Raw genomic sequence first — 57,671 nt, forward strand, 5'->3', positions numbered from 1 at the left:
AAAGGCGGATTAAAAATGTTAACCAAAAATATGGCAACAGAATGGGCTAAGTTTAACATTCAAACAAACGGAATAGGTCCAGGATACTTTGCAACATCTCAAACAGCACCCATACGAGTAAATGGTCATCCTTTTAATGATTTTATCATTAGCAGAACACCAGCCGCACGATGGGGAAATCCAGAAGATTTACAAGGAACAGCCGTGTTTTTAGCATCAAAAGCAAGTGATTTTGTAAACGGACATGTTGTGTATGTAGATGGAGGAATTTTAGCTACAATAGGAAAACCTTCAAACGAAGATTAATTTTTAAAGCGATTTTTATAAATCAGTTTCAGGTGTAAACTAGGTATAAATTAAGATTAACTAAAAAATAATACTTGCTTTAAATTGTACGTGTTTATAGTTAGGTTTTTACCTAGAATAAATTAAAGAAATGAATAATTTAATTGAATAAATAATGAATGCAGAAATAAAAACAGGAAATTATAGATATCGAATACTCGCGCTCTTAATGTTTGCTACAACTATTAATTACTTTGATAGGAGTATTGTTGGAGTATTGGCCCCAACACTCGAAAAAATGTTTGGCTGGACCAATAAGGATTATGCTTTTATCATGATTTCATTTAAGGTAGCTTATGCTTTAGGTATGCTTTCAATGGGAGGTTTAATAGATAGATTAGGAACTAAAAAAGGATATACACTATCTATAGCAATTTGGAGTTTTTTCGGGATTTTACATGCTTTAGTAAGACCTGGATTTAGTGTTATGGGGTTTGCAGCAGCCCGTTTTGGTTTAGGTTTTGGAGAATCAGGAAATTTTCCAGCAGCTATTAAAACAACTGCAGAATGGTTTCCTAAAAAAGACCGTGCTTTTGCTACAGGACTTTTTAATGCCGCAACAAGTGTAGGGGCAATTGCAGCACCTTTTGTGGTAGCTTGGATAGTACACGAAGATGGAACAAATTGGCAAATACCATTTTTAATAACAGGTGGGCTTAGTGCTATTTGGGTTTTATTATGGTTTAGAATGTATAAAAAACCAGAAAATCATCCTAAAGTTACAAAAGAAGAGTTGGCTTATATTCATTCAGATTCTGAAATAGAAAATGAAGAAAAACTACCCTGGAAAAGTGTCTTGAGAAAACGTCAAACTTGGGCCTTTGCTTTAGCTAAAGTTACCGACGCTGTATGGTGGTTTTACCTATTCTGGGGAGCAAAATTTTTAGCAGATACTTTTGGAGTGAACATTCACGATATTGCATTACCATTTTTTGTAATTTATATTTTTGCTGACGGTGGAAGTATTTTAGGAGGATATCTTTCTGGTGTATTTATTAGAAAAGGTTGGTCTGTAAATAAAGCTCGAAAAATAACATTGTTAATCTGTGCATTAATCATTCTTCCTGTAAGCTTTGTAGCTATTACCGATAATAAATGGATTGCCGTTTTTCTAATTGGTTTGGCTGCCGCTGGTCATCAAGCTTGGTCTGCAAATATCTTTACTTTAGCATCAGATGTGTTTCCTAAAAAAGCAACAGCTTCGGTTGTTGGTATAGGAGGAATGGTTGGAGCTGTAGCAGGTATTGTTGCCGATTTTGCATTAGGTTCTGTATTAGATCAAGCAGGAAATACAGGGTATTTTTGGGCTTTCTTAATCGCTGGATCTTGTTATTTAATTGTTTTAGGTTTTGTGCATCTTTTAATGCCAAAAATGACGCCTTTAGATGAGAATTTAGAATTGATTTCATAAATTTAATCAGATGAAATCACATACTAAAAGTTAAGAAAATGTGTGAAGATCGTTTCAAATTATTAACACTTTTGGAAGTTACTTTTAATTAAAAAATAATAGTGTTTGTAGAAGGGTTTCAAAGCTTATGTTTTGGAACCCTTCTTTAGTTTTATGAATAAAATTATAGGATATAATAGAACAGTGTGTTTAATAACTATTCTCGTTATAAATTACGTTTTCTTTAATTAAAATATCTATAGGAAGATATATTTTATGGCTTGGTATATTGTTTTTAACTAAATAATCATTCATTAACTTAACAGCATTGTAGCCCTGGTTAAATGGTTTTTGAGAGATTAAAAACGAAACAGAATTATTTTTTAAACATTCAATGTTTTGAGGAGTATTATCAAATCCTATTAACTCAAGTGTTTTTAGGTATGTATCTGCCATGCAATCAACAAGCATATGTATACGGCTTGATGGTACAAATACACCTTTTATATCTGGATGATTATTTAAATAGGTGTTAATTTTTGTTTTGCGTAACGTTTTAGAATCTTGACTTTCAATTTCAAGCGTAAGGATTTTACATGGAATTTCATTTTTAACGAAATAATTGGTAAACCCTTCTATACGTTTAAATACAGCGTTGTTATTGGTTATATTTTTTCTAGATTGAATAATTAAAAATTCAGAAGATTCAGTGGTCTTAGACAGCATGAGTTTGGCTGCAATATAACCGGCAGTAAAAGAATCTTGTCCCACAAAAGATAAATTATTAAAACCTTCAATTTCAATGTTTAAAAATAGATAAGGAATTTTTTTATCGTCTAGAATAGCTACAATATTTCTTGTTTCTTCAGAAAAACTAGGCGCTATTATAAATGCAGAAGGATTAGATTTTAATAACTCGTGAAAAGTGTTAATGTAAGATTCTGGTTTTTGCTGGTTGTAAGTTAAGGTTTGCACTTGTGTTCCGAAAGTTTTAATGTCTTCGGCCGCTTTGGTTATCCCTAAATTAGGCGATTTCCAAAATAAATCAGATTTATTATGAGCAGGAATTAATACAGCAATATTGAATTTGTTTTTTAGTGCAAGGGCACTTGCTACAGGGTTAACACTAAAATTATATTCCTTTATAATTGCTCTAACCTTTTCTTCTGTTTTTTTAGAGACACCACCACGGTTATGTAAAACGCGATCAACTGTTCCTTCTGATACATTTGCTTCTTGTGCTATTTCTTTGATGGTTTTCATATAAAATGATAAAAAATAAGTCTTTAAATAGTGTTAGTTATTATAATGAAACACTATTTCCTAAAATATTCGATAAATATATATAACATTTTTGTGTGCGCACACGTTTTTTTATTATTTTTGTGTGTGCGCACACGAAATGTGTGTTTCGTAAAAATTTGTAATAAAAATAGTAATATCTAAAAATATGAGTAAAGTAGTAGTAGTAACAGGAGCTGGCGGTGTGTTATGTAGCACCTTAGCAAAGGCTTTGTCTAAACAAGGTCATAAAATAGCTGTTTTAGATTTAAAAAAAGAAGCAGCAGATAAAGTTGCAGAAGAAATTAATGCTGAAGGAGGTCATGCTATTGGAGTTGTAGCAAATGTGCTAGAAAAAGCATCTTTAGAAGCCGCTAAAGCAGAAGTGAACGAAAAATTAGGACCTTGTGATATTCTTGTAAATGGAGCAGGAGGTAATCATCCATTAGGAACAACATCTAATCCACATTTATTAGAAGCAGATTTACAAAATACAACAGAAGGATTTAAAACCTTTTTCGATTTAGATCCTAAAGGAATTGAATTTGTATTCAACTTAAACTTTATAGGTACGTTATTACCAACTCAAATTTTTGCTAAAGATATGGTGGGTAAAAAAGGATGTAGTATTTTAAATATTTCATCTATGAATGCTTTTACACCATTAACTAAAATTCCAGCTTACAGTGGGGCAAAAGCAGCTGTGTCTAATTTTACACAATGGTTAGCTGTACACTTTTCTAAAGTTGGAATTCGTGTAAATGCGTTAGCTCCAGGATTCTTTCTTACAGATCAAAACAGATCGTTATTAACTAACGAAGACGGAAGTTTAACACAACGCGGACAACAAATTATAGATCAAACACCAATGGGTAGATACGGTGTACCAGAAGATTTAATAAGTACAACATTGTATTTATGCGACGAAAAATCTGCATTTGTTACAGGAGTTGTAATCCCTATTGATGGTGGATTTAGTGCATATAGTGGTGTTTAATAATTAAAAAAGTATAACATGGAACAAACATGGCGTTGGTACGGGCCAAACGATCCCGTATCCTTATCAGATATAAAACAAGCAGGAGCAACAGGAATTGTAAATGCATTACATCATATTCCAAATGGAACAGTTTGGAGTGTTGAAGAGATTACAAAACGAAAAGAAACCATTGAAAAAATGGGTTTAACTTGGAGCGTAGTAGAAAGTATTCCTGTTCATGAAAATATAAAAACACGTTCTGGTAATTTTCAAGAATACATTGAAAATTATAAACAAAGCATCAAGAATTTAGCACAATGTGGTGTACATATTGTATGTTATAATTTTATGCCTGTTTTAGACTGGACACGTACAGATTTAGCTTTTGAAGTAGAAGATGGTTCTAAAGCACTCCGTTTTGATGTAGTTGCATTTGCAGCTTTTGAATTATTCTTATTACAACGTCCAGGTGCAGAACAAGATTATTCTGAAGCGATACAAGCTGAAGCTAAAGCTTATGTTGAAAAGCTAACCGAAGACGAAAAACAAAAACTTGTAAATAATATTATTGCAGGTTTACCAGGAGCAGAAGAAGGTTATACTTTAGAGCAGTTTCAGGCTATTCTAGACACCTATGCTAATATAGATGCTGAGCAATTAAAGAAAAATCTAGTTGCTTTTCTAAAAGAAATTATTCCAATAGCATCTCAGAATAATGTCTTAATGTGTATTCATCCAGACGATCCACCATATCAAATTTTAGGATTACCAAGAGTGGTTAGTACAGAAGCAGATTATGCGTATTTGTTTGATCAAGTTCCAGATAGAGCAAACGGAATTACATTTTGTACAGGATCTTTAGGAGTAAGAGCAGATAACGATTTATTAAGCATCTTTAAACGTTTTGCAGATCGTGTTCACTTTTTACATTTTAGAAGTACACAACGCGATGCTAAAGGGAATTTCCATGAGGCAAACCATTTAGAAGGCGATGTAGATATGTTTAGCTTAGTTAAGGAAGTAGTTATCGAAGAACGACGTAGAACAGCAGCAGGAATGGCAGATGCTATAATTCCAATGCGTCCAGATCATGGTCATCAAATGCTAGATGATTTACATAAGAAAACGAATCCAGGCTATTCAGGTATTGGAAGATTACGCGGATTGGCAGAATTACGAGGCTTGGAATTAGGTATAAAAAAATCATTTTAAAGATTAAAATTTTAAACTATGAGTACAAGTTTTATTCACGACAATTTTCTTTTAGAAAATAAATATGCTGAAGAATTATATCATAATTATTCTAAAAATCAGCCTATAATAGATTACCACAACCATTTGTCACCTCAGCAAATTGCAGACGATGTTAAATTTGGGAATATAACTAATGTTTGGATTAAAGGCGACCACTATAAGTGGCGTGCGATGCGTACATTGGGAATAAAAGAAGAGTTTATAACAGGAAACAGTTCAGATAAAGAGAAGTTCTTAAATTGGGCAAAAACGGTGCCTTATACCATGCGTAATCCGTTATATCACTGGACACATTTAGAATTGGCACGATATTTCGATATTACAGAATTATTGAATGAGAAATCGGCCGAAAAAATTTGGGATGAAACCAAAATGAAATTAAATTCTGATGCGTATAGCTGTAGAGGATTGCTAAAAAAAGTAAACGCAGAGTTGGTGTGTACAACAGAAGATCCTATAGATACTTTAGAATACCACCATAAATTAGCTCAAGAAAATTTTGGAGTTAAAGTTAGTACTGCTTTTAGACCCGATAAAGCCATATTTATTTCACATGATGGTTATAATGAATACCTAACATCTTTAGGAGCAGCCGCTGGTGTGCATATAAATTCATTTACAAGTTTATGCGATGCCTTAATTAAAAGAATTCAGTTTTTTCATAATAGTGGCTGTCGATTATGTGACCATGGTTTAGATAAAATTTATTTTGAAAACTATACAGAAAGTGAAGTTAATTCTATTTTAAAGAAGCAATTAGAAGGACAATCTATTACTAGTCTTGAGGCAGCAAAGTTTCAAAGTGCAATCTTAATATTTTTATGCGAAACGTATCATGAATTTGGTTGGGTACAACAATTCCATTTAGGTGCTTTGCGTAATAATAATAAGCGTATGCATACGCTTTTAGGCCCAGATACTGGTTGGGATTCTATAGGCGATTATCCGCAAGCACAAAAACTATCTGCATTTTTAAATGCTTTAGATAGTAAAGATAAATTAACAAAAACCATTATTTACAACCTAAATCCAGCCGATAATGAAGTTATGGCAACTATGATTGGTAATTTTAACGACGGTAGTGTGAAAGGTAAAGTGCAATGGGGTTCTGGATGGTGGTTTTTAGATCAAAAAGATGGAATGACTAAGCAATTAAATACTCTGTCTAATATGGGGTTAATTAGCTGTTTTGTAGGTATGTTAACCGATTCTAGAAGCTTCTTATCTTTTCCTAGACATGAATATTTTAGACGAATTCTTTGTAATCTTTTAGGAGACGAAATACAGCGAGGAGAATTGCCAAACGATATGGAATGGATTGGAAAAATGGTGTCTGATATTAGCTATAATAACGCCAAAAATTATTTTGATTTTTAATTAATATTCGTTCTTTAGCTGAATACCCCTTATATATTAAATAATTAATTATTAAAACCCTTTTAACGCTATTGTAATTTCATATTACAAGAGTTAAAAGGGCTTTTTATGTCATAACTTTTATTGAATAGTATTAAAGTTTGATTTTTTAATAAGTGATTGCTTTATCATAGTAAATAGAATAGATCGATCTCTTAAATATCGTGTTTTATTTAATTAACTTTAGTTTTTAAAGTTATCGTTTATATACTCACTTGGAGATTTTCCGTATTGCTTTTTAAATGCTTTTGTGAAGTAATTATGGGAATTAAAACCAACAGAATAACCTATTTCGTTAATCTTATAATCGCCAGACTTCATAAGTTGTATGGCATGTTTTAGTCTAATATTTCTAATAAACTCACTTGCAGATTGATCTGTAATCGATTTTAATTTTCTATGTAAATGTGTACGACTTAAATGTAGGTTTTTAGCTAAAACTTCTACCCCAAATTCGGTGTTTGTAATGTTTTCTTCAATAATTTTAATCGCTTTAAGAATTAATTTCTTGTCTAAATCATGCATTTCAAATTCATCCTCCCATTTATCTTCAGAAGACGCAAAAGATGCTCTTAGTAATTTTCTAGAATTTAATAAATTATTGATTTGAACGATTAATAAATCTTCATCAAAAGGTTTGGCTAAATAGGCATCTGCACCAGAATTAATTCCTGTAATTTTATCTTGTATAGTATCTAATGCAGTAAGTAAGATTACTGGAATATGACTTGTATTAATATCGGTTTTAATTTTAGCACACAGTTCAATTCCATCAATATGTGGCATCATAATATCTGAAACAACTAAATCTGGGTATAAAGAATTTACTTGGTTTAGTGCTTCTTTTCCGTTTTTAGCTTTTGCTATTCTGTAATTGTCTTTAAGAGATTCTTCTAAGAAATCTAATAACTCTGGATTGTCTTCAGCAATCAATATAAGTGCTTCTTGATTTTCAGAAGTATGTATTTCTTCAACATTTACTTCAGGTGTAATTGCAGATTCTGTAGAAAAATCAAAGGACGAGATGTTTGTAGATTCTACAGGTTTATCACTAAAAGACCCTAATTGGTGTATTGGTAAACAAATATGAAATACAGATCCTTGATTTTCTGAACTTGCTAGCGTTAATTGACCACTGTGCATGGTAATATAGTTTGTAGATAACGATAAACCTATTCCTGTACCTGTTCCTCTATCTATATCTGAGTTAATTTGAAAAAAACGTTCAAATACTTTAGGTAGCTTATCTTTAGAAATACCTACACCAGTATCTGAAATACTAATAGTAATAAAATCATCTTTAATGGCATCTCCAACGGTATAATTGTACCAATCGGGTTTTATTACTGGTTCTTTATTAGTCTGTATTTTTAGTGTTATTGTACCATTGTCTGGCGAATATTTAAATGCATTTGAAAGAATATTAACAAGGACTTTATCTATTTTATCTGTATCAAAATCCATTTTAATACATGGTTTTTCAGAAATAAAATTAAAATTAAACGCTCTATGCATAGCATGTTCCTCGAAACAGTTAAATACATTTTTACTAAAAGATACAATGTCTGTATGGATTGGGCTAAGTCTTAATTTCCCGTGATCAATTCTTCTAAAATCAAGAAATTGATTGATTAATCGAAGTAAACGGTCTGTATTGTTTTTAATTAGTGCTAATTGTTTGTTAGAAGCTTGATCGCCTATACCTGATTTTAATAAACGATTAACAGGACCATGAATAAGTGTTAATGGTGTTCTAAATTCATGTGAAATATTGGTGAAAAATTGAAGTTTTACCTGGTGTAATTGCTCTTCTGTTTCTCTATGTATTTTAGATAAATCTATTTCAGATTTTAGTTTCTGACGATGAATAACTTGTTTTCTGAAAAAATAAATAGAACAAATAAAAGCAATTAAGTAAAATAAATAGGCATACCACGTTAGCCAAAAAGGAGGTGTAATGGTTATATTAATTTGAGTTGCTATGTCGTTCCAAACCCCGTCGTTATTCGCCGATTTTACTTCGAATATATAATCGCCTGGCGGAATGTTGGTGAAATTAGCTTTATCATTATAATCTGCATTACTCCATTGCTCATCAAACCCTTTTAAGCGATACTTAAACTTGTTAATAAGTGGATTTATATAATTATTAGATATAAATTGAAAACTAAACGAGTTTTGATTATATTTTAGTGTAATGAAACGAGTTTTGCTAATAATATCTTCTAATACAGAATGGGTTGTAGAAGGTAGAATTTCTTCATTATTTATATAAAAATGAGTAACCGTTGTTATTGGTAAAATAGGGTTTATTTGTATTTTACTAGGAAAGAAACGTATTAAACCATTAGAGCCTCCAAAATATAATTCTTTATTAGACGAAACTAGAGCTGCTGTAGGATGAAAGTGATTGTTTAGAATCCCTTTATTACTTATAAAGGACTGTGTTTTATTGGTTGTGGTATTAAATTTGCTAATACCATTTTCTGTTGTAATCCATAAATTATTATCAGAATCTTCTAAGATTGAAAAAATCTCATTTCCTGTAAGGCCATCTTTTTCTGTAAAATGCTCTGTAGTATCTGTTTTTGGATTGTATTTGTCTAGTCCGTGCCCATTAGTACCAATCCAGATGTAGCCATTGCTACCTTCTTGTAAACAATAAATGTAATTGGTAGCTATACTTTTAGCATTGTTTTCTTGGTAAAATATATGAATAAATTCTTTAGATCCTTTCTTTAAAAGGTTAAGTCCGTTTTCTGTAGCGAACCAAATATCACCTTCTTTATCTTGAATAATATGACGAACATTATTGTTTGATATGGTATTTATATCTAAAGGGTTATGTTGAAAACGAGTAAATTTTTTAGAATGAAAATTATAAAAATAGACTCCTTTTGGGTAATCACTAACCCATAACCCCTCGTTGGTAGGTAATAAATCTAGAGCTTGTAAACCTGTTTCAAAGGGTGGTTTTATTTGTTGAAACGTGCTGCTGTTTTTCGGACGATATAATAATCCATTACCATAAGTTCCAAGCCATAATGTTCCGTATTTATCGTATGCAATAGATTTTACATTTTTAACCTCACGACCGTTATATACTATAATTTCTTTTGTAAAAACATTGGTTTCAGGATTAAATATATTTAAGGAACCATCGTCTGTACCAATTAATATGTCTTTTTTATTATTGCTTTCTGCTAAACAACTCACAATATTATCGCTTAAAGAATTTTTTGAAGTCGATTTATTATAGTGTAAAAAAGAGTTGTTAAATGTATTATGAAAAGCTAAACCTCCCATCCAAGTTCCAATCCATATGTTTTTATGGGAATCTTTATATAAAGACCAAATGGAGTGGTTTGGTAATTCGGGATAGTTTTGTTGATCTACAACGAGTTTAACTTCATTATCTTTAATAATGGTAATCCCCTCGAATGTAGCAACCCAAATCTGATTGTTTTCATCTTTAATTAAGCTTCTAATTTGGTCGCTAGGTAATGTGTTATTTTTTGCATTAAAATAATGTTTTACATCTCCATCTAGATCTAAATTTAATAAACCTTTAGATTCGTAACCAACCCATATTAAAGAGTCGTCTACAAGAATAGATGTTGCTGCATCATTCAGCCCTGTAGCAAAAAAACAAAATGTATCAGAACCATCTAGTTTATAATATATTTCTCCATCTCTATATACTACCCAGATTGCATTGTTTTTATCAATGGTAACTAAACTAACATGACTTTTTTTATTATTAATATTTTGGTAAACGGCTTTTTTGGTTTCTGGATTGAATATAGCCACTCCTTTTTCATCAGAAAACCAAAAATTATCTGCATCATCTTGAAAAAATGATGTGATGTTTTTTCCTGTATAGTTGTCGTATTGATCTTTAATTAAATATCTATCAAAATGGTCTCTATTGTCATTGTAAGTACATAAACCATTTTCTGTAGCGACCCACATTTTTCCATTATGGTCTTTAAAAAGTGTATTAATTCTGTTTGTAGGAAGTGTGGAAGATTGACCTTGTATATGGTTATATCTTTTTATGGTTGTAGAGTTATAAGAGAACAAACCATTATTTGTACTAAACCATATGATGCCTTGGTTGTCTTCTAATATAGAGGTGACTTGAGAATATACAACACCACCGTCTGGAGTTATTTTAGATATTGATATGTGAGGGTCATTTGCAGCAAATACACCATGTGAAATAAGAAGTAATAAGATGTAATAAAAGCAATTTTTCATATCAAATATTTAGTAAGCAAATTACTAAATATTAAGTCTTCTATAAAAATAATTGTTTAATAATATCTAGCACATATGTTGTTTTAAGGTACATGTGTGCTAAAAGACACATTTGTTACAGGTATTGGGAACAATAGTCTGAATATAGTCTAAAAGTGTTAAGTATTTTTGTGAAATAATTAAGAGTAATTTAATACAGAATTAATGAAATATATATCTTTTATAATAGTGTTGTTATTTTTCAACTCTTGTAAACCAAAAGCAGATTATAATGCTAAGGGGTTAGTTGAACAAATTTCTACACAATTAAAATATTCACCTGTACTTAAAGATGATTTTAAGATTACAAATAGAAATGTTTTTCCAAGAACATTAGATTCTATTGGAGCACTTCACCTTGTAAGTAAAAAAGATTGGACAAGCGGTTTTTATCCTGGTGTATTATGGTATACATATAGTTTAACAGAAGATCCTTATTGGAAAACAGAAGCCATTAAATTTACTAATTTATTAGAAAGTGAAAAAAATAACGCTTCAAATCATGATATAGGTTTTAAAATGATGCCTAGTTTTGGTTTGGCGTACAAATACACAGATAACGATGCTTATAAAAGGGTGTTAATAGAATCTGCACAAACATTAATTACAAGATTTGATGAAACCGTTGGTTGTATACGTTCTTGGGATCATCATAAAGATAAATGGGAGTTTCCTGTGATTATAGATAATTTAATGAATCTAGAACTTTTATACTGGGCTTGGAAAGAAACGGGAGATCCTGTCTATTATAATATTGCGACAACACATGCCAAAACAACTATGAAAAATCATTTTAGAAGTGATTATAGTACATATCATGTGGTAAATTACGATACCATAACAGGAGTTGCAAGGTCTAAAGAAACGCATCAAGGTTATGCAGATAATTCTTGTTGGGCTAGAGGAGAAGCTTGGGCATTGTATGGGTATACTATGGCTTATAGAGAGTCTAACGAATCAGAATTTTTAAAACAAGCAGAACATGTCGCAGACTATATAATAAATGTAGCAACACTTCCTGAAGATTATGTTCCAACATGGGATTTTATGCTAAGCGATAAAGTAAACGAACCAAAAGATGCTTCTGCAGCAGCAGTTATGGCTTCTGCTTTTTACGAGTTAAGTACATTTACAGACAATTCAAAAAACAAGGAATCTTATTTAAAAGTAGCCAATGGTATTATGGCATCCTTGTCTACTAAAAAATATTTTAACGCACCAGGTACAGACAAAGGTTTCTTATTAAGCCATTCTACAGGTTCTAAGCCGTGGAAATCAGAAATAGATGTCCCTTTGATATATGCAGACTATTATTATTTGGAAGCATTATCTAGAAAATTAAATATTCAAACTCAAACTAACTAATTCAAAATTTCATGAAGAAAAAACGTTTATTATTTAAACTTACATGTTTATTTTTTGTGCTGATAGCCTTTAATGGGTATGCTCAAAATAAAAACATTACGGGTACTGTAACAGGAGAAGACGGTATGCCGTTGCCCGGTGCATCTGTAATTATTAAGGGAACTTCTACAGGAACCATGTCAGATTTTGATGGGAATTTTACCTTACATGCGACGCCAGAATCCTCACTTGTTATTAGTTATGTAGGTATGGAAAGTCAAGAAATACCTGTAAAATCTAAAACAAATTTTAGTATTGTATTAAAATCATCTTTAGTCGGTTTAGACGAAGTTGTAGTTGTTGGATATGGTACTCAAAAGAAAAGTGATGTAACAGGTTCTGTAGTTTCTGTAAGTTCAGAAACATTAGAATCTAAACCAAGAGCAAGTTTAGAACAAATGTTACAAGGTACAACTGCTGGTATGAATATTAGTGTTAATGCCTCTAATGCAGAAGGATCTTCTAATACTATGTTAATTCGTGGACAAAATTCTATTTCAGCCTCAAATAGTCCATTAATTATACTTGATGGTATTCCATACTCAGGAAGTTTATCTGAAATTAACCCAAAAGATGTTGGATCTATCGAAGTATTAAAAGATGCATCAGCATCTGCTATTTATGGATCAAGAGGAGCTAACGGAGTTATACTTATTACTTCTAAAAAAGGTAAAGAAGGTAAAATGACAGTGAATTTCTCTACTTCTACAACGTTTAGTAATCCTATTAATATTCCTAACCTTATGGATGGAAAAACGTTTTACGAAACTAAAATAGATAGAGGATTATCTACTTCTTTGGTAGAAGACGAAGGGTATGCAGAAGGGCGTAATACAGATTGGATAGATCTTGCTACAAGAGCAGGAGTAACGTACCAACATGATTTATCATTCTCTGGAGGATCAGAAAAAACAAAATACTATGTGTCTTTATCTTACTTAGATGCAGAAGGAACTGCTGTAGGTGATAATTTTAATAGATACACCCTAAGATTAAATTTAAGTCATGACATTACACCATGGATGACGTTTAGTACAAGTACTCAATATGGATATTATGACAGAAGTGGTGCAAGTGCAAGTTTTTCTAATGCATTTTCAATGAATCCGCTTGGTATCCCTTACGAAGAAGATGGAAGCCAAACTTTAGAAACTTGGGATGATGGAACTTATACAACCAATCCTTTAGCTCCACTTTTATATCATGATAGTGATATTACTAGACGTTTTACATCTAACAATAGTCTTTTAATAAATGTTCCTGGTGTAGAAGGATTATCATATAAATTAAATACAGGTTACGATTACAGATCTAGATTAGATCAAAGTTATAGAGGTACCAATACATTATCTGGATTAAAAGTTGATGGATATTTAGATTTAGCAAACGAATACGATGAAGATTGGATTGTTGAAAATATTATTAGCTATAAAAAAGACTTCGATAAACACTCTATCTTTTTAACAGGATTATACAGTGCACAAAGCGAATGGTCTGAAAATCATGACGTACACGCAGAAGGTTTCCCTAACGATGTAGGTACATACTATCAAGCAGATAAAGCTAGTTTAATAGAGCCAAGCTCATCATATATTAAAAAAACACACTTATCTCAAATGTTAAGAGGTAATTATGCTTTCGATTCTAGATACTTATTAACATTAACCGTTAGACGTGATGGATACTCTGCTTTTGGAGAAGATAGTAAATTTGGTGTTTTCCCTTCAGCAGCCTTAGGATGGAATATTTCTAACGAAAAATTTCTAGAAGATTCTAATACAGTAAATAATTTAAAATTAAGATTATCTTACGGAGTTAGTGGTAATGAAGCTGTTTCTGCTTATTCAACATTACCTTCATTATCTTCATCAAACTATGTAGATTCAGACGATCAAACATTATTTGGTTATTATCCAAGTAGTTTAGGAGATCCGTCTCTAGGATGGGAAACTACAGCATCTTTTAATGCTGGATTAGACTTTGGTTTATTTAAAAATAAAATTAGAGGTTTAATAGATGTTTATAAATCTAAAACTACAGATCTTTTACTTAAAAAATCTATTTCAAATGTTAATGGTGTAGGATCAATCACACAAAATATTGGTGAAACATCAAGTAAAGGTATTGACTTCCAAATTTCAACAGTAAACATAGATAAGAACGATTTTAAATGGTCTACAAATTTTAACATTGCACATTACGAAACAGAGATTGTTAATGTTGGTTTAAAAGATGAAAATGGAAAATATATAGACGATATCGATAACGAATGGTTTATAGGAGAGTCTATAGATGTTAATTACGATTATGTTTTTGACGGGATTTATCAAGTAGATACAGACAATACACCGCAAGGAAATGTAGAGGCTGGAGATATTCGTTACTTAGATAGTGATGGAGACGGAGTAATAACAACAGCAGATCAAGAAGTAATTGGTAATACAACACCAGATTTTGTTGCAGGACTAACCAATACATTCGAATATAAAAACTGGTCGTTAAGCTTTTTTGTTAATATGGTTTCTGGTATTTCAAGATCTAATACGTTATTATATACTAATGATATTGATCTTAGAGAGAACAGATACAATGTAACATTTTGGACACCAGAAAATCAAAGTAATCTTTATCCAAGAAACGGAAGTCATTCAGAAATTAATCCGCGTTCAGCTAAATTTTATAGAAGTACAGACTTTATTAGATTACAAGATGTAACTTTAAATTATAGATTTCCAAAAGAAACTTTAACGAAATTAAAACTAGCAAATTTAGAGCTGTTTACAAATATTAAAAACTTGTATACAGAGACAGATTGGATTGGTTTAGATCCAGAATTTTCTAGCAGCGACTCAAGACAAACCTCAGCACCACAGACTATGTCTATTATGTTAGGTTTAAAAGTTAGTCTTTAATTAAAATATTAAAAATAAAATAACATGAAAAAAATACTGATATTAATAACTATTATTAGTTCTGTTTTTATGAGCTCTTGTAATGAAGATTCCTTCTTAGAAGAAGATCCTAAAGACGATATTTTTGCTGAAAATCTATATGTGGATTATGATGGTTTTGTAAACGGATTAAACTCTATATATGCTTTAATTCGAGAAGATAGAGAATCTCAAAGTAATGCAAATCGTGCAGCATTATGGCAAATGGGTACAGATAATGCATTTGTAAATAATGGAGCATCTGCCTTTGATTGCTTTAACGATTATAACGATTTGAATTCTGAAAACAAGTTAGTTTCAAGTAATTTTAATTGGCTTTATAAAATTATAAACTCATCAAATTTAATTATTAACAGAGCAGAAGATGCTTCTATAGATTGGATGGGCGGTAATGATGCTAGTGACCTAATTAATAAAAATAAAATTCTTGGACAAGCACGATTAATGCGTGCTTGGGCCTATAGAGATTTACGTTACGGTTGGGGAGCAGTGCCTTTAAGTTTAGATGAAATAGATGGATTAACTTATCGCGATGATTGGGAAAGAAATTCTATAGATGAAATTAATGCACAAATGGAAATAGATTTAATCTTTGCAAGTGAAAATCTAGATATGAAAGAAGATACAGGTATGGTAAATAGTGCAATTGCACGTACAATGTTAGCAGAACTGTATTTAGATATGGGAGAAAATGAAAAAGCAGAAACAGAAGCTTTAAAAGTTATAAATAGTTCAGACTATAAATTAATGACTTCAAGATTTGGTACTGATGCATCAGAAGATGGAACTGTTTTTACAGATTTATTTATAAATCCTACTCCAGAAGGTGGAAATAAGGAAGTGTTATGGGTGTTAAATAATGCGTATTCAGATGTAGTGGGTAATTCTTATAATTACATGAAAAACATATGGATAAGCTATTATAGTAAAGATAAAAAATTAAAAAAATATGATTTAGATACAATGTATACTTACAATGGAGGAAAAGGAGCTGGTCGAGTTTCTATAACAGATTCTGCTTTTAGTTGGTATGAAGATATAGACGACAGATATTCTGAATATGCTGTTAAAAAGTATTACATTTTTCCTACAGATGAAACAGAAACAGACTTTGATGTTATTGGGTATACAGAAATGGCATATGATGAGCCAGACGATTTAGAAAATAATTTTTTATGGCCTTGGACAAGAAAATGGGAATATAACGACCCTTATGTTTTTGATAATGCCTCTAATTCAGGTCAATATAACGATCAAATGTTTATGAGATTAGCTGAAACTTACCTTTTAGCTGCCGAAGCTTTAATGAAAAATAATAAACTAGATTTAGCAGCTTCATACTTAAACGAATTAAGAGCAAGATCTAATGCCTCTGCAATTACAGGATCTGATGTAACAATGGATTTTATTCTTGATGAACGTTCAAGAGAATTAGTTACAGAAGAATACAGAAAACACACATTAGTGCGTACAGGAACATTTTATGAAAGAACTGTAAATAATAATCCGAGATTAGATGCAAGTAAAGTGTTTGAATACAACGAATATTTCCCTATTCCTCAGGGGATAATTGATTCCAATACAGGTGCTGTTATGGAACAAAATCCTGGATATTATTAGTAGTATAAAATAATAGACAACTACCTTTATTTTAGGTAGTTGTCTAATTTCTAAAGATCATTTACAAATAGAATATGAAAAACTTACTTTTTAGCAAATTAGCATTATTGTTAAGTGTAAACTTAATGGTAATGGGGTGTCATGCTCAGAAAAAAGCAGTTTCACAAAACAAGGCTCCCAATGTAATACTTCTCATGGCAGATGATTTAGGTTTTGGAGATGTTGGTTTTAACGGAAACGAAAAAATAATAACACCAAATTTAGACGGTATGGCTAAAGAAGGTGTCAAGTTTACAAATTTTTATGCTGCTGCTCCGTTGTGTTCGCCTACACGTGCAAGCGTATTAACAGGTAGAAGTCCGTATAGACAAGGCATTTTTGCAGCACATACAGGCGGTATGAGACCTGCAGAAAAAACTATTCCAGAATTATTAAAAAATAAAGGATATAAAACAGGGTTTTTTGGAAAATGGCATTTGGGCTGGATAGAACCTAATAAAGTAGAGTCAAGAGGGGTATATTCTCCGCCTTGGTTTCATGGATATGAAGAAACATTTGCTACAAAAAGTGCTGTTCCAACATGGGATCCTACTAAAACACCATCATTCTGGAAAGGATTTGGATCTGAAGACGATGGGTCTTGGGGCGGATCAATTTATTTAGAAAATGGTGTGCCTGTAACAGAAAATTTAGAAGGAGACGATAGTCGTATTATCATGGATAGAGCGATTCCTTTTATGGAAAAATCTATAGCAAAAGATGAACCTTTTTTTGCAACCATTTGGTTTCATACACCACACGAACCAGTTGTTGCTGGTCCAGAATACTTAGCTAAATATCCAGATTTACCAATAGGTCAACAACATTTATATGGTGCTATAACAGCTATGGACGACCAAATAGGACGTTTAAGAGCATTCTTAAAAGCAAATAATATTGAAGACAACACTATTATTTTCTTTACAAGTGACAACGGACCATCAGATGGGCTGACTAAAAAAGGAATCGCTTCTGCAGGACCATTTAAAGGACATAAACACGAAATGTGGGAAGGTGGTTTGCGTGTACCTTCATTAGCATTATGGCCAAAACATTTTAATAAAGGTTTAGTAACAGATTATCAATCTTCAACAGTAGATTATTTACCTACTATTTTAGATGTTTTAGACATGTCTCCAAGTAAAAAGATTCCATTAGATGGAGTGAGTTTAAAATCAGTAATTATGGGAGATAATACAAGTCAACGTACTGTCCCTATTGCTTCTGGATTTCAACGTTTATATAAAGATATAGATTTATATGCTTTTATAGATGGGCAATATAAAATTTGCATTCCAACCCCAGGAGATGAAATGATGCTTTTCGATATTAAAAATGATCCAGGTGAAACAAAAAATTTAGCTTCAGAAAAACCAGAATTATTAAAAAAGATGGAAGCTGGGCTAGAAAAAGTTAAAGAATCTTGGAGATTAAGTAGAGAAGGAAAAGATTACCAATGGTAATTAAAAAATAAAAAAAGAAACAACATTTATATATGAAACATGTATTAATTATACTATTAATATTTATTGCTTCTGGATGTAAGAAATCTCAAAAAAGTACTGAAACCTCTTCTACAAAAGACCATATTTTAGTAGATGCTAAGGTAAAAGTATATCATAAGGATGGTAGTCGTAGTTATACAGATTACCAGCCTTTTGAAACACGTACTCTAGATTTGCTTCCAGGCTTTAAAGCTCTTAAAACAACTCCTGAATTAAGTAAATATGGAGGAGATTTAAATCAAAAAACAGATTATGCAACAGGTTTTTTTCATGTTAAAAAAATTGGAAATCGTTGGTGGGGTATAGATCCTTTAGGTTATAAATATTTCAATATTGCTTTAAACAGTATTAACCTAGGAAAGTCTAAAACGAATAAAGAAGCTTTAGTAGAAAAATTTGGTTCTAAATCTAATTGGATTAGTGAAACCGTAATGATGTTAGAAGACAATGGTTTTAACTGTGCAGGATCTTGGTCAGATGCAGAAGCTATTGTAGCGCTAAATAAAACTATAGATAAGCCATTTGCTTATACAATTAATTGGAATTTTATGAGTGCTTACGGTCGTAAACGTGGAGGTACATTTCAACAACCTGGACATACAGGATATCCAAACGATGCCATTTTCGTGTTCGATCCTGAGTTTGAAACATTCTGTGATGAGCATGCTAAACAATTAATAGCTTATAAAGACGATCCTAATTTATTTGGATATTTTTCAGATAACGAGATGCCTTTTAAATTTAAAGCCTTAGATAATTATTTAGGATTACCCGAAGATGATTATGGGTATTTAGCAGCAAAAGCTTGGATAGATGAGCGTGGCGTTACAAAAGAAAATATAACAGATAAACATCGTGAATTATTTATGGCTTTTGTAGGTGATAAATATTTTTCTACAGTATCTAAAGCTATTAAGAAATACGATCCAAACCACATGTATATTGGTGCTCGTTTTTATGGTGATGAAAAAAATCATGCTGAGTTTATGAAAACTGCTGGTAAGTATTTAGATGTTATTTCTAATAATTATTATAACCACTGGACACCAGACAATGAAGATGTTGTGAATTGGGAAGCATGGACCGGTAAACCATTTATAGTTACAGAGTATTATACTAAAGGAGAAGATTCTGGAATGGGAAATACAAGTGGTGCAGGTTGGATTGTTCGTACTCAAGAAGACCGAGGTTTGTTTTATCAAAACTACAATTTAGCCTTATTAGAATCTAAAAATTGTGTGGGCTGGCATTATTTTAAATATCAAGATAACGATCCGACAGCTAAAGGGGTAGATCCTTCAAATATTGATGCAAATAAAGGAATAGTAAATGCGACATATGATGTTTGGGATCCTATGATGGAGAAAATGAAAGCACTTAATCAAAATGTTTATAATGTAATTGATTACTTCGATAATAATGAAAAGTAAATTTAATTTTCTTTTAAAATTACCTGTAATCGGGAGTCTTTTTTTACTTCTTTTTACCACAGGATGTGCGTCTACTTCTAACATTAAAACATGGAACGAAGGTGAGTTTGTACGTTTAAATAATAATCCGATAATTTATCCGGATATGTTAGGTCTTGAAGGGAAATTAGGAGAAAATATAAATGGACCTTCTGTTATTAAAGTCCCTAAATGGGTAGAAAACCCTTTAGGTAAGTACTATATGTATTTTGCCCATCATCATGGTCAGTATATACGTTTGGCTTATGCCAATTCACCAATTGGCCCTTGGACTATTTATAAACCAGGAGTGCTAAAAATAGAAGATACAGGTGCTACTGGACATGTTGCATCTCCAGATGTTGTTATCAATGAAGCTAATCAAACCTTTAGGCTGTATTTTCATGGGTATCCAGAAAATAAAGCAATCGGGCAAAAAACTTTTTTAAGTACTTCTAAAAATGGTTTAGATTTTATAGCAAATGACACGGTTTTGGGGGCATCTTACTTTAGGACATTTAATTATAAAAATAATTTTTATGCTTTAGTTTCAGGAACATTTTTCAAGTCTGAAGATGGCATAAAACCTTATAAAAAAGGCGCTCTTATTTTGCCTAAAATTAGACATTCTGCAGTTGTTGTAGTTGGAGATAATCTTGTGATTTTTTATTCACAGAAAGGAGATGAACCAGAACGTATTTTAAAAACAACTGTTAATCTTTCCGAAGGAACTTACAAAAACTGGAAAGCAAGTGATATACAAGATGTTTTAAAACCAGAAAGGGATTATGAAGGAGTAGAGCTGCCAATAAAAAAATCGGTTAATGGTTTTGCAAGAACACGTGTACATGAATTAAGAGACCCTGCTATTTTAATAGATAAGAAAGATGTCTATTTATATTATTCAGTTGCAGGAGAATCGGGTATAGCAGTATCTAAGCTTATTAAAAAATAGAATAAAAATTCACATTAATAAAATTGTATTATGAAATATTTTGTCATGATTTTATTCAGTTCAATCTTTTTTATAGGTTGTTCGTCTTCAACAAAGAAAAAAGAACCTCTTAAAAAACAAAGACCTAATGTACTTTTTATATCTGTAGACGATTTAAACGATTGGGAAGGCGCCTTAATGGGGAACAACCAAGTTAAAACGCCAAACATGGATAAATTGTTTAGCGAAGGTGTCCTTTTTACAAATGCACATGCGTCTCAACCAGTTTGTACGGCGTCAAGAAACTCATTATTAAGTGGTATCGATCCAACCGTATCTGGCTGGTATAGTTCTACAAATAATATGAGAAAAAATTATGATACCGTTATGGCTAATCATAAAATGCTTCCAGAATATTTTAAAGATAGTGGATATAATACGTATGCTGCAGGGAAAGTATTTCATAGTGGAGAATCAGATTTTCCAACAAAAACAGACGATTATTGGACAGCCTATTCTCCTCATTTCTGGAATAATATGGAACCTAATATAAAAGCGAATGGTTATGGGTATAGAGGGACTATGTTTTATCCATTTCCAAAAGGAGGAGGGCAATTAGTACAACTTTACGGACAGGATACCATAAATAATTATTACAAAGATAATAATAGATTTTATTCTTTATGTGGAGGGCCTTTAGAAGCGGAAGATATTCCAAAAGATGGTATGTATGACGAGCAAATTGCAAAATGGGCTATTCATAAAATAGATAGTACTCAAGAAAAACCATTCTTTCTTTCTGTTGGTTTCTTAAGACCTCACGTGCCATATACAGCACCTAAGAAGTATTTTGATTTATATCCTATTGAGGATATTGTTGTTCCAGAAGTACCAGAAAATGAATTTGAAGATATTCCAATGATGGGTAAATCAATAGCTTATGGATATACACCACATGGTGGCTGGGCAGATATGACTGCAAAAAAAGAGATTTTACCAGAATTGGTCCAATCTTATTTAGCTTGTATATCTTTTGTAGATGATCAAATAGGAAAAGTTGTTGAAGCTCTGGAAAAAAGCCCGTATGCAGATAATACTATAATTGTATTATGGTCAGATCACGGTCAGCATTTAGGAGAGAAAAAGCATTTCAGAAAACAAGCACTTTGGGAAGAAACAACACGTGTACCATTATTTTTTAAAGTTCCAAATAATGCAAGCAACGGACAAAGAAGTGGCCAGGTGGTGAGTTTGTTAGATATTTATCCAACTATAACAGAATTATGCGATTTACCTCGTTTACCAAAATTAGGTGGAGAAAGTTTAATCCCGCTTATAGAATCGCCAGCAACAAAAACAGATAGAGCGGTACTATCTACTTGGTATTATAAAAATCATGCTGTTAGAAGTAATGATTGGAGATATATTCAGTATAGAGATGGTGGAGAAGAATTATATAATCATAAAACAGATCCAGGCGAGCATACAAATTTAGCTAACGATCCAAAATATTCAGATGTTATAGCTGCTCATAAAAAATGGTTACCAACTTATGATGCTATTCCAGCTGGTTCTACAGAATGGAAAGGAGATAAGTTAGATCGAAGAATTGAAGAATGGAAAACTAATGATTCTATTCCAGTTTGGTTAAGATAAAATAAACAAATGAAAGCTAAATTATATAGTCTATATATTGTTTTTGCATGCGTAGTATTCTCATGTACGCAACAGCCTAAAGTAAATAATTGGCCAGAAAACACCTATGGTGGCAATGAAAAATTATTTTTAAAGGAAAGTGATTTTGTAAGAATGCGTAGCAATATAGATACATCTAATTGGGCTGAAAATATATATTCAAAATTAAAAAAATCAGTTTTAGATTCTGTAACCTACTATACACATAGTGGTCCAGAAGATTGGACTAAATCTATAGTAGTGAAGGATGCAGCGATCTATTACAGATTGTCAGGAGATCAACGCGTATTACCACTTATTAAACACGCCATTATTGAAACATACAAATTAAATGCAATGCATGAACCCTTGCTTAGTAAAGAAAATACCTCACAAGGTTTCTGGAGTTGGGGCATGTTTAGAATGGGGAATTTAGAGGCTTGGGATTTAATTAAAAATAATCCAGAATGTAAAGAGCTTGTTGCTCCAATGAATAAACGTTTAGACGAAATAATTATTCATGGAACTGCTTATTATAATGCGATTAAAAGACTAGGTAATACGCAGTTTTGGGGAGTTACAACACTGGGAATTGCTGGGTTTATGAGAGAAAATAATCAAGCAATAGATTTAGCAATTGATGGAAAACATGGATTTAAAGCTTCTTTATTACGTTTTAGAGACAGTACCTTTTGGCCAGAACCTTTAAAATACGATAATGGTTATGTTGCTTCGGCAATGCTTATGTTGGCAGAGGCATCTCGAACAAACAATCGTGAAGATTTATATGCTTATAAAGCAGAGAATGGAGCATCTTTTAAGGGTATGATGGATGGTTTTACCTCCTTATTACTTACAGATGGTTCAATACCTATACGAGGCGATGGATCTGAATATGTTAATGTTAAAGATGGTAAAGTTGGTTCTAAAGTTAAATATTTCTATAAGAAAGATGATTCAGGTTATAGACCAAACATTAAAGTAGAAATGCTTTATAGTATTTTTAAAGATCCGGTGTATTGCTGGATGGCAGCTCAAAATAAAGATAGAGATTGTTGGGATAATAATTTTTGGGGATGGACAGCTTTAACACATGGTGTGCCTCTTAAAGCCCAGCAACCACCATCTGCAAAATCTGTTATATATCAGGAGTTTGGTTCTGCACTATTAAGATCAGACACAACGTCAAATTATTGGGGAAGTAATGCCTTATCAGCGTTTGTTAGAAACGGAGCAAGTATCCAATTTCATAGTCATAATGAGCAATTTGCATTAGATGTAATAGCATATAAAAAACAAATTTATTTCGATAATTTTTTGTCTTGGGATTATTTGGCACCTAGAACCTCTCGAAATCGAAGAAATGCAACACCTTTTAGTAATCGTATCATTGCGCATAACACAGTTGCTGTAGATTATAGAGAACCAGACAAATCGGTAATAAAATTAGGATCTAAATCGCCAGAAATACCAGGAGCAAATTTTTCTAAAATAGTAACTACTGGACCTATGCAAATACTCACAACTACAGGGTCTATTTATAATGGTGTAAAAGAAACCCGAACAGTAGGTGTTACAAAAGAATATGTTTTAGATGTTTTTGATTGTGTTTCTAATCAATTTCATAATTACGATTATGCACTTCACAGTTTTGGAGATTTGTCTTTTAGTTCTGGTATTAACTTTAAGGCATACCCCAATTTAAATGAAGAATATGGTCTAGGTAAAATAGATTTAACAGCAAAAAAAGAAAATAATATGTGGCTTTTAAATGCAGAGCAATCAATTACAGATACTAGTTTTAGTGCCGTTTTTAAAGACACAGATACTATTGGAATGCATGTTTTAATAGCAGGAGAAAAAGGAACAAAAATATTAAAGACCGAGGTGCCTTATTATATTTCTAATGAAGGTTGGGATGAGGTTTTACCTCAGAATATGCCAAAAAGGAAACCTCTTTTGTTAGTCAGACGTCATGCAAAAAACACGAAGTATGTTGTCTTACATGTGCCCTTTAAAGACCACGAACCTCATTATAAACTTAAAGTCGAAGCCGACAAAATAATAATTGAAAATCTAGAATTTATTGACGAATATTTTTTCAATGAAAAAAAATTAAAAAGAACAAACAAATAAGATCTATTCAAATGAAAAATTATAAAATACTTTTAATCTTATGCCTTGGCTTGTTGTTTCAATGCAAGTCATCAAAAAGCTTAACACAAACAGATTCTAAACCTATGGAATTGTATTTATGTATTGGGCAATCTAATATGGCAGGTCGTGCACCTATAGAGTTGCAGGATCAAGACACTATTCCAAATGTGTTTTTGTTTACAGGAAATGAAGAACATCCTTGGGAAAAAGCAGCAAACCCTTTTAATAAATATTCAACAGTAAAGAAAAGATTGGATTTACAAAAAATTGGTCCTAGTTATGGTTTTTCAAAAGAAATGATAAAAGATAATCCTGATACTAAAATAGGTTTAATCGTTAATGCTAAAGGCGGAACATCTATTGAAGAATGGAAACCAGGAGATACACTGTACAACGAAGCCATTTCTCAAGCTAAAAAGGCAATGAAATTAGGAGTATTAAAAGGAATTATTTGGCATCAAGGAGAGGCAAATGCAGGAAGAGCAGATGCATACATGCCAAAAATAACAGAATTAATAGCTGCACTTCGTAAAGATTTAAATAGTCCAAATGTACCATTTGTTGCAGGTCAATTATCATCAGATAAACCAAAAAGAAATAAATTCAATAAAATGATTTTAGAGTTACCTAATCATGTTGAAAACACGGCAGTTGTAACTTCAGAACATACATCTACTATAGATAAAACTCATTTTGATAGTGCAAGTCAACGGGTTTTAGGTAAACGATATGCTATAAAAATGAAAGAATTGTTATCAAAAAATAAAAGTCAAAAAAATGATTAAAACCTTAAAAGTATTTAGTTTTTTAGTGTTGTTTGGGTGTCAATTTATACATGCTCAAGAGACCAAAAATCAAACAAAGCCAAATATATTATTAATTATTTCAGATCAACATTCTGGAAAAGTCATGACGCAAAGAGGCTACGAATATGTAACAACACCGGGAATTGATGAATTAGTAAAAGAAGGTGTGTCTTACACACGTAGTTACTGTACGTATCCAGTTTGTATGTCTTCAAGAGCAGGTTTAATGACGGGAGTTATGCCTAGTAAAAGTGGACCAAATCTTTTAAAATATAACTCTATTGGTAAAACATTAAAAGATGGAGGTTACGAAACAGCATATTATGGAAAATGGCATGTATCTACATCTAAAATAAAAGATATTCCAGAATGGCATGGTTTCGAGTCTTATAAAAGAGAATATAACGATACCAAGACAACCAAATTATCTATAGATTTTATTAATAAGAAACATGATAAACCCTTTTTTATGGTGACTTCTTTATTAAATCCTCATGATTGCTGTGAATTGGCACGTAATATTTCTGATCTAGGAGATGATTATCACGATGGCGCCGTTGAAGAAAATATGGATCTAGAATACTGTCCGCCTTTACCAACTAACTTTAATATTCCTAAAAAGGAAGCCGAAGGGTTTTATACGCGTAGAACTCCAGACACTACAGATAAAACCAACTTTGGAAAGCATCCTGTAAAATATTGGCAGGAACAAGAATGGCGTCAATACATGTACGGTTATGATCGATTGGTAGAAAAAATGGATAACCATATTTTAAGTATTGTAAAAGCTTTAGATAAAAAAGGAGAGTTAGAGAATACTATTATTTTTTATACCTCAGATCATGGAGACGGACACTCGTCTCATGAATGGAATCAGAAAATGACGTTTTATGAAGAATCTGTAAATGTACCATTTGTAGTGTCTTGGAAAGGGCATACAAAAGCAGGTGTTATAGATTCAAAACTATTAACTTCTGGATTAGATTTATACCCAACCATATGTGAAATGGCAGGTGTATCGTATAGCGATACCTTGGAAGGAGAAAACTTAAGTCCATACTTTTTAAAAGATGTAAAAATACCTAAAAAGACTAGAGCATACGTTGTTTCAGAATTAAATCAAAAAGAAAAAAACAAACCTAAAGGAAGAGTATTCGTTGGTCGTATGGTGGTTACCGAAGATTATAAATATATACTTTTTGATGGAGGAGAACATCCAGAACAATTTTTCGATTTAAAAAATGATCCAGGTGAGCTACATACTTTAGTTGATTCTAAAAAATATAAAAAACAAATTTCAGCTCATCGTCAAATGTTAAAAGATTGGATTAATACAACTAAAGATAGTTTTCCAATAAATAAAATACCTCAAAACTAAAATGAAAAAGGGATTAGCTTGCGTTTTTATTTTAATGAGTGCTTTGCTACACGCACAAACCACTTATTTTGTAGATGATGTTATTGGTAACGATACTAATACTGGGACTCTTAAAAGTGCCCCTTTTAAGAGTATTAATCGTGTTAATCAATTACACCTAAAACCAAGCGATTCTTTACTTTTTAGACGCGGTGGCACATGGACAGGAAATTTAATACCCAAAGGTAGTGGAGCAAAAAATAAGCGTATAGTTATTGGTGCGTATGGATCTGGACCTGTTCCCGTTTTAAATGCTAAAGGTGTTCGTTTTAAAAACGAAACAGCTTCATATACCATTCGCTTATTTAATCAAGAGTATATCGAAATACGTGATTTAAAAATTGAAAACTTTAAAGCATCAGAAGAACCAAGACAATATCCTTTAAAAAAAAGTTTAGTATATGTAAATACTCCTAAAATGGGAATTTATATTGAAGGAAAAGATTGTGGGACACTTCACGATATTCAATTAATAAATTTAGAGATAAGTGATGTAAATGGAGATATGAGTACTAAACACAATGGTGGTGTTTTTGCAGAAATTACATGGAATAAAGATATTTTGAAACGTGTAAAATCTAATTTTGATGGCTTTTTAGTGGTGGGATGTCATATTCATGATGTAGATAGAACAGGCTGGTCTAATAGTTCTGTTTGGGATGATAGATCTCTAAATAGTACTTGGGGAGATAAGCTTGAAAATGGAAAGATACACAATTGGTACCCGAGCGAACATATAGTTTTTAGAAATAATAAGTTTGAAAGAGCTGGAGCAAATGCATTAATCGTAAGGGTAGCAAATGCTCCATTGGTAGAATATAATTTATTTGAATATAACGGGTTAAAAGGTAGTGGAAATGCCTCTTTTCCTTTTAATTGCGACAATGCATTGTTTCAATATAATGAAGCTGCTTATACTTTTTATAATACGGCAGCAGATAGTTGGAATGGAAAACCAGATGTAGATGCCGGCGGATTTGATAGCGATTGGAATTGTAAGAATACTATAATTCAATATAACTATAGTCATCATAATGGTCATGGTGGTGTTTTAATTTGTTGTGATGGGGCTAGTAAAACAAGCTTTAATGATGGTACTATAATTAGATATAACATTTTTGAAAGTAACAACCACCATATTGTTCGGAATTCCGGAACAACTACCCAGACACAAATTTATAATAATGTGTTTTTTGTAAGTGAAGATCAAGATCCTGTACAAATTATATTTCATAAAAGTTGGAATGGGCTACCAAACCAAACCGTATATACCAACAATATATTTTATGCTTTAGGGGCAAAACATCGATTTGATTTAGGGAAAAGTACAAACAATACTTTTTTAGCAAATACCTTTTATGGAGGTATTATTAACACACCATCAGATGTAAAAAAGAATACACACAATCCTTTATTTGTTAATGATACACCTTCAAAAACCAATTGGAAATCGTATTTACGATTTTTATTACAAAAGGAGTCTTCAGAAATTAATAACGGTATTAAAGTTCAAGGACATCCTAAAAAAGACATGCTAGGTAATCCTATAAAAGGGAATCCTGACCGAGGTGCTTTTGAAATGTTTTAAAACAAAAAAAGAGTTCCTAAAAATGAATAATAAAATTAAAGCAAACATTTAACTAACTAAATTAACCAAACTAATGACAAAAAATTACAATCTATTATTAATTGCATTATGCTGTTTATCGGCTTATTTTAATGCTAGTGCCCAGGATTATGGTACGTTTACTCATAATGTGAGTGAAGATGCTTATATCCGAGGCGGATCTAATAGCGAAGTGAACTATGGAAGTGAACTCGAATTATTAGTAAAAGGGACGGTAGACAACGAAAAAAATTACAGAAAATCTGTTTTAAAATTCGATTTATCAGATACATCTTACGATTTAAATGGTTCGGCTAAAGCTGTACTACGTTTACATGCCAATAATTCTAAAGCAGCAACAATAGGTGTTTATGAATTAGGGGATGGATGGACAGAAGACACTGTAACTTGGGATAATTTACCAGCTATAGGCGATCAGATAGCAACCGTTGAAATGGATGATGACGGCATATATTATGAATGGGATATTACTAGTTATGTGCAAAGTGAGTTAAGTGGCGATAAAATTGTATCTGTTGCTCTTAATGATCCTTTAACATCTGCTACAACAATTGGCTTTAATAGTAAAGAAGCCGAATTAAATATTCCTTATTTAGCGATTATTATAGATAATCCTAATTTATCTTCCATTCCTGCAACTCAAGATGCAGAAGTGTTTTATTGGGGAAAAGCTTCACACGATAAAAATTATGGTTCTGGAGACGATTTATCTGTGCGTTACGATGATAATGTTAGTAGTTGTTCAGATAGTTATATTCAATTTAATATAAGTAGTATTTCTGAAGCTAAAGAAACCATACTATTAAAACTGTATGCTTTTGAAGTAGAGCGTGCATCAGAAATTTCTGTGTATGGAACAGCTACAGAAGCATTATGGTCAGAATCTACTATTACTGGACGAGACAAACCCTTAGCGACAGAACGTATTGGAGTGTATGATGTGTCTACAATAGGTTTTGTAACCTTAGATGTTACAAATTATGTTAATAAAGCAATAGAAGCTGGATGGACAGATTTAACTTTAATAGTTAAAGAAAACGAAGGAGCTAAAATTTCATTCAATTCTAAAGAAGCAGACAGTGACGGGCCACAATTAATGGTAAGTGATATTACAAGTAGTTATATGGAGCCTACAGTAATGTCTGGAACATTTTATTTTGATTCAGAAAATGGAAGTGATGATAACAATGGTACCTCTGAAACAACAGCATGGAAAAGCATAACAAAACTAGAAGATGTTACACTTTCTCCTGGAAGTGAAATTTTATTAAAACGAGGCGGAGTTTGGAGTGGAGAAGATCTTGTGTTTAAAGGTTCTGGAACAGCTAATAGTCCAATTGTTATTGATGCTTACGGCACAGGAGATAAACCTTTATTAGAAGGTTTAGGGCAATCTACAGGACTTATAAAATTATTTAACCAAGAATATATAGAAATTTCTAACCTGCATATCACGAATTTAGGAGCAGTAAAAGATGGATTACGAAGAGGTATTCATGTGGTTGCCGATAATTTTGGAGCACTTCATCATTTACATTTTACAGATTTAATGTTTACAGATATTAACGGAACAGATGGCTTAGATGGCGGTGTGTATGCGAATGACGATGATGAAAAACGTTCGGGAGCTATCTTCTTAGAAATTAGAGGAGACGATGTACAAACATATTTTGATGATATTTTATTAGATAAATCATATTTCTACGATGTTTCTAATACTGGTTTTGCTAATATTTCTCATTGGTCTGATTTAACGATTGATTCCGATTTTACTAGTAACACAGTCCCAGGAACATCTAACGACGATTACGTGCATAATTTTGTGCCAAGTAAAAATGTTTTAATTAAGCGAAATCGATTTGAAAATATCAATTCGCAAGGTGTAATTATACGTACAGCCGAAGATCCAATTATGGAATATAATCTATTTTATTATTGCTCTATAGGGAGAGGTTCTGATAATGCTTGTTTTAACTCTAAAACAACAGGAGCAATCTGGAGATATAATGAATCTTGTTTTACAGAATATACAGAAGGAAAATCTGATGGAGCAGGAATAGATTCCGATCTTAGATCTAAAAACACCATTATAGAATATAACTATTGTCACGATAACGGATATGGTGGAGTCATTACAACTGGAGGAAGTTTTGAAGGCGCCTTTAATGATAATACAATTATAAGATATAATATGCTTTTTAATAATGGCATTAATAGTGTTAGAATTTGTAATCAAAATACCAATTTGTTAGTGCATAATAACTTGATATATTACGATAATGCAGAGGCTTCTAATAGTTTAGTATTTACACATTTAAGTGATGTTACAACTCAAGGTCCAACAAATTCTATAGTAACAAATAATATTTTTTACACAACTAATAACAATGGAACATTTACTGCCGATGTAGAACCTACAGATTCTAGATTTGAAGACGTAAAATACAGTAATAATTTATACTACGGTATAGATCCATTATACCAATATCCAGACGATACAAATAAAGTAACAGCAGATCCATTATTTATAGACGGTACTGTGCCTACTCAAGATATTGGAGGTTACCTGCTTCTAGGTAGTGATGGTTTACCAACAGGAAGTGTAAGTTATGATTTTCTTTCAGGTTTCGGATTGTCTGAAGCATCTCCTGCGATAGATAACGGAAGTCTAGAAAATATAACAGAAGTACCTTCTATCGATTTTCAAAATAATACGGTTTATGTAGGAGACACCATAGATATAGGGCCATTTGAGAATGCTAGTACATTAGGAATAGATGATAATAATTTAATAACAAAAACTGTAGTTTATCCTAATCCGGTTTCAGATATTTTAAATATAAAAACAACATCAGGAAACACTGTAAATAAGGTGAGTATATACAATGCTTTAGGTCAGTTTATTACAGTTGTAAAAACGTCATCTATAAACACCATTTCTTTAAATAATTTAGGCCTTAAAAGTGGTATGTATTTTATTAAAATAGAAGGTGATTTTGGAACTGAAATTAAGAGAATTTTAAAGAAATAATTTAAACATCTGCTTTAAACTAATTTTTAAATCGATAAAGAGTATTGGATTAAAAATAAATGCAATACAGTACTCAAACAAAAGGATGTAAAAGTGCTTTTGAAAACAAATGATAAAAAAGACAATTAAAATGAATAAACAATTTTATATTTTACTAATAGCAATAGTATCAGTGTGTAGTGTATTCTCACAATCACGTGAAACGTTTACCATTAACAATAGTTGGAAATTTTATCAGGGCGATTTAGATATTTCTAAAGCAGATGTAATTCAAGAGTCTGCAAAAAGTGACAAGCATTGGCAAACCGTAACGATACCACATACATGGAATAATATAGATGCTACAGACGACACTCCGGGATATTATAGAGGTATAGGTTGGTATAAAAAAACACTGTTTATTGAAGCAGTAGCGTATGCTAGTACTAAAACTTTAATTTATTTTGAAGGAGTTAATCAAGTTACAGACTTGTATGTAAATGGTGAATGGGTTGGTCAGCATAAAGGAGGATATTCTAGATTTCATTTCGATATCACTAAATTTTTAAAGTACGATCAAGAAAACACATTCGCTGTAAAAGTAGATAATAGTCATAATGTAGATGTTCCGCCATTATCTGCAGATTTTACATTCTTTGGAGGTATTTATCGCGATGTGTTCTTAATAAAATTAAATGATGTTCATTTTTCTATGGATGATTATAGTTCTTCTGGAGTGTATATTTCTACTCCAGAGGTTTCTAAAACCTTAGCGAAAGTAGAAGTTAAAAGCTTATTAAATAATGAAACAAATCAAAATAAATCTGTTCGTGTAATAACTAAAGTTCTCAATAAAGAAGGACAAGTTGTGTTAACAAGTCATAAAAAAATTAAGCTTAAAAAGAACGAAAAAGGTAAACAAGTTACAGAGGAATTACTGATTGAAAATCCGTTATTATGGTCGCCTAATCATCCGTATTTATATACTGTAAATACGAAGATTGAAGATGTTAAAACAGGAAATCTTTTAGACGAATCTTTAGAGCCTTTAGGACTGCGTTGGTTTAAGTTTGATCCCGAAAAAGGATTTTTTCTTAATGGAGAATATTTAAAATTAATAGGAACGAATAGACACCAAGACTATTTAATGAAAGGTAATGCGCTAACAGACGAAATGCATGTTAGAGATATTCGTTTATTGAAAGAGATGGGAGGGAATTTTTTAAGAATATCTCACTATCCTCAAGATCCAACAGTGTTAGAAATGTGTGATAGATTAGGAATTTTAACATCTATTGAAATACCTATTGTGAATGCCATTACAGAATCTGAGGCCTTTACAAATAATAGTTTACTTATGATTGAGGAGATGATGAAACAAAATTTTAATCATCCTTCTTTAATTATTTGGGCGTATATGAATGAAGTCCTTTTAAGATTACCATTCGATCAAAAGAAAGAAGCAGAGCGTTATAAAGTATATACCGATAATGTTAAAAAATTAGCCTCAAAAATTGAAAGTAAAATTAGAGTTTTAGATCCAGACCGATATACAATGATTCCAAACCACGGAGCCATTACAAGATATAAAGAAGCTGGTTTAACAGCTGTACCCATGATACTTGGTTGGAACTTATATCAAGGGTGGTATTCTGGAAAACTAACTAGTTTTGATTCAACCTTAGATGAATTACATGAGTTGTTTCCAAATCAAGCCATTATAATTACAGAATATGGTGCAGATGTGCACCCGCGTTTACATTCTTTTCATCCAGAACGATTTGATTATACTGTTGAATATGGAAATAAATATCATGAACATTATCTTGAAGCTCTAAAAAAGAGACCTTTTATTGTGGGAGCAACCATGTGGAATTTAAACGATTTTTATTCAGAGTCTAGAGGGTATGCACAACCACGAACAAATTTAAAAGGAATTACAAGTTTAAACCGAGAGAAAAAAGATACGTGGTGGTTATATAAATCATACTTATCTGCAAATCCCGTAATTAAATTTGGTCAGAACGAATGGAAAATTAGAGGAGGAGTTGCAGATCCTGGAACAGATTATTGTACTCAACCCATAACTGTTTACAGTAACGGAGACACTGTTAAATTGACGCATAATACAGTTAACTATAATGCTAAGGTTATAAATAATATAGCTAGATTTTCTGTGCCTTTTGTAAACGGAAAAAATGTATTTGTTGCAACAACCACTATGAATTCAAAAACATATACAGATGTATTAGATGTTGATTTTAGATTGGCTCCAAATAAATTTTCAGAATTCAAAGACGATTTTTACGATCTAAATATTCTGTTAGGTTCTAAACGTATTTTTGAAGATAAAGTAAAATCTCAAGTATGGATTCCAGAACAAGAATATTTTGCAGGTAGTTGGGGCTATGTTGGTGGAGAGCCTTTTAGACCCAAAACTAAATATGGAAGTTTACCTAGTTCAGATTTAGATATTATAGATTCTAATAATGATCCAATTTACCAGACACAACGTGTTGGAATCGAAAAATTTAAATTAGATGTGCCAGATGGTAAATATATTGTGTCTTTAGGATGGGCAGAATTAGTATCAGATAAAGAACATGAAAAATTGGTATATAATCTAGGAAACGATAAAGTATCAGAGCATGTTTCAGATCGTGTTTTTAATATTCTTATTAATGGCAATTATATTGAGAAAGACTTGAATATTACAGAACAGTATGGAGTAGAACGTGCTGTTACAAGAAAATACGAAGTTATTGTCTCAGAGGGTATGGGAATTATTTTAGACTTTGAAAAAATTAAAGGCAATCCTATTCTAAATACCATACAAATAAGAAAAATTTTGTAATTAAAAGCATTTTTTTAGCGAGAATTATCAATTTACAATGAAGTAGTGGCTCTTATTACTATAGTTCATCTGTAAAGATATCTCATAATATAACATTACATTTTTTATCACTTAAAAACCTATAATAAAGAATAGGGTAGGGCGTTTTGTGCTAATACTATCGCATTAAAGTATGAGTATTTGTTTTCAATTTTTAGTGTAGATATGTGTTTAAGTATTTGGTAATTAAATTATTGTGTTTAAATGTTAGGATAATGAGATACGGCTAAAAATTCAATTTTATTGATTTTACAATAAACTATATAATAAACTAATTAAAACCAAAATGAAAAAATTACACACACTTTTACTGTTACTCGTAACAGTGGGCTCCAGTCTTGTTGCCCAAAATATTCAAACATTGAGTCCAACAGATGATACTTACGCTGATGGAGGAAAATCTTCAGAAGTATTAAATAATACAGAACCAGAACAAATGTTAATCAAAACAGGATCAACAAGTGCTTATACACGTTCTGGATTTATAAAATTTGACATTTCTAATCTAAGTTTGGCAGATGTTGGAACAGCAAAATTAAGATTGTATTGTTATAATACACAGAGCACGAATATGGAAATTAGCGTTTTTAATGCCGATGAAAACTGGAGTGAAAATACGTTGACTTGGGATAATAAGCCAGTCGCAGAATTATCAGCTATTCGAAGTCAAAAAGTAACTTTAGATGCGTATGTCGAATGGCAAATTACGAAAGTTGTTCAAGATGCTATCTCAGACGGAAAAACAAGCGTTTCTTTAAGTCTGTCTGATTCAAATGGAGATAATAAATTAGCACGTTTTTATACTAAGGAATCTTCTAATGCCAACAAACCCCAATTATACATTAGTAGTGAAATAGAAAATTATCAAGCTTTAGAGGTTATCGATGATGCTATGGTAATTGGAGGAACAAATGCAGATACTAATTACGGAACAGATTCAAGCATACAAGTAAAAGGAGGGTCTTCTAATAATAGCTATGTTAAGAAAGGACTTCTAAAATTTGATTTAAATCTAATAGATCCAGATAAAATCAGTTCAGTAGGGACAGCAAGACTAAAATTATATGTTGTGGGTACAAATAATTCTACACCAGATATAAATGTATCTGTACTAGCAGTAGAAAATAGTTGGGATGAAGCCACCGTTACTTGGAATATGTATCCTACAATTATAAATACTAGTCCTTTAAGAACGACTAAAATTTTACCTGATGAATTAAATAAATATTATGAATGGGATATTTCTTCTCATGTTATTTCAAAATTAGCAGAACAAGGTACAGATGGAATTTTATCTCTAAGTGTTTTAGATCTTGAAGGTGCTAATAATGGAATAACTTTTAATACAAAAGAAAATACAAACTTACATCCTGTATTAGAACTCCTTGAGGTGCCAACAAATATACCAGATCAAGACACACCTGTTAGTGGGATATATTATGTAGATAATGTTGATGGAAACGATACTAATAATGGAGACACTCCCGATACTGCATGGAAAAGTTTAGAAAAAATAAATGAAATAACTTTTGGTGCTGGTACAAGAATCTTATTTAAAAGAGGACAGTCTTGGACAGGAACTTTAAAATTAAAAGGTTCAGGAGAGTCTAGTAATTCAATTATTGTGTCAAGTTATGGAGATGGAAATAAACCTATTATTAATGGTGCAGGTGCAACGGAAACAATTCATTTAGATGGTAATGAATATGTTGAGATAAGAAATTTAGAAATAACCAATTATGACTCGTCAGAAGAAGGCGGAATTTCTATGGAAGCATGGGAAGCTAAAAACATTACAGACTGGTATGAAAACCCTGCTGCTGGATACGATTTAACACCTAACACAAATAAGGTGGGAGTTAGAATTAATGCACAAGATCTAGGGGAAGTTAATCATATTCATTTGGTTAATTTAGATATACACGGTATAAATGGAGATAATGATGATAAGAACAATGGTGGAATTTATATGGAAATAAAAGGAGTCTTGGTGCCTACGTATTACAATGATTTTTTAGTTGAAGGATGTCATATTTATGATGTAGATAGAACAGGAATGTCAAACGTAAGTACATGGGATGATAGAACTTTAACAGATGCAGGAAACTGGACGCCTACTTTAAATTTTGTAGTTAGAAATAATATTTTTGAAAGATCCGGTGCCAATGCATTGATCTTAAGAAACGCAAAAGACCCAATGATTGAACATAACTTATTTTACCAATCTGCAATAAAAGGTTCTGGTAATGCTGCGTTTAATTTTAATACAGATGGTGCTATATTTCAGTATAACGAGTCCAGTTTTACAAAAGGAAATATAGAAGATGAAGATGCTGGCGGACTAGATAGTGATTTCAGAACTAAAAATACCATTCTTCAATATAACTATGTACATGATAATGCTTATGGTATGTTAGCAACTGGAGGAGGATCTAATGATTCTTTTAACGATAATACTATTTTTAGATACAATGTTATAGAACGTGATGGTTTAGTTGCTCGTGAAAATGGAGAGAAATTTGTATTCAAACTATCGGGACAAATAACCAATACTACATTTCATAACAACGTTATTTATTTGTCTCCAGAACAAGAAGGTGTAGATTTGATGTTTCATAAACAATGGAGACGAAAACCAGCGACTACAAATTATTACAATAATATTTATTACTTAGAAGGGGATAATCACAGCTATAATGTGAGTGCAAGTACAGGAAATACATTCTCTAATAATTTATTTTATAAAGTAGGTTCGGGTATTACAGTCCCAACCGATAATAATGCTTTATATGCAGATCCTTTATTTGTGGCTGTTAATGCAGGACCAGAAGGCTATAAGCTTACATCTAATTCACCTGCAATTGGTTCAGGAATGGAAATATCAGGAAATGTTTCAATAGATTATTTTGGAAATACAGTACCAACTTCTGGAACTATTGATATGGGCGTACATCAATTTAGTAATGAAAGTAGTGCGAACACTCCCGGAGGTTTTTCTAAAGATGAATTTGATGTATACTTACTAATTGGACAGTCTAATATGGCAGGTCGTGGAGAAATTGGAGATTTAGATGAAGTGCCTTTAGAGAATGCATATTTATTTGACGGGACAAATTGGGAAAATGCAAAAGCACCATTAAATAAATATTCAACAGTTAGAAAAGATATTGAATATCAAAAATTAAATCCAGGTTATACGTTTGCTAGAAAATTAGCAGCTTATACAAATAGAGGTATAGGACTGGTTGTAAATGCACGAGGCGGAACAAAAATTGAATTATGGGAAAAGGGCTACAGTGGAGCAGACGATTTAGATTTATATGAAGAAGCCGTTGCCCGTTTACTAGAAGCAAAGAAAGATGGTGTGTTCAAGGGAATTATTTGGCATCAAGGAGAATCAAACCAGAATTCTAGTAGTACCTATATGCAAAAATTGAAACAATTAGTTTCTGATTTAAGAACAGATTTAGGAGAGAATGCATTTTTTGTAGCTGGAGAAATTAACAAATGGAGAGCGGCTTCAGTACCTATTAATACTGTAATTAGTAGTATTTCTGATGATATTAATCAGGCAAGTTTTGTTAAATCGGATGATTTAGCTCCTATAAATGGAGATTTAGAAGATCCGCATTTTGATACATTTAGTCAACGTGTTTTAGGAGGATTATATGCCGATGAAATATTAGAAAATGTATATAGAGTAAATGCAAGTGTTGCTTTAGTATATTCGCAATGTGATTTTGCAGGTTATAAAGTAAGTTTAAAAGCAGGGATTTATAATTTGCAAGAATTAGAAAAATTAGGTATTCATGATAATGCAATTCGTTCATTACAATTGGAAGAAGGGTACGAAGCGTTACTTTTTACAGGACAACAAGAAGGACAATCTGAATTAATTAGTAACTCAAAAGATTGCTTGTCTAATACAAATGTATCCGATAATGTTTCATCTATAATTATAGGTAAAACAGGAACAACAGGAGGTATGCTTTCTATAACTGATATTTCGGAAAAAATAGGAGATATAATTATTAGCCCAAATCCAGCACAAAATAGGGTTAAAGTAACTTTTCCTTCTAATTTTAATATATCAAATTCAACTTTAGTTCAAATTATAGATTTACAAGGAAGAGTTATTAATTTAAATATAGCAGAAAGTAACAAAACTGTAAATTCAATAGAGTTTAATTTACAGAATCTAGATTTAAATGCTGGACTTTATATCTTAAGATTAGTTTCAAATAATCAAATTTTTAATAAAAAATTAATTATTAAATAAATTATAGAGTTATGAAGTTTAAGGTAGCCCTTTGTCTTGTTTTTTTATGTATTGTGGGCACTACAGTAAATGCACAATTAAGATTGCCTGCTATTTTTTCAGATCATATGGTTTTGCAACAGCAAACGCAAGTTCCGATTTGGGGCTGGGCAATACCAGGAGAAACGATTTCTATTTCTAACTCTTGGACTAAAGAAAAAATAAGCGCAAAAACAGGTCTCGATAGTATTTGGAAAGCAGAAATTTTAACGGGTAAGGCTGGAGGGCCTTATTCGTTAAAAATAAAATCATCGCGTAACACAATTCAAATAAAGGATGTTTTATTAGGTGAAGTTTGGGTGTGTTCCGGACAATCTAATATGGTGTTTAGTTTGGGGTCAAGCTTAAATGGTAAAGAAGAAGTTGCTAAAGCTAATTATCCTAATATTCGATATTTGGACGTTAAACGCCAAGTAAGTAATACTCCATTGTTAGATATTCCGGGGTCCGAGTGGACAGCAGTTCGCCCAAATAAAGCCGAAAAATATTCTGCAATTGGTGTCTTTTTTGCTGCCAAATTACAAAAGGAGATGAATGTGCCAGTAGGCATTATTGAAGTCGCTTGGGGAGGTACTGCAGCCGATAATTGGACGCCACACGACCTGCTTAAACAGGACCCTAAATTAGATGTCGCTTTAGAGCGCTATAAAGAATGGGAAGCCAATTTTGCCGTAGATTCTATTGGTTATTACTCGCAATTAGAGGCCAAGGAACAAGGAATTATTTCAAGTAAACCAGAAATGCCTACGTCTTTATTTATAAAAGCCAGACCACACAGAGCTCCAAGTGTATTATACAACGGACTTATAAATCCGTTAACAAATTTTGGTATTAAAGGTGTGCTTTGGTACCAGGGGGAAACCAATAGAAAATGGCATGACGAGTATGCATATTTATTTAAATCAATGATAGGTAGTTGGAGAAAAGCTTGGCATAAGGATTTACCCTTTTATTTTGTTCAGATAGCACCTTTTAAAGGAAGTATTGAGGAAGTTTCAGATATTATGGAAGCTCAATTACAAGTGTATAGAGAAGTCGATAATACAGGAATGGTGGTAACTATGGATGTTGGTAATATGAACGATATTCACCCAACCAACAAAAAACCTGTAGGAGAGCGTTTAGCAAATTGGGCTTTAACTAAAAGCTATAACTTTAACAATATAATTGTTTCGGGACCTTTGTTTAAAGATACTAATGTTGATGCAGACACCTTGTATGTGAATTTTGATTTCGCTGAATCTGGATTACATACAAAAGGAGCTCCTAAAGGATTTGAAATTATTGAATTTGAATCTAATGGAAGCCATAAAGATCCATATGCCATAACGCCCGTAATTGAAAATGATAAACTGATTTTTAATATTAAAGATCTTCAAAAACCGTTTATTCTTCGCTACGGTTGGGCAGAACAAATGGAATATGCAAATTTATTCAATAATGTAGATTTACCAGCATCTTCATTTAGAGTGTTGATTAAATAAAGCAATCAAGAATTGGTGTAAAGACATTACATTTAATATTGAATCGATTATAGAAACTTTTATGTCAGATATTAGAAAAGTGTTATATTCTATTTTTTTATTTAATGCTAATAAGGAAGCCGTATAAGAGTATTATTTTTATATAAAAAACAGAACTATTGAAATCAATTTTTTTTCAGTAGTTCTGTTTTTTTTTGTGTAATTAATCAATGTATTTTAAATCATATCAAACAACGAATGTTCATTTAGCTGTTGTTGTTCACGAAATTTTATTTCATAATCTTCTTGTTGCTGATTGTATCTTTCTTTTAATCGATTGTAAGTTTTTAAAGGCCAATTGTTAGATGTAGATTTCTGAAGTTCACACCCTATTAATATATCAAGCGAATGTTGTTTAGATTCTCGTATAAATATAGAAAAAGGAATTTCGTTGTTTTCATTCATACATGCAATAGTAGGTTCAGATTCTATTGTAAAATGTCCTAAACTAATTTCTAATTCACCTCTGAAAACGGTACAATTTTTATTACTATTAGTTGTTATTTTTTTTCCTTCTATAAAAGGTTTTATAGTTTTAGATGTATTTCCAACTTTAAAATTAATTTGTATTGCTTTTTCGTTATCTGTAGTTACTTGATATCGTAAAACAGCTTTTATAGGCACATAACCAACCGGTACTTTCATTTTATTCATGGTAAGAATATCTGGTGTAGCATCTGTAAAATCTTCATTACCTACTATTTTTGTTTGTAAATCAAGGCAAGGTTTACGATGTTGAAAGGACATCATAATATTTTTTTTATCAGGTAAAGCCTGTTTTATTTTTTTTGATATTCTTGGAACATCAAAATGATCAGGAATGAGTAAATCTAATGTGCCTTTTTTTAGCTTTTCGTATAATCTGTTAGCTTCGGTACCTTCTTTTAAAGTAAATTTTGAATTTAATTTAGAAGGCGGAGAATCGGTAATGTCGCGAGTTGAGTTGTCAATATCTATCATAATACAAAGGGATTAAACGTTACATATGATTATTGAAATTCGTTACAACATTTTTTAATTTTAATTTAATTAATAAGAGAGTTCCTGAATTTCTAAACCATTAAAGTGTTTTATTCATAAAAATTTAATATTAAAACTGTCAAAATTCTAATCAACTTAAATTTAAAGATAAAAAAGCATATATATTCTGAAATTCAGATATTTAACTTTTTTTGTAGTCCAATTCAGTATAAAAAATTGCTAATTAAGGACTTCTTTTATAAATAGTTTTGAGAGGAGCTTTTATAGTTTAAAAAAATGAATTTAAAATCGTGTACTAAAATTGTAGTGGTTATGTTAAAAGCTTTGTCAGATTACCAAAATGTAACGAGTATAAGCACAACATATTATATTTTTATTTATTAGAATAAGTTTAAAATCAATTATTTTTTAGTTCTGTTTTTAGATAAAAGATAAGATTTAAAGAGTTATTCCCTTGATTTTTAGAATTCATAGTATTTTACCTCATAATTTTATAATTAGTTGTTTTTTGAGTTGTTAATTTTAGATAATGAATTTTTGTTAATTAACTTTCCAAATGTGTAGGTTTTAAGAAAAGAATAGGTAGTTTTAGAAACAATTTGTCAATTACTTGAATGATTTTATATAATTACGATAATGAAGATATACTTATAAATAGGTTGAAAGTAGGCGATGAGGCTGCTTATAAGCACCTATATAAGTTGTATTATTCAGAATTATGTAATTATATAAATACAATTTCTGGAAGTATGGATGTGTCTAAAGATATCGTACAACAAGCGTATATAAAAGTTTGGAATAAAAGAGAATCTTTAAGTATTGAATACTCCTTAAAAAAATACATGTTCAGAATTGCATATAATTTGTTTATAGATTTAAAACGCGAACATACCAAAAACAATCTTCTTATAGAGCAACTAAAATATCAAGTAGTTAATGATATGGTTGAGTCTCCTGCAGTAGATTTCGATAAAATGCTTCATCTTTTAATTACCGAAGTCGATAAGTTGCCAGAACAGTGTAAAAAAGTGTTTTTATTAGGTAAAAAAGACGGTTTAAAATATAGAGAAATATCTGAAGAACTTAATATCTCTATTAAAACTGTTGAAAGACATATGACTAAAGCTTTAAAAAGACTTCGAGAAAACCTAAAAGAAAGCTCAGGATCAGTGTTTTTACTTATCAGTTATTTAAACAAAGATTTCTTTCTTAAAAACTAATTTCATTTTATTTTAAAAATATTGTCAATTACAGTGGGGGTATTCAATAAAAAATACGTCTTAGCTATATATGTTTAATATTTTTGTTAAAAATGAAAGAATTCAACGCTAAAAAAACCATTATAAAGTATCTAGATTCAGAAGCCACAGCTTCAGAAAAAGAACAACTATATAAATGGGTTGAAACAAAGAAAAATCAAAAAATATTTAAAGAGTTTGTAAAAGCACAACAACTTATAGATATAGAATATAAGTGTGTGGATTCTGAATCTGCTTTTAACGACTTTTTAACCAAAATAGATAAGGATACAAAAACGCGTAATTTCAAAGTTTTTATGCCTTATTTAAAATATGCAGCGATTTTAATAGGTGTTTGTTTTGCTACATTTTATTTCTCTAAGCAAAACAGTTATAATAGTATTCCGTTAGATCCTAATCAGGTGTCTTTACAAATTCTTAATAAAAATAGCGAGTCTATAAACTTATCGGAAGATAAGGTTATTACAGCAAGCGGGGAGTATGTTGCCGTTTTAGAACACGGTATTTTAAAATATACCAAGACAGCTTTAACAGCTAAGAAATCAAGTAGTAATTATCAGAATATTCTTAAAGTTCCTTACGGAAAAACATTTAAAGTCATTTTATCAGACGGTTCACAAGTCTATTTAAATTCAGGTTCAACATTAAAGTATCCAAATGCATTTAATAAAGATAAACCAAGAACGGTATACCTAGAAGGAGAAGCTTATTTTGATGTTGCTAAAGATAAAAAACAATCTTTTTTAGTGGGGTCAAAACGGAGTTTGGTTAAAGTTTACGGAACCCAATTTAATGTCTCTTCTTATTCAGGTGAATGTCGTACAGAAATTGTTTTAGTTGAAGGTTCTGTAGGGGTTAAACAAAATACAGCAGAACATAATAAAGATACTTTTCAATTAATAACACCTTCCCAAAAAGCATTGCTTACTACAAATTCTGATACTATTGAGATTACAAATGTAGACGTTGAAAAATATATAGGATGGACAAAAGGTGTGCTTGTATTTGAAAATGAGCGATTTGATAATATTACAAAAATATTAGAACGCCATTACAACATATCTATAACAAATCATTTTGACGACATAAATACATTAAGATTTAATGGAAGCTTCCAAAAAGATAGTATAGAACAGGTATTAAATACAATTAAAATGCACACAAACTTTTCTTATACAAGAAAAGGGAAAACAATAATAATAACTAACCCTAAACAATAATAATATGATTTTATGAAAAATATGAAAAGTAACGTTTTAAGAGGTTCAAATTAATTTGAGTCTAATAGCTACATTAAAACGTATACTCATTTCTTGACTCAAGAATAACAACAATTTACCAACCTAAATAATTAATAACTTTATGAAAAGAAAATTATACAAAATAAAAAGACCAAATGTTACACATGTAACAAAAGCATCCTTTTTTATACTGCTCCTTTTTGTTACTAATGTGAATGCTACAGTTTTAAATAATCAAAACGAGATGGTGTCTGTTAATTTAAAAAACAAACCCCTCGATAAAGTATTTGAAACCATAACAAAATCTTCAGGTTATCGTTTTTTTTACGAAACATCAGAAATAGATGTTCATAAAAAAATAAACTTAGAGTCAGGTAAAGTTTGCTTGTCGGAATTATTAAATGAATTATCAGAAAACTCTGATTTAAATTATAAAATTACTTCTAATCAAATTGTTGTTACTAAAAAACTTCACGATTTAGAAGAGACTAACAAGTCTATTAAAGAAGGTGTAGAAGCTGTTCAATCTATACTAAAGGGTATCGTTTTCGACGATACAGGATTTCCGCTTGCTGGAGCTACGGCCCATATAAAAGGTACAAGCACAGGTGTAATTTCGGACATCGATGGGAATTTTGAATTAGATATTCCTACTGGAGATGTTGTTATTATAGTTTCTTACGTCGGGTATAAAACACAACATATAGATGTTTCTGGAAAAACATCTGTAACTGTAACATTAACTCCAGATGCAGCAGCCTTAGATGAAGTTGTAGTTGTAGGTTATGGTTCATTATCTAAAAAAAGAGTAACAGGTGCAGTTGCATCCGTATCGCCTAGTGCAATTGCCGATATTCCAGCAGTGAGTGTAGAGAATGCTATTGTAGGACAAGTTGCAGGAGTACAAGTGCAAGAGGTTTCTGGTGAACCAGGATCTAGTCCTAATATACGTGTACGTGGATCAGGATCTATTTCAGCAGGTAACGATCCATTATTTGTTGTTGATGGTATTCCGATATCTAAAAATTTAACAACGTTAGGGATTCAAGGAGATTTAGCACGAAGAGGAGGATCTTTTCAAGCACCTCCTGTAAATCCGTTAGCAACAATTAATCCTAATGATATTGCATCAATAGAAATTTTAAAAGATGCTTCTGCAGCAGCTATTTATGGTTCTCGAGGAGGTAATGGTGTGGTGTTAATTTCAACTAAAAACGGAACCTCTTCAGATAAAGGAAGACTGTCTTTCGATACTTTTTATACAGTACAAAGTGTAGCTAATAAAGTAGATTTAATGAACTCTGAAGAATTAATAGACTATACAAGAGATTCTAGAAACAATGCGTATTTATCAGATAATCCAGGTGCTTCTGCAGACGATCCTATAGGACCAGGAGATAGAGGTAATGAGAATTATGAAATGCCAGAATCCTTTCTTAATTGGGACGGTACAGATACAGATTGGCAAGATTTAATTTTTAAAACAGGATCTATTCAAAGTTATAATTTGTCTTATGACACGCCATTGTCTAATAAAACAAGTTATCATGCTTCGGGTGGTTACTTTAAACAAGAAGGAATTATTCCTAATTCGAGTTTCGAACGTTATAATTTAATGCTTAATTTAAATTCTAAGTTAAACGATAAATTTACATTAGATTTAAGAATAACACCAACAATTACAGAAAACCAAAGACAACCAGCATCTGCACCATATTTTGCCAGACCACCAGGAATTGTATATTCTGCTTTGGTACAATCACCAACTGTAAGTCCATATAATTCAGATGGTTCTCCAAATCAAACAAATAATCAATCTCATTTAGGTGGTGGTACCACAACAGCAAGTAACCCTCTTGCTATAATTGATGCGGTAGACGATAAATTATTTCAATTTCAAACCAGAGCATCTTTAGGGTTATCTTACGAAATACAACCAGGCTTAACATTAAAAACGTTTGGAGGATCTTATGTAAATCTTTATAATAGAGATTTTTATAGAGCAAATACTTTGCTTTATAGAGAAGCTACAGAAGGAGAATCTTACGCACAAGCCTCTTCTTCTACAGAGTTAAATTGGTTATGGGAAAACACACTTAACTGGGAAAAAGAATATGGCGTACATTATTTTAATGCCGTAGCTGGATATTCTGCTCAAAAAGATATTATAACTATTAAACAAGTACAAGCAGATAATTTTCCAGATGATTTAGTCCATACCATAAGTGGAGGTCAGGTTTTTGCAGGTAGTTCTGCAAGAGAAGAGTGGTCTTTAGCCTCAGCATTATTTAGAATAAATTATAGTTACGACGATAAGTATTTGTTTACAGGAACATTTCGATCAGATACTTCGTCTAGATTCGGGAAAAACAATCAAACAGGGTATTTTCCTTCTTTCTCTGCAGGATGGCGAGTTAGTGAAGAAGATTTCATGAAATCTTTAAGTTTTGTATCAGAATTAAAACTAAGGTTTAGTTGGGGAGAAACAGGAAATTTTGAAATTCCTAATTATGGGGCAATTGGTTTATTATCTCCTAATAATTATAACTATAGCGGAAATGAGGCTAACGGTTTAATGCAATCTACCATTCCAAACCCAGAATTAACTTGGGAAAAATCTGCACAAACTAACGTAGGACTTGAATTTGGGGTAATAAATAACAGAATATTTTTATTAGCAGATTACTATAGAACCATTACTTCAGATTTACTTTTAAACGTTGGGATTACTTCAGTTTCAGGTTTCGAAACCACTTTACAAAATATTGGTGAAGTTAAAAATGAAGGTTTTGAAATTGCTTTAAAAAGTAGAAACTTAGTTGGAGAATTTACTTGGGAAACAGGCCTTAATTTTTCAACAAATAAAAATGAAGTATTATCTCTTAACGGAGATAACGAGCCAATATTTTCAACTGGTAGTGCTGGAATTAGACACATAACTAAAGTTGGTGAAGCTATTGGTAGTTATTATGGATATGTTGTAGATGGTATTTATCAAAACGAAGCAGAGATACAAAATGCTCCGGTAGATACGCAAGCACCAAATGCAGGACCAGGAGATTTTAGGTTTAAAGATGTAAATGGTGATGGAGAAATAACTCCAGACGATAGAACAGTAACAGGGAGTTATTTTCCAGACTTTACATGGGGAGTGTCTAATAAATTTACCTATAAAGGTGTAGATTTTACATTCTTAATTCAGGGAGTAGAAGGAAACGAAGTTTTAAATTTAACATCTAGACACTTAAAAAATGGAGAAGCAAACTTTAACTCTTATGCCGTTTTTAATGATAGATGGAAATCTGAAGCAGATCCTGGAAATGGAAATATTCCTAGAGCAGATAGATTATCTGGAAATCATGGTAATAATAACAGAATTTCTTCTTTTCAAGTTGAAGATGGTTCTTTTATTAGATTAAGAAACATGACTTTAGGGTATACTTTACCCAGTAAAGAAGTGTTTGGAGAATCTATAGATAGACTACGTTTTTTTGTAACAGGAACTAATTTATTTACTATAACAGATTATTTAGGTTACAATCCAGAGGTAAGTAATAGCCCTACAAGTAGTTTAACACCTGGAGAAGATTATGGAGCTTACCCATTAACCAAATCATTTACTGTGGGATTAAATCTTTCTTTCTAATTTAAAAACAACGCAATATGAAAAAAATATATATATGCTTAATAGCCTTAATTACACTAAACGCTTGTAGTGACGATTTTACAGATTTAGCTCCAATTTCTAATAGAAATGAAGCCGATTTTTATACTACAGAAAATGATTTTATTTCAGCAATTAATGCAAGTTATGCAGGTTTGCAGGACGATGGAGTTTATGGGCGTGCCTATTGGACCATGTTCGAGATGCGAGGAGATAATACAGATCAAGGTGCAGATGGTACAGGTTTAGCAAGACAATTTACCGAAATAAATGCGTTTACAGAAGATGCTTTAAACGAACAAGTTACTGCAGCATGGACAGGATCTTATTCTGTAATAGCTAACTGTAATGTTATTTTATCTAGAATTGAAGGCGTAGAAATGACAGAAAGTATTAAAACAAGAATCATAGGAGAGGCTTTGTTTTTAAGATCTTTAATGTACTATCACTTAGCCGTTGCTTATGGTAATATACCTTTACAATTAGAACCTTTTACAACAGGAGAAGAGTTAACACAGGTAGATGCCTCAACAGTTTATACACAATTAATTTTAGATTTAACCACAGCAGAATCTAATTTAAGTACGTCTTATTCTGCTAGTGATTTAGGACGAGCAACGAAAGGTGCAGCAGCAACATTATTAGCAAAAGTATTATTAACAATCAATCAAAATTCTGAAGCTGCAACGGTATTAAGAAGAATACAAGCAAGCTATGGCTATAGTTTAGTTGAAAATTATGCAGATTTATGGGGAGCTACTAATGAAAATAATGAAGAATCTATTTTTGAAGTCGAATTTGTAAGTGGAGGAATAGGTCAAGGAAGTGCTTTTACCAACGATTTTTCTCCAAGTGCATTTTTACAAACCGGACAGGGGTATGGTAGAAATAGACCAACTTCAGAAATGGAAACCTCTTATGTAGATGGCGATGCGCGTTTTACATCTTCTATGGGGGCAACTTATATAAATGCTGAAGGAGAAACCATAGATGCTAATTATGTTAGAAAATATGAAAGTGATCCTCCAACAGAATACGATGCAGAAATAAACTTTGTTGTTTTTAGATATGCAGATGTATTATTAATGCTTGCTGAAGCGTTAGGAGAAACAGACGAATCTTATAGTTTAATTAACCAAGTTAGAGATCGCGCAGGCTTAGATCCTATAAGTGCTACAACTCCAGGAACTTTTAGTGAAAAACTATTAGAAGAAAGACAAGTAGAACTGGCTTTTGAAAATCACAGATGGCCAGATTTAAAACGGTTTGGTGTTGCTGCAGAAAAAGTGAGTGAAGCAGAACCTATAATTGCTGCATCTAGTGTAAGAGATCTGTTCTTTATACCTCAAAGAGAAATGGACATTAACACAAACTTTGTACAAAACTCCAACTAAATAGCTCCTTCTTTAGCCATCATAAATAGTATGGTGGCTAAATTAAATTACAATTTACAAATTTAAAAATACAAGATTTTGAAAAACACGTTTATTCAAAGTATGGTTGCCTTGTGCCTTTTTTTTAGCTTAAAAGTTACTGCACAAGAAGTAAATATACCACTAAATATTATCGTATTTGGCGCTCATCCAGACGATTGTGATAATAAAATGGGCGGAACAGCAGCTTTGTTTGCTAAAATGGGACATCACGTTAAGTTTGTGTCAGTCACAAATGGAGATGCTGGTCATTATGCAAAAGGCGGAGGTCATCTTGCTAAAATAAGACGCAGTGAGGCTCAAGAATCAGGAAAACGATTAGGAATTGAGTATACCGTTTTAGATAATCATGATGGCGAACTTTTTCCTACTATAGATGTAAGACATCAAATTATAAGAGAAATAAGAAATTGGAATGCAGATGTTGTTCTAACACATAGGCCTGTAGACTATCACCCAGATCATAGGTATACAGGTGTGTTAGTGCAAGATGCTGCCTACTTAGTTATTGTTCCAAATGTAACACCAGATACACCCGCATTAAAGAAAAATCCAGTATTCTTATATCTACAGGATCACTTTCAAAAGCCAAACGAATTTAAAGCAGATATCGCTGTAGATATAACTAGTGTTTTTGAAACTAAAATGAATGCCTTAGATGCACACCAGTCTCAGTTTTACGAATGGCTTCCCTGGACAGAAGGTAAACTAGATGAAGTGCCAAAAGACGAAAATGAAAGAAGAGCATTTCTTACCAAAATATGGGGACGATCTATTTCTTCTAATGTCAGAGCATCTTTAACAAAATGGTATGGACCAACTAAAGCAAATGCCGCAAAATATGCAGAAGCTTTTGAAATCTGTGAATATGGTAAACAACCTACAGATGAAGAAATAAAACAACTTTTTCCAATGTTAAACAAATAATATATAGACATGAAAAGACTAACATTTATAGTATGTATGGCAGTGATTAGTTTCAATGCTTTGGCACAAGACAAACCTGAAAAACCTTTAAGAATTATTGCCATTGGTGCACATCCGGATGACTGTGATATGAAATTTGGAGGTACCGCAGCACTTTATGCGCAACTAGGACATAAAGTTAAATTTTTGGCATTAACAAATGGAGATGCAGGACACCAAAACATGGGAGGTGGTGTTTTAGGAAAAAGACGAAGAGCAGAAGCTAAAAAAGCAGGCGAGGCTTTAGGCATAGAATACGATGTATTAGATAATCATGATGCAGAGCTTATTCCAACTTTAAACGTAAGACATCAGGTTATTAGAAAAATTAGAGAATGGGATGCCGATATTGTTTTGGGGTTACGCCCTAACGATTATCATCCAGATCACAGAAATGCAGGTATAGTTGTTCAAGATGCAGCATATCTAGTAATTGTGCCAAATGTAACTCCAGATACACCAGCTTTAAAGAAGAATCCTATTTTCTTGTATATGCAAGATGGTTTTCAAAAACCATATCCGTTCTCAAAAGATATTGCTGTTGTAATAGATGGTGTTATGGATAAAAAAGAGAAAGCCTTTGCAGCTCACGAATCTCAAGTTTTTGAGTGGATGCCATGGTTAATGGGAATGACCGAAAGTGATATTCCTACAGGAGAAAAAGAGCGTTTAAATTGGGTAAATACAACGTACTTAAAAGAAACCAAATTTGATGAAACAGCTAAAGAATCATTGAAAAAATGGTATCCAAAAACCGATGCTTCAAAAGTGAAATATGTCGAGTTTTTTGAGATTTGTGAGTATGGTAAACAACCTACTGATGAAGAAATTAAATACTACTTCCCCATGTTAAAATAACAAGACATTCTTAGTTAATAATTAATCCATTTACAGAGCAGATATGAACAACCAAAATACTATAACAAAGAAATACTACCATATAATTATATTGGTAATGCTGGTATTCTTTGTCATTTCATTTATAACCAATATTCTTAACTCCATAATTGTAGACGTAAAACAGAGTTTCGATTTAAGTCTAACTTTAACGGGCTTATTACCATTTTCATTTTTTATAGCTTATGGTGTTATGTCTATTCCTGCTGGTTTTTTAGCAGAAAAATACGGAGATAAAACATTGTTAGTCGCTTCGTTTTTTGTCATGACGTTAGCCTCTTGTGGGTTTGCTTTTAACCCTAGTTACATCTCATTTACAATTACTTTATTTAGTTTAGGGTGTTGTATGGCAGTGTTACAAGTTGTAATAAATCCCATGTTAAGAGTTGCTGGTGGCGAGGAACATTTTGCTTTTAATTCTGTATTAGCTCAACTCGTTTTTGGTTTAGCGTCTTTTGCTAGTCCTTATTTGTATAAATATTTAGTGAATACTAACGAAATCAATGCTTCGGGTATGGCGAGTACCTTAAGAGGACTTGTTCCTGAAAATTTACCATGGGTATCTTTATATTTTGTGTTTTCTCTAATAGCTTTAATCATGCTAATTATTGTCTTTTTTGTAAAATATCCAAAGGTTCAAAAAAATGAAGATGAAAAGGCAGGAGATAAAAGTTCTTATCTCAGTCTTTTAAAGAATAAGTGGACGCTTTTATACTTTTTAGGAATTTTTTGTTACGTAGGTACAGAGCAAGGTATCGGAAATTGGATTTCTCAATTTTTATACGAATATCATAATATAGATCCGCAACTATTAGGCGCAGATACCGTAGCCTATTTTTGGGCTATGCTAACTGTAGGCTGTCTTTTAGGATTGCTTTTACTTAAAGTCATGGACAGTCGTAAGTTACTAATATATGCTACTTTAATAACAATTGGCACCATTATATTAGCGATAACAGGATCGTCTGAAATTGCATTAATAGCCTTTCCTTTAATTGGTTTCTTTATCTCGGTTATGTGGTCTATTATATTCTCCTTAGCGCTTAATTCGGTAAAAAGTCATCATGGATCATTATCAGGAATTTTATGTACAGGAATAGCAGGAGGTGCTATTGTTCCTTTTATAGTGGGGTGGATAGGCGAACTTGTTAGTCTTAAAACAGGAATGTTTTTCTTAATAATTCCGTTATTATTTATTCTGTCTATCGGGTTTTGGGCTAATCCTTTAGTGACCAATAAAACAATTAGTTTAAAAAAAGACAGCTAATATGGTAGAAGAAGAATATATAGGAATAGACATAGGAGGAACGACTATAAACTTAGGTGTTATTCAGAATAATATAATTAAGAAAGAAGATGCTGTTTTAGTCAATAAAGATGCAACTAAAGAAGAAACTCTACAAAGTTTATATCAACTTATACGAGAGAATTTAACAAACCGAGTGGTTGCAATAGGAGTCGGAGTTCCTGCAGTAGTCGACCCAATTAAAGGTATTGTTTATGATGTTCAAAATATAAAAGATTGGAATGAAGTTGCTTTAAAAATGCTTCTAGAAATAGAATTTAGTCTCCCCATTTTTATAAATAATGATGCTAATTGTTTTGCTCTTGGCGAATTTATGTATGGCAAAAATAATCGTTCTAATCAGTTCATAGGTCTCTCCTTAGGAACAGGTTTGGGTATGGGAATTGTTATTAACAATGCACTGTATAATGGAGTGCTCTGTGGTGCTGGAGAAATTGGTATGTTGACTTATAAAGATAGTATTGTAGAGCATTATACAGGTAGTTTTTTCTTTACCAAATATTATCATGCTACAGCTAAGCAGCTTGCAACTCTTGCGGAAAAAGGAGATAAAATGGCTTTAAAAGCATTTGATGAATATGGTGAACATTTAGCTGAAGCCATAAAAAGTATCTTATATATGTTCGCGCCAGACAAAATAATTTTAGGAGGTTCTATAAGCAAGGCATATCCTTTTTTTAAGGCGAGCATGTTAGAAGGTTTAAAAAGTTTTGCATATCAAAAACAAATAGAAAATTTAATTATAGACGTTTCAAAAACAAAGGGGGCAGCGCTATTAGGAGCGGCTTCTTTATGTCTTCAAAACAAATAAAAACATACATAAAATTATGAGAAATAAAATACTCTTTTTATTAGTAATGTTTATTGCAGTGAGTTGTTCGGCTGAAATAAATAAACAAATACCAATTAAAATTGAAAATAATAAAACGGGAGCGCCAATAACTTTAGGGATTCCGTTTCCTAAGGGCGAACTCTTTTCTATAGATCACGTCAGGTTACTAAATAGTAAAGGAAAAGAGATTGTTTGCCAGACCACAGAAGTTACAACATGGGCACCTGCCGATGATAGTATTAAGTGGATTTGGGTATTCTTTTTCTCAGATCAGAATACAGATTATACCTTGGAATATGGAGACGATATTTATCCAATGGAGCCAGAGCATAAAATTGTATCGGTAAACAATATGAGACCTCAGGGTGGTATAACCGTAAATACAGGAGCATTACAATTTAATATTAATAAAAAAGGACACGGATTCTTAGATGAGGTTTTTATCGATCAAAATAACGATAAGACATATTCTAGTGATGAACTAATTGCATCCGCACCCAAAGATTCTAGAGGAACGTTTTTAGATATTCTAGACGATTCTGGAATAGATTTATCTAAAGCAACCGTACACGAAGTGTTTAGAGAAATTGGTTCAGGACCATTACATGCTGTTTTTAGAGTAGAAGGGACTTATAAATACAATAATGAAGATAATATAGATTCTCCTTTTTCGATGAGAATTCATGCATATGCTGGAAAAAAATATATAAAAGTATTACACACACTTACATATACAGGTGTGCCAGATAAACACAAAATACAAAAAGGAGAACATAGTAATATTGCGACTCAAAGCGAACATATTATTTCTGAAGACACCGCAGATGATAAAGGTTGGACGCAGCCAAACGATCAGATTTCTGGTTGCGGACTAACCTTTAAATATCATTTAGATAAAGAAGTACAGTTTGCTACATCAACCAATCAAGACATGCTTACAGATACAGATGTGGCGTATAATGTGTATACTACGCCATTATCAAATAAAAAAGCAGGCGTATTACAAACAGGACCTAAGCAAAACAAACAAAATAAAAATTCAACGGCTATACAAAGAGAAGTTGGGTTTAATGCTACAGTGTTTAATGGTAAAGAAAGTATCGCAAATGCACAGCGTGCAAAAGGTTGGGTAGATGTTTCAGATAAAACAAAAGGAATTAGTGTAGGGATTAAAAATATGCTTCAAGAGTATCCTAAAGAGCTAGAGATAGATCCAAAAACAGGAACACTTAATGCTTATGTTTGGCCATCTAGTATTCAGGCCATGAGTTTTGAAAGAAAAAATACAGATTTAGACGGTGGCATGTTGGATAATTTTGCACAAGGCATTACTAAAACAACAGAGTTTATTTATTATTTCCATACTTCAGAAAATATCGAGACTATAGAGTTAACTATGGATTATGCTTTAGATCCTCCTGTTGCTCATGCAGCTCCAGAATGGTATACGTCGTCTTTAGTGTATGGTAAAATGGCGCCGTTTAGTACTAAACATTCAGAGTTTGAAAATGCATTACAGTACAAGTACGATTGGATGGCTTTTAATCAAGAATGGGAATCGTGGTATAGTATCTTCGATTATGGAGATGTTAAAACCTATTATTTTAAAGATGAATGGCACATGTGGACAAATAATGAGCCTACAGTAGATTTTAGTCTGTGGACCAATTTTATGAGAACAGGTAATCCTAAATATTACAATATGGCACAGGCTATGAGTAAACATACTATGGATGTAGATAATATTCATTGGCCCAAAAAACGGACTTATGTAGGTGAAATCAATGATGCTATAGATTTTTGGAATTATGAAAATGAACCAGAATCTACACCGTATTTAGGTATTGGTCGTAGACATGGTGACGAGCATTGGTCTGCATTGTTAAGTGCACATGTTTGGATTCAGGGTTGGATTGCTTCTTACTACATTACAGGAGATCAAAGAGCACTTGAAGTAGCAAAAATGACTGGAGATACGTATTTAAACAGAATTTGGGGAGACCACGATTTAAGAGGACGACGATTGTATTTATCTATTCTTAATTTGGTAGAATTGTATGATGCAACAAAGCTCGAAAAATATAAAACAGAAATAGACGAGCGTGTAAAACTTATGCTTGAGTTACAAAAATCGCAAGGTGGAAATTTATTGTTAGACCGCTACGGATATTCACAAACGTATGTAGCTCAAGGGTTGTATAAATACTATCAATTAACAGGGCGTGACGATGTTAAAAAAGCTCTTGTCGATCATGCGAGATGGGTAAAAAACATACCACCTTTAAACCATCAAATGGAATCGTATTTAGCTACAATTTATCCATTGCTTATTGGTTACGATTTAAGCGGAAATCCTTCTTTTTTAGCCGAAGCAAAACAAAGAGCAGAAATGCTTAAAGTGTCTGAACTTCCAATTAAAGTAGATAAAAATACAACTCAGAAAGCTTATAGTGAAGCCTTGTTAAAAATATCTAGATTACCTAAAGATGAAAAAGACAACATTGCAATTTGGGATTTAAACCAAGGCTTAAGAGTGTTTGGTTGGACACATGCAAACAACATTCCATATTTGTTGTATTGGTTAGATAATTTAGAGCCAGAAAAGGCTAAATAAAATTAAATATTAATAATTCCAATGTATTTAAATAATGATTTGTGTTAGTTAGTAAAACTGATTTAGTATTATAACATATCACTTTTACTTTAGTAAGATAAGGGCTTCCAGGACACTGGAAGCCTTTATTTTTGTCATTACTTTTCCTTCCTATTTATAAGGTTTTTAAAAGATGTTAAAAAAGTGTTGCAGGTAAATAGTGAAGGTGTTAAAACTTTCATTATTTTTATAAAACTTCATATGTTGTAAATAACAAGGTTCTTTTTCCTTCTAAAAGTAAAAAGAAGGTGTGTTTACATTATTGAAAAACAATAAATTACCTCATGAATATTTTATATTTACACGGACTAAATGGAAGTTTAAGTCTCGAAAAAAAAACGATTTTAGAGCAGTATGGAAACGTCTATGCGCCTTCAATAGATTATGAAAATGAACCAAATAGTATTTCAGATATCATTGCACAATATCATAATATTTCTGTAAATGTGGTTATAGGAAGTAGTATGGGTGGGTTTGCAGGTTATTATGTGGCCAATCAGTTTCAATGTCCCGCTTTACTTTTTAATCCTGCATTATTAAAGCGTTCAGTAAAACAGAATATTCCAGAAATAAAATATAAAATCAGTAGTGTTAAACGTATTGTTTTAGGTACCGAAGATAATGTTGTTAACCCTAAAGAAACGCTTCAGTTTTTAGCCAATACAATAGATTTTTACCCCAATTATAATTTACATGTGCGTAATCAGTTGGCTCACCGTATTCCTATTACGGTATTTAAAGAAGAGGTGAATATCTTTTTTAATGAATTAGGAGATTCTTGATAGAAATAAAAACTGTTTTAATACAGTAATATGTTTGGGTTTAAAGTAAAGTGATAAGTTGTTTTTCTTAATTGAAAAATTAAAAAAAGGGTATGAGAAAGTTATTACAAATCATAGATGAAAATTTAGGAGCAAAAGATTTTCCTTTTAATAGTTTTAGTGGAGATGTCTATTTTCAGGGAGTTGAAGGCTTAAATATTGGAGAAAGTGAGTACGATAAGCTATTAGAAAAATATAATACAGCGCTAGAAAACTCAAGAAATACTTTAACCAAAAATGAAGATTTACTGGCCGTTTTTATAAATATCTCAAAGCCAAAAACAAATAAGGAACCAACCTATTATAGATCTAGTATTATATTAAATACAGGGATTGTTTCCTTGCGTAGTGACGAGGCTACAGATACAGAAAAAACACCCGATTTAATATTATATCTCTCTTGGGATGATATAGATTTTATTGAATTAATAGAAAGCAACAATAAAGAAGAATTACACGTGTTTAGATTTTACGAGAAAAACAACACGATACAACATGACTTATGTATTGATAGATTTGGTACAGCCGATTTAATCGCTTCTAAAAGAATACTAAAACTATTAAATGAACTTGTTGAATATAAGAATAATACCCATGCCAATTTTATTGACGAACACGTCGAATTACAATCAAAAATTGAAAAATTATTTAATGATGAAAATTATGAGGCAGGTGTTGAAGCTTTAGATAATTACAGTAAAAAATACAATATAAACGACATTACTTTAGACGATTCTTCGTTTTATTATTTTAATAAAACCTTCGGATTAAGAAGTATGGGGAGGTACGAAGATGCTTTAGATGCTATTGATAGTTATATAGAAAGATATCAGGAAATAGGAGAGATAGAACCGTATACTTATGAGTTAAAAGCAGAGCTGTTAATTAAACTTAAAAGATCTTTATCTGCCATAAATTGTTTTGCAATTAGTGAAGAGAATTACGAAAATAATGAATACAAAAAAGGAGTCCACGCGAAGAAGGAAGAGGTCTATTCTAGTCTAAAAAAGACATTTATAGATATTCCGTACGACCATAGGAAATTAGTTTTTGTAGGAAAACATATTTATGCAACAACATCTAATAACATTGTTGTTCTAAAGAAAAGAGATCTGCCTGCTAAAGTTGAGTTTCCAGAAGGGCATCCTATTGTTAATGAAGTTTACGTTTGTCATCCCATAAAACAAAATTTATATCTGCCTATTAAAAGTTATAGTGAAACTTTATTTATAGAACGTGTTAACGAATTTAGCTATTTACTTAAAGGTTTAGGAGCATTGCATTTAGATATTTCAGACAGTAACATGAGTAAATCTGTAGAAACTAAA

Annotated in this window: 34 protein-coding genes (1 of these 34 running past the window's edge); 31 read left to right on the plus strand and 3 right to left on the minus strand. The window is 31.8% G+C overall.

Annotated features, from left to right (window positions below):
* Positions 1 to 306: SDR family oxidoreductase (locus Q1B05_RS13865; protein WP_299781549.1), on the plus strand; the 306-nt coding region annotated here is incomplete at its 5' end.
* A 154-nt stretch (positions 307 to 460) separates the two neighbouring features.
* Positions 461 to 1,756: an MFS transporter gene (locus Q1B05_RS13870; protein ID WP_299781550.1), complete on the plus strand. Its 1,296-nt coding sequence runs from the start codon at positions 461 to 463 to the stop codon at positions 1,754 to 1,756.
* 189 nt (positions 1,757 to 1,945) lie between these two features.
* Here the strand turns inward: Q1B05_RS13870 and Q1B05_RS13875 are convergent, their stop codons facing one another.
* Positions 1,946 to 2,998 carry a substrate-binding domain-containing protein gene (locus Q1B05_RS13875; RefSeq protein ID WP_299781551.1) on the minus strand — a complete coding sequence of 351 codons (1,053 nt, stop codon included), beginning with the start codon at positions 2,996 to 2,998 and terminating at the stop codon, positions 1,946 to 1,948.
* A gap of 187 nt (positions 2,999 to 3,185) precedes the next feature.
* Here Q1B05_RS13875 and Q1B05_RS13880 point away from each other — a divergent pair, with 187 nt between their 5' ends.
* The 3 genes from Q1B05_RS13880 to uxaC are packed head-to-tail and all read left to right on the plus strand — an operon-like array spanning position 3,186 to position 6,626.
* Positions 3,186 to 4,013, plus strand: coding sequence for an SDR family oxidoreductase (locus Q1B05_RS13880; RefSeq protein ID WP_299781552.1), 828 nt, complete (start codon positions 3,186 to 3,188; stop codon positions 4,011 to 4,013).
* Between the two features lie 18 nt (positions 4,014 to 4,031).
* A complete protein-coding gene (gene uxuA, locus Q1B05_RS13885; protein WP_299781553.1) occupies positions 4,032 to 5,207 on the plus strand; it encodes a mannonate dehydratase in 1,176 nt (391 codons plus the stop codon).
* 18 nt (positions 5,208 to 5,225) lie between these two features.
* Entirely contained in the window at positions 5,226 to 6,626 is a 1,401-nt protein-coding gene (uxaC, locus tag Q1B05_RS13890; RefSeq protein ID WP_299781554.1) for a glucuronate isomerase, read from the plus strand.
* A gap of 222 nt (positions 6,627 to 6,848) precedes the next feature.
* Here the strand turns inward: uxaC and Q1B05_RS13895 are convergent, their stop codons facing one another.
* The gene (locus Q1B05_RS13895; RefSeq protein ID WP_299781555.1) at positions 6,849 to 10,925 is read right to left on the minus strand and encodes a hybrid sensor histidine kinase/response regulator transcription factor; all 4,077 of its coding nucleotides are present in this window, start codon (positions 10,923 to 10,925) and stop codon (positions 6,849 to 6,851) included.
* A 204-nt stretch (positions 10,926 to 11,129) separates the two neighbouring features.
* Between Q1B05_RS13895 and Q1B05_RS13900 the strand changes: the two genes are divergently transcribed.
* The 15 genes from Q1B05_RS13900 (at position 11,130) to Q1B05_RS13970 (ending at position 40,251) form a co-directional block, all read left to right on the plus strand.
* The gene (locus tag Q1B05_RS13900) at positions 11,130 to 12,329 is read left to right on the plus strand and encodes a glycoside hydrolase family 88 protein (protein WP_299781556.1); all 1,200 of its coding nucleotides are present in this window, start codon (positions 11,130 to 11,132) and stop codon (positions 12,327 to 12,329) included.
* Positions 12,330 to 12,340: 11 nt separating this feature from the next.
* A complete protein-coding gene (locus tag Q1B05_RS13905; RefSeq protein ID WP_299781557.1) occupies positions 12,341 to 15,280 on the plus strand; it encodes a TonB-dependent receptor in 2,940 nt (979 codons plus the stop codon).
* A 24-nt stretch (positions 15,281 to 15,304) separates the two neighbouring features.
* Positions 15,305 to 16,939 carry a RagB/SusD family nutrient uptake outer membrane protein gene (locus Q1B05_RS13910; RefSeq protein ID WP_299781558.1) on the plus strand — a complete coding sequence of 545 codons (1,635 nt, stop codon included), beginning with the start codon at positions 15,305 to 15,307 and terminating at the stop codon, positions 16,937 to 16,939.
* A gap of 74 nt (positions 16,940 to 17,013) precedes the next feature.
* Positions 17,014 to 18,441 carry a sulfatase-like hydrolase/transferase gene (locus tag Q1B05_RS13915; protein ID WP_299781559.1) on the plus strand — a complete coding sequence of 476 codons (1,428 nt, stop codon included), beginning with the start codon at positions 17,014 to 17,016 and terminating at the stop codon, positions 18,439 to 18,441.
* Positions 18,442 to 18,473: 32 nt separating this feature from the next.
* The gene (locus tag Q1B05_RS13920; protein ID WP_299781560.1) at positions 18,474 to 19,913 is read left to right on the plus strand and encodes a hypothetical protein; all 1,440 of its coding nucleotides are present in this window, start codon (positions 18,474 to 18,476) and stop codon (positions 19,911 to 19,913) included.
* The gene (locus tag Q1B05_RS13925; RefSeq protein WP_299781561.1) at positions 19,903 to 20,886 is read left to right on the plus strand and encodes a hypothetical protein; all 984 of its coding nucleotides are present in this window, start codon (positions 19,903 to 19,905) and stop codon (positions 20,884 to 20,886) included. The genes Q1B05_RS13920 and Q1B05_RS13925 overlap by 11 nt, the downstream gene beginning before the upstream one ends.
* Before the next feature lie 30 nt (positions 20,887 to 20,916).
* Positions 20,917 to 22,521: a sulfatase gene (locus Q1B05_RS13930; RefSeq protein WP_299781562.1), complete on the plus strand. Its 1,605-nt coding sequence runs from the start codon at positions 20,917 to 20,919 to the stop codon at positions 22,519 to 22,521.
* A 9-nt stretch (positions 22,522 to 22,530) separates the two neighbouring features.
* Positions 22,531 to 24,675, plus strand: coding sequence for a hypothetical protein (locus Q1B05_RS13935; RefSeq protein WP_299781563.1), 2,145 nt, complete (start codon positions 22,531 to 22,533; stop codon positions 24,673 to 24,675).
* An 11-nt stretch (positions 24,676 to 24,686) separates the two neighbouring features.
* Positions 24,687 to 25,481 carry a sialate O-acetylesterase gene (locus Q1B05_RS13940; RefSeq protein WP_299781564.1) on the plus strand — a complete coding sequence of 265 codons (795 nt, stop codon included), beginning with the start codon at positions 24,687 to 24,689 and terminating at the stop codon, positions 25,479 to 25,481.
* Positions 25,474 to 26,880, plus strand: coding sequence for a sulfatase-like hydrolase/transferase (locus tag Q1B05_RS13945; RefSeq protein ID WP_299781565.1), 1,407 nt, complete (start codon positions 25,474 to 25,476; stop codon positions 26,878 to 26,880). The genes Q1B05_RS13940 and Q1B05_RS13945 overlap by 8 nt, the downstream gene beginning before the upstream one ends.
* Before the next feature lies 1 nt (position 26,881).
* Entirely contained in the window at positions 26,882 to 28,507 is a 1,626-nt protein-coding gene (locus Q1B05_RS13950) for a hypothetical protein (RefSeq protein WP_299781566.1), read from the plus strand.
* Positions 28,508 to 28,580: 73 nt separating this feature from the next.
* Positions 28,581 to 31,577: a DNRLRE domain-containing protein gene (locus Q1B05_RS13955; protein ID WP_299781567.1), complete on the plus strand. Its 2,997-nt coding sequence runs from the start codon at positions 28,581 to 28,583 to the stop codon at positions 31,575 to 31,577.
* A 130-nt stretch (positions 31,578 to 31,707) separates the two neighbouring features.
* Positions 31,708 to 34,410, plus strand: coding sequence for a glycoside hydrolase family 2 TIM barrel-domain containing protein (locus Q1B05_RS13960; RefSeq protein WP_299781568.1), 2,703 nt, complete (start codon positions 31,708 to 31,710; stop codon positions 34,408 to 34,410).
* A 325-nt stretch (positions 34,411 to 34,735) separates the two neighbouring features.
* On the plus strand, positions 34,736 to 38,728 hold the full coding sequence (locus Q1B05_RS13965; RefSeq protein WP_299781569.1) for a DNRLRE domain-containing protein: 3,993 nt from the start codon (positions 34,736 to 34,738) through the stop codon (positions 38,726 to 38,728).
* A gap of 11 nt (positions 38,729 to 38,739) precedes the next feature.
* Positions 38,740 to 40,251, plus strand: coding sequence for a sialate O-acetylesterase (locus Q1B05_RS13970; protein WP_299781570.1), 1,512 nt, complete (start codon positions 38,740 to 38,742; stop codon positions 40,249 to 40,251).
* Positions 40,252 to 40,467: 216 nt separating this feature from the next.
* On the opposite strand, the gene Q1B05_RS13975 is transcribed toward Q1B05_RS13970, so the two are convergent.
* Positions 40,468 to 41,250 (minus strand): hypothetical protein, encoded by a 783-nt coding sequence (locus tag Q1B05_RS13975; protein ID WP_299781571.1) that lies wholly within the window; start codon positions 41,248 to 41,250, stop codon positions 40,468 to 40,470.
* A 635-nt stretch (positions 41,251 to 41,885) separates the two neighbouring features.
* Between Q1B05_RS13975 and Q1B05_RS13980 the strand changes: the two genes are divergently transcribed.
* The 11 genes from Q1B05_RS13980 to Q1B05_RS14030 all read left to right on the plus strand — a co-directional run.
* Positions 41,886 to 42,491, plus strand: coding sequence for an RNA polymerase sigma factor (locus tag Q1B05_RS13980; RefSeq protein WP_299781572.1), 606 nt, complete (start codon positions 41,886 to 41,888; stop codon positions 42,489 to 42,491).
* Between the two features lie 92 nt (positions 42,492 to 42,583).
* Positions 42,584 to 43,750: a FecR domain-containing protein gene (locus Q1B05_RS13985; RefSeq protein WP_299781573.1), complete on the plus strand. Its 1,167-nt coding sequence runs from the start codon at positions 42,584 to 42,586 to the stop codon at positions 43,748 to 43,750.
* A 142-nt stretch (positions 43,751 to 43,892) separates the two neighbouring features.
* On the plus strand, positions 43,893 to 47,417 hold the full coding sequence (locus Q1B05_RS13990; protein WP_299781574.1) for a TonB-dependent receptor: 3,525 nt from the start codon (positions 43,893 to 43,895) through the stop codon (positions 47,415 to 47,417).
* Positions 47,418 to 47,434: 17 nt separating this feature from the next.
* Complete coding sequence (locus tag Q1B05_RS13995) at positions 47,435 to 48,829, plus strand: RagB/SusD family nutrient uptake outer membrane protein (RefSeq protein WP_299781575.1); 1,395 nt, start codon at positions 47,435 to 47,437, stop codon at positions 48,827 to 48,829.
* A gap of 78 nt (positions 48,830 to 48,907) precedes the next feature.
* Positions 48,908 to 49,795 carry a PIG-L family deacetylase gene (locus tag Q1B05_RS14000; protein ID WP_366944388.1) on the plus strand — a complete coding sequence of 296 codons (888 nt, stop codon included), beginning with the start codon at positions 48,908 to 48,910 and terminating at the stop codon, positions 49,793 to 49,795.
* Between the two features lie 9 nt (positions 49,796 to 49,804).
* The gene (locus tag Q1B05_RS14005; RefSeq protein WP_299781576.1) at positions 49,805 to 50,692 is read left to right on the plus strand and encodes a PIG-L deacetylase family protein; all 888 of its coding nucleotides are present in this window, start codon (positions 49,805 to 49,807) and stop codon (positions 50,690 to 50,692) included.
* Between the two features lie 43 nt (positions 50,693 to 50,735).
* Positions 50,736 to 51,998, plus strand: coding sequence for an MFS transporter (locus tag Q1B05_RS14010; protein WP_299781577.1), 1,263 nt, complete (start codon positions 50,736 to 50,738; stop codon positions 51,996 to 51,998).
* Between the two features lies 1 nt (position 51,999).
* The gene (locus Q1B05_RS14015) at positions 52,000 to 52,848 is read left to right on the plus strand and encodes an ROK family protein (protein ID WP_299781578.1); all 849 of its coding nucleotides are present in this window, start codon (positions 52,000 to 52,002) and stop codon (positions 52,846 to 52,848) included.
* A 16-nt stretch (positions 52,849 to 52,864) separates the two neighbouring features.
* Positions 52,865 to 55,483, plus strand: a complete 2,619-nt coding sequence (locus Q1B05_RS14020) for a hypothetical protein (RefSeq protein WP_299781579.1) — start codon at positions 52,865 to 52,867, stop codon at positions 55,481 to 55,483.
* 323 nt (positions 55,484 to 55,806) lie between these two features.
* Positions 55,807 to 56,304 carry a YqiA/YcfP family alpha/beta fold hydrolase gene (locus tag Q1B05_RS14025; protein ID WP_299781580.1) on the plus strand — a complete coding sequence of 166 codons (498 nt, stop codon included), beginning with the start codon at positions 55,807 to 55,809 and terminating at the stop codon, positions 56,302 to 56,304.
* 92 nt (positions 56,305 to 56,396) lie between these two features.
* Positions 56,397 to 57,671 carry the 5' portion of a hypothetical protein gene (locus tag Q1B05_RS14030; protein ID WP_299781581.1) on the plus strand. 741 nt of this gene lie beyond the right edge of the window, so the window shows 1,275 of its 2,016 coding nt (coding positions 1-1,275); its start codon is at positions 56,397 to 56,399; the stop codon falls past the right edge of the window.

The sequence above is a fragment of the uncultured Formosa sp. genome, assembly GCF_947500765.1.
GTDB lineage: Bacteria > Bacteroidota > Bacteroidia > Flavobacteriales > Flavobacteriaceae > Formosa.

Excerpts from the sequence above, each read along its gene's own strand:
- Q1B05_RS13905 (WP_299781557.1), top strand. The coding sequence starts at position 12,341 with ATGAAGAAAAAACGTTTATTATTTAAACTTACATGTTTATTTTTTGTG.
- Q1B05_RS13980 (WP_299781572.1), top strand. The coding sequence starts at position 41,886 with ATGATTTTATATAATTACGATAATGAAGATATACTTATAAATAGGTTG.
- Q1B05_RS13900 (WP_299781556.1), top strand. The coding sequence starts at position 11,130 with ATGAAATATATATCTTTTATAATAGTGTTGTTATTTTTCAACTCTTGT.
- Q1B05_RS13935 (WP_299781563.1), top strand. The coding sequence starts at position 22,531 with ATGAAAGCTAAATTATATAGTCTATATATTGTTTTTGCATGCGTAGTA.
- Q1B05_RS13990 (WP_299781574.1), top strand. The coding sequence starts at position 43,893 with ATGAAAAGAAAATTATACAAAATAAAAAGACCAAATGTTACACATGTA.
- uxaC (WP_299781554.1), top strand. The coding sequence starts at position 5,226 with ATGAGTACAAGTTTTATTCACGACAATTTTCTTTTAGAAAATAAATAT.
- Q1B05_RS14015 (WP_299781578.1), top strand. The coding sequence starts at position 52,000 with ATGGTAGAAGAAGAATATATAGGAATAGACATAGGAGGAACGACTATA.
- Q1B05_RS13910 (WP_299781558.1), top strand. The coding sequence starts at position 15,305 with ATGAAAAAAATACTGATATTAATAACTATTATTAGTTCTGTTTTTATG.
- Q1B05_RS13950 (WP_299781566.1), top strand. The coding sequence starts at position 26,882 with ATGAAAAAGGGATTAGCTTGCGTTTTTATTTTAATGAGTGCTTTGCTA.
- Q1B05_RS14010 (WP_299781577.1), top strand. The coding sequence starts at position 50,736 with ATGAACAACCAAAATACTATAACAAAGAAATACTACCATATAATTATA.
- Q1B05_RS13895 (WP_299781555.1), bottom strand. The coding sequence starts at position 10,925 with ATGAAAAATTGCTTTTATTACATCTTATTACTTCTTATTTCACATGGT.
- Q1B05_RS13995 (WP_299781575.1), top strand. The coding sequence starts at position 47,435 with ATGAAAAAAATATATATATGCTTAATAGCCTTAATTACACTAAACGCT.
- Q1B05_RS13960 (WP_299781568.1), top strand. The coding sequence starts at position 31,708 with ATGAATAAACAATTTTATATTTTACTAATAGCAATAGTATCAGTGTGT.
- Q1B05_RS13920 (WP_299781560.1), top strand. The coding sequence starts at position 18,474 with ATGAAACATGTATTAATTATACTATTAATATTTATTGCTTCTGGATGT.
- Q1B05_RS13870 (WP_299781550.1), top strand. The coding sequence starts at position 461 with ATGAATGCAGAAATAAAAACAGGAAATTATAGATATCGAATACTCGCG.
- Q1B05_RS13985 (WP_299781573.1), top strand. The coding sequence starts at position 42,584 with ATGAAAGAATTCAACGCTAAAAAAACCATTATAAAGTATCTAGATTCA.
- Q1B05_RS13945 (WP_299781565.1), top strand. The coding sequence starts at position 25,474 with ATGATTAAAACCTTAAAAGTATTTAGTTTTTTAGTGTTGTTTGGGTGT.
- Q1B05_RS13925 (WP_299781561.1), top strand. The coding sequence starts at position 19,903 with ATGAAAAGTAAATTTAATTTTCTTTTAAAATTACCTGTAATCGGGAGT.
- Q1B05_RS14020 (WP_299781579.1), top strand. The coding sequence starts at position 52,865 with ATGAGAAATAAAATACTCTTTTTATTAGTAATGTTTATTGCAGTGAGT.
- Q1B05_RS13975 (WP_299781571.1), bottom strand. The coding sequence starts at position 41,250 with ATGATAGATATTGACAACTCAACTCGCGACATTACCGATTCTCCGCCT.
- Q1B05_RS13940 (WP_299781564.1), top strand. The coding sequence starts at position 24,687 with ATGAAAAATTATAAAATACTTTTAATCTTATGCCTTGGCTTGTTGTTT.
- Q1B05_RS13880 (WP_299781552.1), top strand. The coding sequence starts at position 3,186 with ATGAGTAAAGTAGTAGTAGTAACAGGAGCTGGCGGTGTGTTATGTAGC.
- Q1B05_RS13970 (WP_299781570.1), top strand. The coding sequence starts at position 38,740 with ATGAAGTTTAAGGTAGCCCTTTGTCTTGTTTTTTTATGTATTGTGGGC.
- Q1B05_RS13930 (WP_299781562.1), top strand. The coding sequence starts at position 20,917 with ATGAAATATTTTGTCATGATTTTATTCAGTTCAATCTTTTTTATAGGT.
- uxuA (WP_299781553.1), top strand. The coding sequence starts at position 4,032 with ATGGAACAAACATGGCGTTGGTACGGGCCAAACGATCCCGTATCCTTA.
- Q1B05_RS14005 (WP_299781576.1), top strand. The coding sequence starts at position 49,805 with ATGAAAAGACTAACATTTATAGTATGTATGGCAGTGATTAGTTTCAAT.
- Q1B05_RS13915 (WP_299781559.1), top strand. The coding sequence starts at position 17,014 with ATGAAAAACTTACTTTTTAGCAAATTAGCATTATTGTTAAGTGTAAAC.
- Q1B05_RS13955 (WP_299781567.1), top strand. The coding sequence starts at position 28,581 with ATGACAAAAAATTACAATCTATTATTAATTGCATTATGCTGTTTATCG.
- Q1B05_RS13965 (WP_299781569.1), top strand. The coding sequence starts at position 34,736 with ATGAAAAAATTACACACACTTTTACTGTTACTCGTAACAGTGGGCTCC.
- Q1B05_RS13875 (WP_299781551.1), bottom strand. The coding sequence starts at position 2,998 with ATGAAAACCATCAAAGAAATAGCACAAGAAGCAAATGTATCAGAAGGA.
- Q1B05_RS14025 (WP_299781580.1), top strand. The coding sequence starts at position 55,807 with ATGAATATTTTATATTTACACGGACTAAATGGAAGTTTAAGTCTCGAA.